General features: G+C 50.6%; 35 protein-coding genes and 1 riboswitch. Of the genes, 4 read left to right on the top strand and 31 right to left on the bottom strand.

The window, feature by feature from the left end:
* Positions 1 to 351: 351 nt before the first annotated feature.
* From M2277_RS19735 to M2277_RS19645, 19 genes are all read right to left on the bottom strand, one after another.
* Positions 352 to 1,722: an NCS2 family permease gene (locus M2277_RS19735; RefSeq protein WP_006208251.1), complete on the bottom strand. Its 1,371-nt coding sequence runs from the start codon at positions 1,720 to 1,722 to the stop codon at positions 352 to 354.
* Positions 1,723 to 1,932: 210 nt separating this feature from the next.
* A riboswitch (purine riboswitch) is annotated at positions 1,933 to 2,031 on the bottom strand.
* Between the two features lie 505 nt (positions 2,032 to 2,536).
* Positions 2,537 to 4,075, bottom strand: a complete 1,539-nt coding sequence (gene guaA / locus M2277_RS19730; RefSeq protein ID WP_006208249.1) for a glutamine-hydrolyzing GMP synthase — start codon at positions 4,073 to 4,075, stop codon at positions 2,537 to 2,539.
* A gap of 78 nt (positions 4,076 to 4,153) precedes the next feature.
* On the bottom strand, positions 4,154 to 6,478 hold the full coding sequence (locus M2277_RS19725; RefSeq protein WP_280755406.1) for a transglutaminase TgpA family protein: 2,325 nt from the start codon (positions 6,476 to 6,478) through the stop codon (positions 4,154 to 4,156).
* The gene (locus M2277_RS19720) at positions 6,447 to 7,745 is read right to left on the bottom strand and encodes a DUF58 domain-containing protein (RefSeq protein ID WP_280755405.1); all 1,299 of its coding nucleotides are present in this window, start codon (positions 7,743 to 7,745) and stop codon (positions 6,447 to 6,449) included. The genes M2277_RS19725 and M2277_RS19720 overlap by 32 nt, the downstream gene beginning before the upstream one ends.
* A complete protein-coding gene (locus M2277_RS19715; RefSeq protein ID WP_063478580.1) occupies positions 7,742 to 8,749 on the bottom strand; it encodes an AAA family ATPase in 1,008 nt (335 codons plus the stop codon). The genes M2277_RS19720 and M2277_RS19715 overlap by 4 nt, the downstream gene beginning before the upstream one ends.
* A 378-nt stretch (positions 8,750 to 9,127) precedes the next feature.
* Positions 9,128 to 10,087, bottom strand: a complete 960-nt coding sequence (locus M2277_RS19710; RefSeq protein ID WP_006208246.1) for a carbohydrate ABC transporter permease — start codon at positions 10,085 to 10,087, stop codon at positions 9,128 to 9,130.
* A 2-nt stretch (positions 10,088 to 10,089) separates the two neighbouring features.
* Positions 10,090 to 11,055 carry an ABC transporter permease gene (locus M2277_RS19705; protein ID WP_036638823.1) on the bottom strand — a complete coding sequence of 322 codons (966 nt, stop codon included), beginning with the start codon at positions 11,053 to 11,055 and terminating at the stop codon, positions 10,090 to 10,092.
* Between the two features lie 84 nt (positions 11,056 to 11,139).
* Positions 11,140 to 12,837: an ABC transporter substrate-binding protein gene (locus M2277_RS19700; RefSeq protein WP_036638820.1), complete on the bottom strand. Its 1,698-nt coding sequence runs from the start codon at positions 12,835 to 12,837 to the stop codon at positions 11,140 to 11,142.
* A 97-nt stretch (positions 12,838 to 12,934) separates the two neighbouring features.
* Positions 12,935 to 14,467: a response regulator transcription factor gene (locus tag M2277_RS19695; protein WP_280755404.1), complete on the bottom strand. Its 1,533-nt coding sequence runs from the start codon at positions 14,465 to 14,467 to the stop codon at positions 12,935 to 12,937.
* The gene (locus M2277_RS19690) at positions 14,439 to 16,283 is read right to left on the bottom strand and encodes a cache domain-containing sensor histidine kinase (RefSeq protein ID WP_280755403.1); all 1,845 of its coding nucleotides are present in this window, start codon (positions 16,281 to 16,283) and stop codon (positions 14,439 to 14,441) included. The genes M2277_RS19695 and M2277_RS19690 overlap by 29 nt, the downstream gene beginning before the upstream one ends.
* A gap of 18 nt (positions 16,284 to 16,301) precedes the next feature.
* Complete coding sequence (locus tag M2277_RS19685; RefSeq protein ID WP_006208241.1) at positions 16,302 to 17,843, bottom strand: helix-turn-helix domain-containing protein; 1,542 nt, start codon at positions 17,841 to 17,843, stop codon at positions 16,302 to 16,304.
* A 228-nt stretch (positions 17,844 to 18,071) separates the two neighbouring features.
* On the bottom strand, positions 18,072 to 18,905 hold the full coding sequence (locus tag M2277_RS19680; protein WP_006208240.1) for a carbohydrate ABC transporter permease: 834 nt from the start codon (positions 18,903 to 18,905) through the stop codon (positions 18,072 to 18,074).
* Between the two features lie 32 nt (positions 18,906 to 18,937).
* Complete coding sequence (locus M2277_RS19675) at positions 18,938 to 19,891, bottom strand: carbohydrate ABC transporter permease (protein ID WP_036638810.1); 954 nt, start codon at positions 19,889 to 19,891, stop codon at positions 18,938 to 18,940.
* Between the two features lie 30 nt (positions 19,892 to 19,921).
* Complete coding sequence (locus M2277_RS19670; protein WP_280755402.1) at positions 19,922 to 21,244, bottom strand: ABC transporter substrate-binding protein; 1,323 nt, start codon at positions 21,242 to 21,244, stop codon at positions 19,922 to 19,924.
* A gap of 141 nt (positions 21,245 to 21,385) precedes the next feature.
* Complete coding sequence (locus M2277_RS19665; protein WP_280755401.1) at positions 21,386 to 22,933, bottom strand: response regulator; 1,548 nt, start codon at positions 22,931 to 22,933, stop codon at positions 21,386 to 21,388.
* Positions 22,908 to 24,686: a sensor histidine kinase gene (locus M2277_RS19660; RefSeq protein ID WP_006208236.1), complete on the bottom strand. Its 1,779-nt coding sequence runs from the start codon at positions 24,684 to 24,686 to the stop codon at positions 22,908 to 22,910. Before M2277_RS19660 ends, M2277_RS19665 begins: the two co-directional genes overlap by 26 nt.
* A 358-nt stretch (positions 24,687 to 25,044) precedes the next feature.
* Positions 25,045 to 26,220: an NAD(P)/FAD-dependent oxidoreductase gene (locus M2277_RS19655; protein WP_280755400.1), complete on the bottom strand. Its 1,176-nt coding sequence runs from the start codon at positions 26,218 to 26,220 to the stop codon at positions 25,045 to 25,047.
* A 32-nt stretch (positions 26,221 to 26,252) separates the two neighbouring features.
* The gene (locus tag M2277_RS19650; protein WP_006208234.1) at positions 26,253 to 26,723 is read right to left on the bottom strand and encodes a DUF1641 domain-containing protein; all 471 of its coding nucleotides are present in this window, start codon (positions 26,721 to 26,723) and stop codon (positions 26,253 to 26,255) included.
* 271 nt (positions 26,724 to 26,994) lie between these two features.
* A complete protein-coding gene (locus tag M2277_RS19645) occupies positions 26,995 to 28,302 on the bottom strand; it encodes a polysaccharide deacetylase family protein (RefSeq protein ID WP_280755399.1) in 1,308 nt (435 codons plus the stop codon).
* Positions 28,303 to 28,544: 242 nt separating this feature from the next.
* Here M2277_RS19645 and M2277_RS19640 point away from each other — a divergent pair, with 242 nt between their 5' ends.
* A complete protein-coding gene (locus tag M2277_RS19640; RefSeq protein ID WP_280755398.1) occupies positions 28,545 to 29,399 on the top strand; it encodes a pirin family protein in 855 nt (284 codons plus the stop codon).
* A gap of 99 nt (positions 29,400 to 29,498) precedes the next feature.
* Here M2277_RS19640 and bcp read toward each other — a convergent pair whose 3' ends face one another.
* Positions 29,499 to 29,954, bottom strand: a complete 456-nt coding sequence (gene bcp / locus M2277_RS19635; RefSeq protein ID WP_197477089.1) for a thioredoxin-dependent thiol peroxidase — start codon at positions 29,952 to 29,954, stop codon at positions 29,499 to 29,501.
* 159 nt (positions 29,955 to 30,113) lie between these two features.
* Between bcp and M2277_RS19630 the strand changes: the two genes are divergently transcribed.
* From M2277_RS19630 to M2277_RS19620, 3 genes are all read left to right on the top strand, one after another.
* Positions 30,114 to 31,172, top strand: coding sequence for an LCP family protein (locus M2277_RS19630; protein ID WP_006208230.1), 1,059 nt, complete (start codon positions 30,114 to 30,116; stop codon positions 31,170 to 31,172).
* Between the two features lie 80 nt (positions 31,173 to 31,252).
* Positions 31,253 to 32,569, top strand: coding sequence for a glutamate-1-semialdehyde 2,1-aminomutase (locus M2277_RS19625; RefSeq protein WP_280755397.1), 1,317 nt, complete (start codon positions 31,253 to 31,255; stop codon positions 32,567 to 32,569).
* A gap of 171 nt (positions 32,570 to 32,740) precedes the next feature.
* Positions 32,741 to 33,613 (top strand): aminoglycoside 6-adenylyltransferase, encoded by an 873-nt coding sequence (locus tag M2277_RS19620; protein ID WP_006208228.1) that lies wholly within the window; start codon positions 32,741 to 32,743, stop codon positions 33,611 to 33,613.
* A 165-nt stretch (positions 33,614 to 33,778) separates the two neighbouring features.
* Here the strand turns inward: M2277_RS19620 and M2277_RS19615 are convergent, their stop codons facing one another.
* From M2277_RS19615 to M2277_RS19565, 11 genes are all read right to left on the bottom strand, one after another.
* On the bottom strand, positions 33,779 to 35,227 hold the full coding sequence (locus M2277_RS19615) for an ABC transporter substrate-binding protein (RefSeq protein WP_006208227.1): 1,449 nt from the start codon (positions 35,225 to 35,227) through the stop codon (positions 33,779 to 33,781).
* A 130-nt stretch (positions 35,228 to 35,357) separates the two neighbouring features.
* Entirely contained in the window at positions 35,358 to 36,224 is an 867-nt protein-coding gene (locus M2277_RS19610; protein WP_006208226.1) for a carbohydrate ABC transporter permease, read from the bottom strand.
* Between the two features lies 1 nt (position 36,225).
* Positions 36,226 to 37,161, bottom strand: coding sequence for a carbohydrate ABC transporter permease (locus M2277_RS19605; RefSeq protein WP_036638783.1), 936 nt, complete (start codon positions 37,159 to 37,161; stop codon positions 36,226 to 36,228).
* 97 nt (positions 37,162 to 37,258) lie between these two features.
* Positions 37,259 to 38,581 carry a response regulator gene (locus M2277_RS19600; RefSeq protein ID WP_036638780.1) on the bottom strand — a complete coding sequence of 441 codons (1,323 nt, stop codon included), beginning with the start codon at positions 38,579 to 38,581 and terminating at the stop codon, positions 37,259 to 37,261.
* Positions 38,581 to 40,413, bottom strand: coding sequence for a cache domain-containing sensor histidine kinase (locus M2277_RS19595; protein ID WP_006208223.1), 1,833 nt, complete (start codon positions 40,411 to 40,413; stop codon positions 38,581 to 38,583). The genes M2277_RS19600 and M2277_RS19595 overlap by 1 nt, the downstream gene beginning before the upstream one ends.
* A 512-nt stretch (positions 40,414 to 40,925) precedes the next feature.
* A complete protein-coding gene (map, locus tag M2277_RS19590) occupies positions 40,926 to 41,672 on the bottom strand; it encodes a type I methionyl aminopeptidase (protein ID WP_152824739.1) in 747 nt (248 codons plus the stop codon).
* 27 nt (positions 41,673 to 41,699) lie between these two features.
* Complete coding sequence (locus tag M2277_RS19585; RefSeq protein WP_280755396.1) at positions 41,700 to 42,428, bottom strand: TetR/AcrR family transcriptional regulator; 729 nt, start codon at positions 42,426 to 42,428, stop codon at positions 41,700 to 41,702.
* Positions 42,429 to 42,899: 471 nt separating this feature from the next.
* Complete coding sequence (locus M2277_RS19580; protein ID WP_006208220.1) at positions 42,900 to 44,162, bottom strand: SGNH/GDSL hydrolase family protein; 1,263 nt, start codon at positions 44,160 to 44,162, stop codon at positions 42,900 to 42,902.
* A gap of 74 nt (positions 44,163 to 44,236) precedes the next feature.
* A complete protein-coding gene (locus tag M2277_RS19575; RefSeq protein WP_280755395.1) occupies positions 44,237 to 44,584 on the bottom strand; it encodes a hypothetical protein in 348 nt (115 codons plus the stop codon).
* 154 nt (positions 44,585 to 44,738) lie between these two features.
* Positions 44,739 to 45,005 carry a hypothetical protein gene (locus M2277_RS19570; protein ID WP_006208218.1) on the bottom strand — a complete coding sequence of 89 codons (267 nt, stop codon included), beginning with the start codon at positions 45,003 to 45,005 and terminating at the stop codon, positions 44,739 to 44,741.
* A 65-nt stretch (positions 45,006 to 45,070) separates the two neighbouring features.
* On the bottom strand, positions 45,071 to 45,934 hold the full coding sequence (locus M2277_RS19565) for an inositol monophosphatase family protein (RefSeq protein WP_006208217.1): 864 nt from the start codon (positions 45,932 to 45,934) through the stop codon (positions 45,071 to 45,073).
* Positions 45,935 to 46,009 lie beyond the last annotated feature (75 nt).

Raw genomic sequence — 46,009 nt, 5'->3', positions numbered from 1 at the left:
AGAAACTGACGAGAATTTGTTCAATTCTCTATTTCAACGTTCCACCGAAGTGGTCCGTTTTACTCACTCGTTGTTCAGTTTTCAAAGATCAACTTTCTTGCTTGTCACCAACAATTTATCTCGTTAGCAACTTTTATATCTTACCACATCCGCTCGATCGTTGCAAGCTTTTTTTTGAATTTATTTTTCAAATTCATTCGGCTTGTTTACTTTCGAACCGTGTGCCAACCGTGTTTTCTCGGCCGGAATTAGAATATACCACATGACTTAGTTACTATGCAAGCATTTTTTAAAAATAAAAAAAACCGCCTCTGAACGAGACGGTTCTATTATGCAACAACTATGAAATTGTTATTCAGCACCCAGGAAAGCATAGCGGATCAAAATAATCACAAACAGGATCCACATCAGCCAATGCACCTTCGTATCTGTGCGTCCAGTCAGCTTACCGAACACAGCCAGTACCACATAAGCAATGATACCAGCGGAGATGCCGTTAGCGATACCGCCAGTGAAAGGCATCAGGATGATGGTCAAGAATGCCGGGAAAGCTTGCATGAAATCATCCCAGTCGATATCGCGTACCTGACTCATCATCAGTACGCCGACAATGACAAGCGCCGGAGCTGTAGCGGCAGAAGGAACAACCAAAGCGATTGGAGCCAAGAACAATGCCAGAATGAACAGCACACCTGTCGTTACAGCAGTCAAGCCTGTACGTCCACCTTCAGCAACACCGGAAGTACTCTCCACGAAAGCGGTGATTGTGCTCGTTCCAAGGAACGCACCCGCACTTACGCCGCCGGCATCAACGAGCATCGCTTTACCAAGCTTCTTCTCGCCTTCCTCTTTGTTCTTCAGAAGTCCGGCGCGGCCTGCCGTACCAACCAGCGTACCGAACGTGTCAAACAATTCAACGAATGTAAAAATGAAAATAACTTCTATTAGACCAATGCCAAGCGCACCCTTCAGATCCATCTGACCGACAGCCAGATTATCAAATGAAGGAATCCAGCTTGCACCGCTCAGACCTGACAGATCCGTAACTCCCATAGGAATACCGATCAGCGTTGTCAGCACGATACCGATAAGCAAAGCGCCTTTTAACTTCAGAACCATCAGGATGGCGATCAGGAAAAGGCCGATAATCGCAAGCAGTGTATCTTTGTTCTCAACGAAATTCCCCAAGCCCAGGTTGAAGGCACCACCCGGTACAGGATGAGTAATATCGGTTCCCGGATTAATCGAAGCCGTAACAATATTACCGAGCTTAAGTCCAACAATCGTGATGAACAAGCCAATACCGACTGTGATTGCAATCTTCAAGTTATTCGGAACTGCCGTCAACAGCATTTGGCGAACCTTCGTTACCGTAAGAATGATGAAGACGATACCGGAGATAAATACGGCGCCGAGTGCCGCCTGCCAGGTAATCGCTCCATTTGAGCTTAACACGACGGTCATGAAATACGCATTCAATCCCATACCAGGTGCCAATGCAACCGGGATGTTAACAAAGAAGCCCATCGCCATCGTCACAAGACCCGCACCGACTGCAGTGGCGAAGAACACGCCTTCCTGCGGAATGCCCGCGCCCTCAGGACCCAAGAACAGATTGTTGACCAGCAGGATGTAAGCCATGGTCATAAAAGTGGTCAAGCCTGCAATAATCTCGGTTCTTACATTTGTTCCGTGTTCCTTTAGCTTAAAGAAACGCTCCATTGTAGAGATATCCCCCTTAAAATTAATGACACGGCAACACACAAATAGACCCTAAGGATAGATCCCCAGGGCCGTCGCTTGAAAAAAGAGCCGCAAAACAATCATTCGCATGCTGCCGGGCAGCATCCTTATCGAATAACCGACAGCCGATCAGGAGCACTGCTCCATCTAGCTGGCCGGTCTCGAATGCTGGACGAGTCCGCATCATTATATTGCCGCTCTTCTTTTCGTAGCGAGATCATTACGGTGACCTGTAGAGACTCCCGGGCCCATTCCCGGGATTATACGAAAAAGCTCGTTATTTGTTGTTGTCATGTCAGTTTCTACACATATTCTAGGACGAGAAGCCCAAGCTTGTCAATAACAAAAACGAATATTAAACTTGTTAATTTAAAGAAACGTTCGGAAATTGACTCCACTTGTCATATCCCATCTAGGACAAATGGACCGCATACGACAAAAAACAACCCCAGAACGTGGGATACTGCGCACAGTGGCGTTGAAAAGAGTTAAAATCATTCTGGTGTTCACTCTAGCTTGGTGCTTCAATAAATAGAATAAAAATACAAAAAAAAGACAAAATAGCCCTGCACCGAGGCCTCTCCCCTATAATTGTATTAGGTGATCAGACATAAGAAATGATTAGCCTCTTGGAAAAAAGCTTCTGCCCAAATCTCTAGGCCATAGAAGCTTCTGCCTGAATCGCCAGGTCATAATACAGCTTCTGTCCAAGTCATTTTGGACATAAAAAACGCTCCCTCTCATCTGCCAAAAGAAGCAAATGAAAGGGAGCGTATATTTTACTATTCCGATCCTATTCCCACTCGATCGTTGCTGGTGGTTTGGACGTCACGTCATACACGATGCGGTTGACGTTCTCGACTTCGTTCACGATGCGCACGGAGATCTTCTCCAGAATATCCCATGGGATACGCGCCCAGTCAGCCGTCATGCCGTCAATGGAAGTTACAGCACGGATGCCTACGGTGTAGGAATACGTACGCGCGTCACCCATTACGCCGACACTCTTCATGTTCGGAAGCGCCGTGAAATACTGCCAGATCTCGCGATCCAGGCCAGCCTTGGCGATTTCTTCACGCAGGATGTAGTCGGAATCACGAACGATTTGCAGCTTGTCCTCCGTCACTTCGCCCAGTACACGAATCGCCAGACCCGGTCCAGGGAAAGGTTGACGGTGCACGATTGCTTCAGGCAAGCCAAGCTCTTCGCCCACCTTGCGAACCTCATCCTTAAAGAGAGCTTTCAATGGCTCGATCAGCGTGAACTTCATGTCTTCAGGCAGCCCGCCAACATTGTGGTGAGATTTGATGGTATGCGCCGTCTCGGTACCACTCTCAACGATATCGGTATAGAGCGTACCTTGAGCCAGGAATGCAAAATCATCAAACTTGCTGGATTCCTCATCAAATACATAGATGAACTCGTTGCCGATGATTTTACGTTTTTTCTCCGGATCGTCTACGCCTTTCAGCTTGGACATGAAGCGTTCCTGAGCGTCAATCTTAACAACCTTCATGTCGAATTTGCCAACGAAGGTCTCCATAACACTCTCAGCCTCGCCCTTGCGCAGCAGACCATGATCGATGAACATACAAGTCAGCTGATCACCGATGGCTCTGTGAATCAGCATCGCTACAACGGAGGAATCAACGCCACCGCTCAGTGCGCACAGTACTTTTTGCTCGCCGACAACTTCACGGATTTCACGAAGCTGATCCTCGATGAAAGTCTCCATGCTCCAGTTGCCCTCGCAACCGCACACTTCATACAGGAAATTCTTGATCATCTCATTACCATGAACGGAGTGACGCACCTCCGGATGGAACTGAACAGCATACAGCTTCTTCTCTTCGTTGCTCATGGCTGCGATCGGAGCAGATTCCGTTCCTGCATCCAGCTTGAAGCCGGAAGGCAGCGATACCACATGATCGCCATGACTCATCCATACCGTTTGTTTTTGCTCAATCCCTTTTACAAGCGTTGAGTTCGGAGCAAATTCCAATTCGGCCTTACCGTACTCGCGCTTCGAGGCGCGTTCCACTTTGCCGTCCAGCTGCTGAGCCATAAGCTGCATACCGTAGCAAATACCAAAAATCGGCAGCTCCAGATCATAAATGGCAGGATCCACATGCGGCGCATTTTCAGCGTATACGCTTGAAGGACCTCCTGAGAAAACAATGCCGCGCGGGGAAAGAGCTTTAATCTTCTCGACGGGCGTGTTGTATGGCAAAAGCTCACTATAAACGCCAAGATCGCGAATGCGTCGTGCTATAAGTTGGTTGTACTGTCCACCGAAGTCCAAAACTACGATGATTTCATTAGGCTTATTCATTACCGGGCCTCCCTTGATTAATGAAATTAATTATACGCAACCCCAATTCATACCGTCAAGAAAGAGGGCCCTTTGTTTTCATGCCAGTTTTTTGACAATTCGGATGCATTGACGTAAAAAGAGTACTTTTTCCGTACGGGACCAAGGTTCGTCCTTGTATGCCGCCCGCTCCCAGCGCTGTGCAAACTGCTCCAGATCCGCTCTGAATTCGACATCGGCAATCGACAAGGAATGGACATATTGACGAAGGGTCTGCCCTCTCTCCAAGGCTCCAAACCGGCGCTGCAGCTTGTCCCAAACCAGTACGGAAGCGGATACAAGACCCTCACGCCTGCTTACCGCTATCGTTCTGGCCATCCTGATGAAGGCAAACCTCTCGCGAACGGCCGGAATTTGATAAATGACTGCCACGATGACAGGAAGAATAAGCAGAAGTAAGCCCCCAAACATCACGGGACCGATCACGGATATCAGAAGTAATACTTTAACGGCTGCGTTAATGACGGAATCCCAGAAGTCTAACCAAGGCTTAAACCCGGCAGGAGCTGAATCGCTGGCAACCGAAAGTGGCGACATCGGCTCAATGCCAAACCCGGGGGTCGGATCAAACGTCACCCAGCCATGATCGGGAAAAAAGACTTCAACCCAGGCATGCGCATTCTTCTGTGCGATCTCGTACCGATCGACCGTTCCCGCGACCCGCTCGCCAGGTGCAAATCCAGTTACATAGCGTGCGGGGATGCCTTCAGATCGGAGAAGTACGGTCATCGTTGTAGCAAAATGAACACAGTACCCTTCCTTCGTATCAAACAAGAAATGATCCGTAAAGTCTGTACCCTCAGGCGGCACCGATGTTTGCAGCGAATACGTATAGTTCTGCTCCAAATAGGATTCGATAGCTTCGGCCTTTTCATACCTGTTCGCAGCTGTCGAGGTGATCTCCTCCCCTAAATTGCGTACTCTAACCGGCAGCTGTTCGGGAAGCTGCAGGTACATTTCTTTCATATATTCCGGATCGTCACCAGACGCACTTCGAAGTGATGGCACATCAGGCTGATCGTACAAAGATTCAATGGTATAACCGGTTACCGCACTTTGGCCTTGTAAAGATACACTTTCGGAGAGCCGATCAACGGATAAGGTTGGCGCCCCTCTCTCCCTGGAAGATTGGATCTCATTCACGCGGGTAATGATGCCTCCTGCCAGAAGCGTCTGAATGGGCGTATCCTTGTCAAAAGTCAGCGTCTGAACCAGCGTGTTTCCTGCAGGCCGCTCCCAGAAGGGCAGGATCCCGCTCAGATCTTCGGATACCTTGACCGACTTGCGGATGGAAGGATCAATCCCCCATTTTCGGCCGTCATACAGGTTATAAGTGTCTCCCCGCCAATAGGTGCGCACAGGCGACTGCGCCGTAAAATACAGCTCATCACTGAGCGTCAGCGGCCCGCCTAAATCTTTTCCCTGAGCAGCATAACCCGTAACCTGGGAGGCAGGAACCGCTGGCTCTGCATTTCCCCGGAGCCGCTCCCCCCAGCCCGACAAGCGCTCGGCCACCTCGGTTAAAGACAACCCCATGCCTGCCGAAGGCTCGCTCAAGGCTCCTCCCATTCGGGTAACTCCTGTTATCAGAAATGAGGTTGCCAGCACAATCAGACCCCATCGCAGCACGGGCAATCCCGACAAGCGACCGACTTTTACAGGCTCATGGACCTGTATATCGCTACACGCACCCTCGACGGTTTCCTGCTTCAGCTTAAGAATCAGCATCATGCCCTGTGCCAGCAAAATATACAACACAGCCCGCATCATATCACGATAGATGCTCTCCTCCATGGCAGATTCCAGCACAGCTAAATAAAGCAGTGTCGAACCGCCAAACAGCCAGACGGTCCGGCGGTGTAATGCCAGCATATGGACGGCAGATACCATAATCCCCCACCCAACGAGCAGGACGATGGTCCTCGTCTCCTGGCTTAACGCTGTAAACTCCCACGCACGACTGAATGCCGCAGCATCATCCGGAAGTATCGCCGAAGCGTAGTCAACAAACCACGCGAGCGGATTCCGATAATCGAATAATTGGGAGCATAGCCAAATTACCAGTACGGCATTCAGCGGCAGCCACACCCAGCCTCGCCACGTAAACAATCCTTGCAGCAGCAGAAATACAGCCCAGAGGGATAAGGCTTGCAGCACAAGGTAGCTGCTCCCCTCTCCCGCAGCGTGAAGCGGCAGGAGCCACTCTGACAGGAGCCCCAACACAGGCAATGTAATAAGAAAACGATGAAGCAGCGTTCCGTGTGTTAATCGGGAATGAAACAGATTCGGCAGAAGCTTGGCTTCCAACCTCTCACTCCCCCGACGGCCAGCTTCAACGGACGAGCTGTTGCTGGATCCTATCATACCCGGCACCCCCTATCCGGGTTGAATTCTCATAAGCCGATAACTCTTGCAAATAAACCAGCTTCCCGCCTTTGCTGAAAAATTCATGCGCCCACTCCGGGTGATCCTGATCTCCCCATTGAACAGGCGATGCGTTTACAGGGGATTTCATCCGCTTTGCCATTTGCGTACAGTAAATGGTCACTTTTCTGCTGCCTTCATTCAGCAGGTTTATTCCGGTAACAGCCGCATTCTTATGGAACACACCTGTCATTACAGCCCATTCCGTATTTTTCTCTGAAGAGTTATGTGAAAACTCAAACCTGGGACTCCGTACAGAATCCTTCTCAGCCAGCTGAACGGAAGCAAACGGCAGCAGTATATCCTGATGATGCTCTGAGAAAGCTCCTTTGTACTCGATAAGCTGATTCACTATACCAGCCCCATCCATTCGCAGCTTGAATGGCATTCTGTCGCGAAGAAGCTGTGTTACCAGTCCTGCTGCGACAGATACGGTTTCTTCGAAAGCATCCTCCGGTTTCACTCCTTCATATCCGAAGTAACCTTGAAGCGCTGTATCCAGCACAATTCCCTGTCTTACCCCGTAACCTTCATGCGGCATAAAAGATTGCAGACGTCCAAGCTTCGCGGAGTTCTTCCAATGAATCCGGTTCATGGGATCACCGGGAATATAATCACGGACGCCGGTACCTCTCGTTTCGTTCCATACCCTCACCCGTGCACGCTCATCCTCTCTGTCCATATCGCTTCCCTGCACAAGCACCTGGGCCTCGGGCCACTTCATGGGCCTTGGGAGTACGATAAAGCCGCCAGTGTCACTTTGCAGACTCCGGCATGTCCTGAACCAGCCGAACATATCGCCCCATTCCACCTCACTATAGATTGAAGACCAGACTCCGCGGGGAACCTGGTTCAGACGGTAGGTATACTCGAGCCGCTTGCGCATGCCAGGAAACAGAAGCTTGCGATATTCCCTGCCACCCATCCGATCGGTTACGATGAGCCATGGAAGGGGCAGCATCGAGCGATAGGTGATCTGAACGGTCATCTCAACGGAATCTCCCGCCTGTATGCAGGCAGGGGAACTTCTACGGGAAATGGTCATCCGGGTTGGACCGAACAAACTCGTTAACCCCCCGCATAACAATAGAAACGTACACGCTAACCATACAAATCGAAGCGATTCCCCGCCTAACCACAGATAGAGCCCAAGCGCTGCGAACCAGATGGCGATCCCCCTCGACCATTCCAGCAAACCGCGTCTCATGACAAACTTCCCTTCCGGCTTCGCTGACGGGGAAGATCAAACCTCGTAATGATGGACTCTACCATTTCATAAGGGGTGACTCCTGCTGCGCGTGCATCATGCCCCAGATGGATGCGATGGGTCAGCACAGGCACAGCGACACGAAGGCAATCATCAGGAATGACATACATTCGGCCTGTCAAAAATGCGGCTGCTTGCGAAGCACGGAGCCAGGCCAGCGTTCCTCTTGGACTGATCCCGAGAGACACGCCCTGCTGTTTCCTTGAAGCATCGGCAACACTGACCATGTAGCGCTTAATGGTGTCATCCACAAATACACGGGAAACCATCTGCTGCATTTTCATGAGCTCGGACCCCATCATGATCGGCTTCAGATCCTCCAGCCTCGGGCTGCCCATTCCCCGCTCCAGGAGCTCCAGTTCCCCCTCCATGTTGGGGTATCCGAGCGATAATCGCATGAGAAACCGGTCGAGCTGTGCTTCCGGCAGACGGCTTGTCCCTTCGTATTCGTAAGGGTTTTGCGTTGCCAGCAGGAAGAACGGAGCTGGCAGCGGATACGTATGACCATCCACGGTGACGCGTCCTTCTTCCATCGCCTCAAGGAGTGCGGATTGCGCCCGCGGCGACGCCCGGTTAATCTCATCGGCCAATACGATATTGGACATTACCGGTCCCGGCCTATAAACGAATTCACCCGTATGAGGATAATAGACCGATGCGCCCGTAATATCCCCCGGCATTAAATCATAAGTAAACTGAATCCGGCTGAAGTCGCAGCCAATTAATGCTGCCACCGACTTCACCAGCATCGTCTTCCCGACTCCCGGCACATCCTCCAGCAGCACGTGTCCGCCTGCCAGCAGTGCCATCATCGTTAACGAAATTTGCTCCTCATGTCCAACAATGACACTGCCAACCCGCTTGGTAACTCTCCCCAGAAGATCAGGCGCCCATTCCGGAAGATTTGATTCTTCAGCATGTATGGATGAACTAAACAAGAACATCAACCTCCAACCTGTATTCATAGATTATTAGATTTAGAACCACTCGAAATTTAGAATCTATGAATAGGTTTTCCAAGAAAGAAGGAAGATAGACATCATTTACTAGAAAACCTGGAAACCTCTACTGCCTCACTCCTATAGAAACCGGAATGATCTGCACCCCATCGCAGTTGGTTTGATGATCCCCTTCTTTCTTAGCCGCGCAAAAGAAAAAGCGGTTACCCGACCTAAAAAAGATCAAAGTAATCGCTTTTTCTATCGCATGAATGATTGATTCGTAGCCTTAACCGTCCGGGTCCCCCGCCGATTTTCACTATAACACGGGATGCTTGCCTTCATGATCTGCATGATAGGAGTTTGGCATTTTGTGCAACGGTTTTATTCTTTTACGCTGCCCACGTTCAATCCGACTACAAAATACTTCTGCAAGAACGGGTAAACGACCAGAATGGGCACGGAGGCTACAACCGTAACCGCAGCCCGTATGGATAAGGGCGTTACCATAGCTGTCGCTGAATCCTGAGTCATCCCGGCCCCTGCGGCCACATTAGGATTACTGTTGGAATTCATGCTGGACGACAGCAGTTTCATGAGCTCATACTGCAGCGTGCTCAGCTTCTGCGTGGAAGATGTATATAGGAATGCATCAAACCATGTATTCCATGCGCCTACCGCTACAAAAAGAGCAATCGTAGCCAGAACCGGCTTGCACAGCGGGAATATGATCTGCATAAAGATTTTGAAATCCCCCGCTCCATCGATTCTTGCCGATTCAACCAGACTTTCGGGCAGCGTGCCGATGTAGGTGCGAATCACGATCAGGTTGAAGGCACTCACCATGGACGGCAGAATGTATACCCAGAAGCTGTTCAGCAAGTTCAGGTCCTTGATCAGGAAATATCCTGGAATCAAACCGGCGTTAAAGTACATCGTCAATACAAAAACAAGTGTAATCGGCTTGCGGAAGGCATATTCCCGCCGGCTTAAGGTGTATGCCAGCATCGTGGTCAGGAAGATATTCAATACGGTTGAGAGAACGGTTCTGGCCACCGTAATCCAGAATGCATTGTAGATCGTTCCTGAGGCGAATACAGCCTTATAATTCTGCAGCGTCCACTCTCTCGGCAGCAGATAGATTCCGCCGCGAATCGTATCGTTCCCGGCATTAAACGATACCGCAATTGTGTTGAGGAACGGGTACAGCGTAACAATAACAAGGAAAATCATGAACACCGTGTTAAAGGTATTAAATAGAACCGGCTCGACACGGTTTCTTACAATATTTTTCTTCACTGGCGCATTTGCCGCTTTCTGCGGGCTGAGTTGTTGATTTGCCATGTCTATAACAACCTCTCTTCCCCAAGCCGCTTCGCGGTCCAGTTGGCAAGCAGCAGCATGGTGACGCTGACAACCGTCTTAAATATACCGCCGGCTGTCGCCATCGAGTAATTTCCTTGGGCAATCCCGTACTTCAATACGAATATATCAATCGTCTCTGCCCAGTCCACCACAAGCCCGTTGCCAAGCAGATACTGCACTTCAAATCCAGCTTCAAGAATATGGCCGATGGACATAATCAGCAAAATAACGATCGTTGCTTTGATGCCAGGAAGCGTAACGTGAAGCATCTTGCGATAACGACTGGCCCCGTCTATCTCAGCTGCCTCGTAAAGCGCAGGATCGATGGAAGCGATGGCGGCCAGATAGATGATCGTGTTCCAGCCAACCTCTTTCCAGACATGGGAGCCCCCTACGATTCCCCAGAAGTATTTCCCTTCGCTCAGCCATAGGATCGGTTCTTTAATCACCTGAAGTTTCATCAGGAGATCGTTGATGATCCCGTCAGAGGCAAGAGAGGTAGCCACGATGCCCGTTACGATAATCCAGGACAAGAAGTGAGGGAGATACGAGATGGTCTGAACGGTTCGTTTCCAAAACACTTTCTTGATTTCGTTTAACAGCAGCGCCAGTATAATGGCGGTAACAAACCCGAGCACGAGGTTAATCAAACTCATACCCACCGTATTGCGCAGCACGCGCAAAAAGTTGTCGTCCGTAAACAGGAACTTGAAGTGCTTAAAGCCTACCCAGGCTTGTTCTCCGAAATCCTTGGCTGGCTTGTAATCCTGGAAAGCCATCGTCCAGCCCCATACCGGAACATAGGCAAACAATATAATGTACAGCATCAGCGGGACGGACATCATAATCAGCTGTTTCTGATTTTTGATGAGGTTCCATGTGATTGGCTGTTTCTTTCCCCTCTTGGGATTTCGGACGGCTCTCTTTTTCGCTAAGGTCTCATCCATATCAAGCTGCTCTCCCCACAAACCTTAATTTTAGAAAGTGGAAGGCTAATTGCACGCCCTCCACCTCCTGACCTTGCCTGAACATTATTTGCTCCAGTTCGTAATTCTCCACTGGATCTGTTCATTAATGCGGTCTTCATAGGCTTTAATGTTGATCTTACCGATTTCAGCCGTATACTCGCTCCATGCAGATTCGAAATCTGCCGGTTTAGCCAGGATCGCTTTTGGCAGGAATTTGGTAGACAGGTCGTTCAGCTTGGTATTGACCACCTTCGCTTCCGATCCTTCAACCAGATCGATGGTCCATGCCGGGTAAGCAACCTCATTCTCCGGCGGTTCGCTGAAGAAATCCACGTAGCTGTCGAAGCCGTACGCTTCAAGGAATTTCTTGTCATACTCCTTCAGACCGGCTTTGTACTCCTCAGGCTGAGCCGCAGCATCCGTAGCATTTCCGTCACTGAAGCTTCCTTCGATTTTTGGCGCGAAACCGAAGAACGCATCTGCTTTGTTTGCCAATTTCCAGGTTCCGTCCGTAAATGCATCACGCTGCTCCTGCGTTTTCATAAAGCGGCCTTCCTCATTCACGATGTAATCTTCGCCCTCAATCCCCCAACTCAGCACTTTCTGCCAATCTTCCGTAATCAACGCATCCAGCATCTTCAGAATCTTCACGGGATCCTTGGCATTCACGCTGATGCCGAATCCATTATTCAAATTGAGCGGTGCACGGTCACGATAATGATCCTTGGTGTTCTCATCATAGACCAGCGGAAGGCCGACGTACGTTCTTTCGTCCTTGCCCTGCGTGATCAGGGAATTCTCAGCATTCTGGAAATTCCAGTGCTGGTCGAACATGCCGAGAACCGTTCCGCTGGATAACTTGGCAAGATACTGATCGTAGTTCTGCACAAAAGTCTCTTTATCAATCAGGCCCTGCGCATTCATTTCGTTCAGCTTCTGGTAATACTGCTTGGCGTAATCCTTGTTGGCAAACACCTCGGCAACTCCATCCTTGACAACAACACCGCCGTCATTCGGATGTCCGATCAAATGCTGCGGTGCATTGAACAGGCCCCAGTTTCTCCAGTCATAGTTCAAGATCTCGAACCCGATCGTTGGACTGCCGTCGATCGTCGGATATTTTTCCTTGTACTTGCCGATCAGATCAAAGTATTCGTCGAGCGTTTTGACCTTCGGATAACCGAACTCCTCCAGCACAGCCTTCTGAATCCAGAATGCCGGTCCTGAATACCAGGAGCTGTTCAATTTACCGTTGAACACGCCATAGTTCGGAAGAATATAGATATGCCCGTCATTAGGGTCCTTCATCATGTTCCAGTAATCTTCATAATGCTTCTTCAAGTTCGGAGCATGCTCTTCAATGAGATCTTCCAGTGGAATGTAAGCACCGGCAGCTGTAAGTTTCGTATTTCCAGTCATCATATCCGGATAATCAGAACCGGCTATCATGACGCCCAGCTTCTGATTGATGTCGCCAGCCAGAAACTCAAAGTTGAAGCTGGCACCCAACTCATCCTTGATCTTCTTATAAATTTTGTTATCCGGCGTCGGCTGCTGGCCAGCCTCGCCGATAAAGACACTGACTTCAAATGGCTCTACCTTATTCCCGTCTGTTCCGGGTGTTGTTTGTTCCGCGGAGTCCTTTTTTTCCGGCGTGGCCGCATTATTTCCGTTTCCGCTCCCGCAGCCCCCAAGGACAACGCTGAGCGACAACAGCAATACCGTGCTGAGCCGAAGCCATGATTTTGTCTTTCCCCCCATAAAAGCACCTCCGTAATAATGTGGTTAACCTATCTATATTTTAAAAGCGCTTTCAAAGTCGGACTATACTATAACTAAAGCATTAACCTTAAAAACTTTAGAACATCCCGCTTTTGAATTCATTCGGCGACATGCCCCATCTTTTTTCAAAATGCTTAAGAAACTGGTTGTAGTGGCTATAACCGACCCGATCCGCAATCTCGCTGTTCTTGAGCTTGTTCTGCTTCAGCAGCGCGGTGGCCTCATCGATCCGCAAATTATGGATGAGTTCACTGAAGCCAATACCGTTCTTTCGAATCAGCAGTTGGCCGAGATAGACAGGATGTAAATAAAAGAGTTCCGCCAATCTCTTAATGGTTAGATTCTCGCGGTAATGCAAATGGATATAATGGTTGATTTCTTGTATTACTCCTTGCGATTGCCGTGCTTGCTGTACGAGCAGATGCTCAATACACTCTTCGCCGCAGCGTATCAAATCCCCGATCAAGTCATCCAGATGGGTGACCCCGTCTGTTAATCCGGCTACGTTGTATTTGCTGGACAGATTTTGAGGCTCAGCGCCCTCTGCCTCTTTCACCAAGCCTATGATCCTGTACAGGACATGGATCACCATTTTTTTCACAATTCCAGGTGCGATCCAAAGCTCTCGAAATGCGGATGCCGCGATGGTGGCAGCTTCACGGAACCCCGCCTTGTCCAGCAGCTCCACAGACCTGATCACATCATCCATCAGGCTGATCTGATAATGATAGTGAAACGGTTGATCCCGTATCTCACGATAAGAAATGCTTCCACCATAATCCGTATCATAAAATTTATGCTCGATGGCTTCCTTCGCGGTCAGGTAGCAGCGATGGATATTCAGAAGAGAAGGCTCAGTCGCTCCCTCTGACGCAATCAACCGCTGACCGGCATGACGGTGGAGCAGCTCCCGCAGCGTATCAGAAGACTCGCTCTCTCCGCTTGCGGAATGTCCATAAACCAAACCTATTCGGTTCGGTTCCAGATCGATCACATACTCTCCTTCCATCTGAACGGACAAACTGGCAATCGTCTCCCTGACGCTTGCCATCAGGGAAGGCTCCGATTGGATCAGGCAGCAACTCCATGCTTCACGCGCCGAGGATATTGCCTGAAGTTTCACAAGCCCGCTATCTTTAAGCGGCAGCTCCAGCAGTGAATGCTTGATCAGAGAAATGGCTTCTTCTCGCATGGCAATGACCCCGAGATTGAATCTGTTCTTCTCTTGCACAAGCTCCTCATGAATCCTGCTCAATTCCTCCTCGGCCTCTTCCCCGATAACAGGTTTCAGTATGTAGTGGTTGATTCCATGGCGCAGTGCCTTCCTTGCATATTCGAATTCGCTGTATCCGCTCATGATTACAAACTTAACCCCGCTGTCGGGATACTCCTGCTGCCACGTTTCAATCATGAGAAGTCCGTCCATGAGCGGCATATTCACGTCCGTGATGACCAAATCCGGCTTATATTCAACCATCTTCTGCAGCCCTTCAAGTCCGTTGCTGCAAGTCCCGCAGATGTTAAACCCAAGGCGTTCCCAATCAATCCACAGCGCAAGCCCTTCCAGCGCACCCGGTTCATCATCGATCAAGAGCACGTTGAATGTCATGGCTCTCCCCTCCTCCGCTCCCTTGCTCCTGAGTTTCAAGCAGTTTGATCGGAATCTCGAACGAAACCGTTGTCCCCTGATTCGGGCTGCTGGCAATATTGAAAATGACATGATCGTTATAGTACAATTCCAGCCTCCGGTAGACATTTCGGATACCAAAGCTGTTGCCCGAGAATTGCTCGTTGCGAACCGACAGGATGATGTCCCGGAGCTTGTCTTGCTCAATGCCCTTCCCGTTATCCGAGATGACGATATGAAGATAGTCGCTGGCTACGGAAGCGCTGATCGTAACAAGACCGGCTCCATCCACCGTTTGCAGACCGTATTTGCAGGCATTCTCAACGAGAGGCTGAATGCTCATTTTCGGTATTTTACAATGAAGCGCTTCCACATCGATATGGAATTGATATTCAAATTTATCCCGAAACCGAAACTTTTCGATTTTGAGATACATTTCAATAAACCTTATTTCTTCCTCAACAGAGACCAAATCCTCTCTCCAGCTTAATAATCTGCGGAGCAGCTTGGACAAACTCTTAATGATGTCCGTCACATCCGAATATTGGTTCTTCGTACAGACCACTAATATCGCGTTAAGGGTATTAAACAGGAAATGGGGATTCATCTGGCTCTGCAAAAAGTTCAATTCAGCCCGGACCCGCTCCATCTCCAGGTCCTTCTTCTGAATTTCCAGCTTATACACATTGTTGATCAGAGAGTTCATCTTCGTTGTCATCTGATTAAAATTACGGATGAGTCCGCCAATTTCGTCCCGTCCTTCATCAATTTCGATCAGATCAAACTTCTCATTGCTCACCTTCTGCATATGACGGGACAGTCGCTTCACACGGTAATTGTAAGACCTGAGCATAACCGTAATAAAAATCGCAGCGATCAGCGTAACCACAGCTGCCAAAATGACGGTAAACAGCTGCATGTCCAGCATGGCGCTCGTTATCCGGTTGCCCTGGGTTATGCCGATCAGCTTCCATCCCTTAACATACCTGGCCGTTCCGATGGAGAACACATGCCGATCCTCTTCATCGTACTGCTCCAAGTCAAACACCGGATAAGCATCGTACTTCCCTCTCTCGTAACCGCTGCTGGCCGACATGATGATCTCGTTGTTCTCGTTCACTAAATACATATCCAGATAATCGCGTTCCCGTACAATGACGTCATAGATTTTGCTTAAGTCGATATCAATTCGAAGCAGCTTCTCATAGGTGTCATAGTTATCAAAATAAGCCATTTTCTCAATCACGCTTAAATACGGAACCGTCGAAGCGGAGTTATTCGCCTCCGTTGCCCTGTATGCTGCCACCAGCACCGGGTGGGTCGAATTGCTCCACAGCTTAAACCAATCACTATCAAGCACATCGTCATTGATCACATGATAGTTGCCCCCGGACACAATGGAGGGATTGCCGGTGAAGATACTGATTCGCTGAATCTGGTTGTTGACCGGAATGTAGCTGATTACCCGATTCCGCAGCTGTTCATCAAAGGTCTCATAGAAATCCAATTGCGACTCATATTCCCGATCGAGCATTTCGTAGAGTGTCTTATCGGTGCTCAGGGCATGGCTTACTGCCACGCCGCCGTCTATGAAATTATGGATATCCTTTCTTGCCCGCTCCATCGATATGTCAAGGTTCTGCTCTTCTCTCTCCCTGATCAGCTCCGACATTCGATCCATGAACATCAAGTTAATCACCAGAATAGGCAGCAGCACACCTATGACAAAAATAAGAAAGAATTTATATTTCAGTGGAATATCGTTTACGAAATTTCCCCGTCCGAACATCCTCTTCATAAAAGGCACCCTCCCGGATTAGCGCAGCTTGCTATCCTCATTATTCTTGTAATTCGAGGGCAGCATCCCGGTTGTCATCTTAAATTTATGGATGAAATAGTCCGCGTTCGGGAACCCGACATGCTGTGCAACCTCGGACACCTTCATCCCGCTTCGCTTCAGCAGCAGCTTGGCCTCTTCAATCCGCTTGTCATTGACATATTCCTTAAAAGGCCTGCCTGCGTGCTTCTTGAACAGCTGTCCCAAATAGGTGGCGTTCATGTGAAAATGCTGTGCCAACTCCTGAAGCTGCAGCTTACTCCGGTACTCCCGGTCGACATACTGAATCACTTGAAAAATCGTGTTGTGCTCGTTGTGCTTCCTCAACTCAGCGAGCAGTGAGGAGGCTTGGAGCGCGAGATGCCGCACGTAGTTCTTAAGCGCTGCACCATTGCAGGCATCATCCAGATTGCCAAGCTCCTCCTGCAGCCTGTTCATGAAAATATCCGGATCCCCATTCATCTCGGCGATTGTTCTGCACAGCGACAACTCCAGATCAGCCACATCGGCCCGAATGGCTCTCAGATCCGGCATGTAATCGGTCATGACTGCGAAGATCCGCTCCAAACATGCTTCGATTGGTTGGGACTCCCCTGCCAGGATCATCGACATTAAATCTTCGACCCGCCCGAACGGAAATTCCCGGGAATCGGCCATTCTCCTCAGCTCCTGATAACAAAACACGCCGCTTCTTCCTTGGCTTCGTCTATAATGACGCACCTCCGCGCTTTGCCGGTAAAGCTCCCCGACGGCCTGAATTCCTCTCCCCATGGCACTCAATGCCACGATAACCGGCCCTCCCAGCTCCTGGACCAGTGCGGACTGCAATTGAAGCGCGGTTTCCATAACGTCATCAGGGGCCTGCTGCTCAACACGAAGCAGGACTCCGAGACTGCCGCTGCTATCCTGAAAGCATCCGAGCAGTCCCTCGGGGCCATGATTGGCAATCCATTTCATCAAGTCCATGCCCGAGGACTCCGTATCTATCAATAGACACCGAAGCTCCGGCTCTCCCTGGATCAACATCGCCTTGCGGACTTGCTCCGCTATATCGTGGTTATCCCCATCCTGAATTAATCGATTCAATAGATAATGGATGGCGATGCCCGCTTTCATCTGATGGCTATGTTCGGTTTCATACTCATCCCGGATCACATGGCTCAGTCTGGCTAACAGAGCTTCGATCTCTTCATCATCAATCGGTTTGAGCAAATATTCCGCAACCCGCTGCTGCATGGCGTTGTGGGCGTATCCAAAATCATCATATCCGCTCAGAATCACGAATTTCGGTGGATGGGGCATTGTCCGATTGCTGTGCTCAATCAATTCCAGACCGTTCAGCACAGGCATGCGGATATCCGTCATGACCAGCTCCGGCTGCAATCGTTCTATTAACTTCAACGCTTCCGGAGCACTCAGAGCTTCTCCGCATATTTGGAATCCGAACCGGTTCCAGTCAATCATGGTCCTAAGCCCTTCCAGGACCCATGGTTCATCATCCACCAGAAGTACATTGAACATCGTCATCGTCTCCCTTAGTGAAGCGTATTAATGTAAGCGCACTCATTTTACTTATACTACCATACTAGTATACCTATGAGAATATACTGACTTGTATAAATTGATGTGAACGCTAATCGTGATGGTGCCTGGTTCTACAAGGCCATTCAGGCGCAGAACGCAAATAACCCGCAAGCGGATTCTGTCATCTAAGAATCCAGCTTACGGGTTATTTCTATCACCTATCAGCTACCCTTTAATTCCCGATAAGGTGACGCCCTCAATAATATATTTCTGGCCGATGATATATACGATAAGGACCGGAATCAGTGCTATGGAAGCCCCCGCCATCATCAGTGTCCAGTCTGTGGAATACATGCCGCGGTACAGATTCAGCATCATCGGAACGGTGAACTTATCCGTGCTGCTGAGAAAGATCAGCGGATTAAAGAAGTTGTTCCACATCCCGAGAAAGGTGAAAATGCCGAGTGCCGACAGCGCCGGTTTAATCAAAGGGAGCATGATCCGGGCGTAGATCGTCCAGCGGTTCGCGCCATCCACAATCGCGGCCTCCTCCATCTCTTTCGGAATTCCCCGGAAGAATTGCCGGAGCAGAAACACCCCGAATGCGTTGAGCAGCGCCGAAGGGACAATAATCGCCAGATGCGTGTCCAGCCATCCGATATTTTTCATGATCAGATATAGCGGAATGATGGTCACTTGTCCCGGCACCATCATGGTGGCCAGAAACAGAATGAACAGCGGCTCCCGAAACGGGAACGTGATTTTGGCAAAAGCATAGGCTGCCATGGAACAGGTAACTAGCTGTGAAAGGACGACGATCATATTGATATAAAAGCTGTTAAAGTATGCGCGCCCGAAGGGCAGTGCCGTCAGGGAATCCTTATAGTTGGACCAGATGAACGGGTCCGGAATCCATTTGGGCGGCACCACGAATACTTGCGACAAATCCTTGAGCGAGCTGAGCACCATCCAGACAAACGGCAGTGCCATAATACAAGCACCTATGATCAGAACGATGTGCAGCACGACGGTGGACATTCTCAATCCCCGATGTATCATTCATTCTCCTCCTCCTTCCTCGCATGAATCCGTTAGTCTTCGTAATGAACCCACCGTTTGGACATTTTCATCTGGAACAAGGTGAGCGACAGGATCATCACAAACAGGATGACGGCTGACGCCGTGCTCTTGCCGAAGGTAAAGTCCGCAAAGGCTGTCTCGTAAATGTGATACACGAGAGTATAACTCGCCTTCGCCGGTCCGCCGGAGGTCATGACAAAGGACTGGTCGAACACCTGGAAGGAACCGATAATGGACATGATCGTTACAAAAAAGGTTGTCGGCGACAGCAGTGGAATCGTAATATGAATCAACTGCTGCCATTTGCCTGCACCGTCAATCTCGGCTGCCTCATAATAACTTCTGGATATCCCCTGAAGTCCGGCAAGGAACAGCACCATGTTCCCCCCGAGTCCCATCCATACGCTCAAGAGGGCAATCGAGGGCATGACATATCTGGAATCCGTCAGCCAGGAAGGTCCCGTAATACCGAACCATTGCTGCAGATACATGTTAATGAGCCCAAAGTCTGCGTTGAACAGCCACATAAACACAACGGCCACTGCGACGGACATTGTAATGTTCGGCATGAAGTAGATCAGCCGGTACAGGATTTTCCCGCGAACCCGGTTTAAGCCTACCGCCACCAGCATGGCCAGAATAATGCCTGTCGGTACCGATAGAATCGTATAATACACCGTGTTGACCAGGGCGATATGGAACTCCTCATCCTGAAGCTGGGATATGAAATTCTGGAGTCCGATAAACTTCTTGGCTCCCATCCCGTCCCAGTTCATCATGCTGATAACAAAAGCCGAAATCAGCGGAATTAATGAAAAAGCGATCAGTCCGATCATCTGGGGAAGGATAAAAAAGTAGCCCCATAAACCGTCGGATGTCTTGCTTGTTAAGGAGGTTGTTCTCCTCTCCGGGAGCTGCTCCGGAGAAGGAGAGGCTCCGGGGCTTCCAGCAGGCTGCGTCTTCATATCTTCTCACCGTTCCTCTCCAGAGCTTGATCAGTTCTTGCCGCTCTTGTAATCCTGAATTTTCTTATTAGCCATATCCTGAATGTCCTGCAGGGAGCTTTCAAGATCCTGATCTTTCAGCCACAGTGCCTCGAATTTGGATGTGATATCCTGGCCGAGACCCGGAATGCCCGCCTCGAACGGCGTCAGGGAATACCCGATCTCACGAGCATCGAGGAATAACTGGGCATGCTCCGGCAGATTTCCTTCCAGGACCACATCATCCGTGCCTTGTACCGACGGGACCGCATTGCCGCCGCCCTGCAGGCGGTAACGTTGACCTTCTTTACTTACATACTCGGAGAAAAAGGTATAGGCTGCTTCCTTATTCTTCGCTGCCTTGTTCATGACCAGGAATGCCGTTGGGATACCGGCCGGCTCGATTTTGTTGCCGGTGTTGGTAGGCCAAGTTACCACGTCATACTCAAGTCCTTGATTCTTCTTGAACAGCGGCAGATACCAACGTCCCGCAGCAACAAATCCGACCTGGTTGGACATAAACATGGCGTCCCCGCCCTGCCCTTTGGGAAGCGTCCCGGAGAACGTAATGTTCTTGGACTTCACGTTGTCGTACAGGAACTTGAAAGCCTCCATTGCCTTGGGATCCGAAGCCGCCACGAAATTCCCCTCGTCATCGTAGACCTGGCCTCCATTCGAGGTAACCCAGCTGTGATAACTGTTCCAGGAATTATCCAGCACGTAGCCGTATTTCTTGCTGTCCCGGATCTTGTCCGACATTTCCTTGAACTTGTCCCAGGTCCATTGTCCATTCGCCTGAAGATCGGCAGGCATCTCGGTTATACCCGCTTCCTTCAGCACCTTCTTGTTGTACCACAGCACCATCGGGTTGCAATCCACCGTCACGCCGTAAGTCTGCCCATCCCGCACCGCTGCTCCCCACAAGCCCTCGAAGTAATCCTCCTTCTTGATCAAGCTCTCCGGGGCATCCATGTAGGGGGTTAAATTCTCAATGCTTTGATTCTCGATCAATTTCACGATCAGACCGTCACCGGCGTAAAAAATATCCGGCGCCGTCCCTCCCGTTAATTGGGTTAATATTTTCTGATCATACTCGCCGGGAATTGGAATGAATTCGGCTTCGATATCAGGATGCTTCTTGTTGAAATCCTTGGTCAGCTCCTGGTAGCGGCTAAGCTCTCCGGGATTCCCCCAGCTCGCCCATTTAATCTTGACCTTCTCGCTGCTTCCCGAATCTCCGCCCTCCGTAGTTCCGCCTCCTCCACACGCCTGAAACATGGATGATAGTAGAAGAATGATTACAAGCAACGACCCTCTTACCTGTTTCCTTGTCATTTCATTTCCTCCATTCAAACCCGATTTAGTTTTGCTGGCACAGCACTTTGTAACCGCTTTAATTATAAAATTTTGGCAAAAAGCATTTGAACGGATTATGTTCCGAAAAAGTGGCTTCTTTTCCGATCTATGAAGTTTTGATCATTTACGGTGCTGTCCCTGGTACTCAGCCGGCGAAATCCCTACCAGCTTCTTGAACAATTTGCTGAAGTATTTCACATCATTAAATCCGGATCGGTCAGCCACTTCATACACTCTGAGCGAGGTCGTGGAGAGCAGCTCCTTGGCGCGTTTCAGTCGAAGGTCGATCACATAATCGATAAAGTTGTGCCCGGTGACGCGCTTGAACATTTCACTAAAATAGTTGCGGCTTACAGCCACGTCGTCCGCCACCTCCTGCAGAGATATGGGCTCGGTAAAGCGGGCGTTAATATATTGAACAGCCTGCAGCACAATCCGCTCATGCAGCGTGGATTCCGGGACGGGGTGACGGATGGCTTCCTCACGCAGCATGCGGAAAGCTTCAAGAACAAGCCCTTTTACCTCCTCCACCGATCGAAGCCGCCCCGCTTCTCCTGCCTGGGGCAGCGCCGGACCGCCAGGGAGATAATGCATGGCCAGCAGTCCCAGAATGCCCTCTGCTTCTTTAAGAACCGCAGGTTTGTTCATCCTTCCAGGCTTCCAGCGCTCCATGATCGCCTGCAGCTCCACTTCGCTTTTATCCATATTCCCAACAGCCAGCCCCGCTCTAAAGCCATACAGTCCGGAAGTTGAACCTTCCTGTGCCGATTCGGCATCCACGAGGAGCCTATCCTCCGCATGAAGAATCTGTTTATCCCTATAAAAGAAAAGCCCCTCCAGACTTTCAACGGCTTCTTGAAAAGCCTCATGCAGCTTGCCTATGCTGTTGAAGCCTCGGCTCAATCCGATGATACAGCGAATTGGCAGCTTGATGCCCGCTTCGCTGACTTCCCGCCTCTCTTCGGGACGCACTGGTACGTAGGCCGCGATCCGGTCCGTTTCCAGCCGCGCTGCCAGCGCTTCCGGGACCTGGTCATATAACAGCTCCAGAAGCCGTTCGATTCTGTCATGCCAATCCTTCTGCTGTCCCCCCGCCGCCCGATCTCCTATGTCGGAATCAAGCTGAAGCACAGCCATCATATAAGAGCCGCCATGACTCCTGGCTTCCAAATCTTCTATCGCATTTGGATCGCCGGATAAGGCCTGAAACAGTATTTTCTCATCGGCCTTCTTCTTGTTCCGCCGCTGCTGCTGCTCATGCTCCGTCAGAATCCGCTGCATCTGCCGCTCCTCTTCCAGCTTCGAACGCATCTGATCGAGTATGGCACCGAGCGAGTCCGGGTCCAGCGTCGGCTTGAGAATATAATCCGATGCGCCAAGCCTGATGCCTTCGCGCACGAATTCGAAATCGCTGTGGCAGCTGAGCAGCAGCACCTTCACCCATGGACACAGCTCTCGGGTCCGTCGGGTCAGCTCCAAGCCATCCATGACGGGCATCGCGATATCCGTAATCAGAATGTCGAGATCCCCATCCAGAATCCACTTCATTGCCCGCTGTCCATTGGAGGCCTCTCCGACCAGCCGATAACCGTGCTTCTCCCAATCGAAGGTGGATCGAAGTCCTGTACGAGCGATTGCCTCGTCATCCACGAGCAGCACTCTGTACATAAGCGTCCCCCCTTTCCTTGGCAAAGGTGATAGTGACCCGTGTACCTTCGTGTTCCCGGCTCTCCACCCACACTCCGTAGCCGCTGCCATAATACAGCTGGACCGTTTGGTGAACATGACGCAGCCCGATATGGGTCATGCCGTGTTTGGAGTGATCCTGATCATGCGAGAGCAGTCCTGTTATTCGCTCAGGTCTTATGCCGATCCCATTGTCCTCGATCTGTACCAGGACATCCTGCTGCTGCGATGAAATCCTGATCTGAATCACGCCCGTGTCATCCAGCGGCGCAATCCCGTGAAAGATCGCATTCTCCACAATTGGCTGCAGCAGCATCCGGGGAATATGGATGTCCTCCATATCCTCAGGACAATCGATCCTTAGTTCAATCTGATGGTCGTAACGGTAATTCTGAATAATCATGTATTTACGGAGCTGCTCCAGCTCGTCGCCGAGCCGTATGAACACGCCATTGCGCTCCAGGCTCCCCTCCAGCAGATGAACAAGGGCGGTGACCGATTGATCCACGTCGTTAGTCCGGTTAAGCTTGGCCATCCAGCGGATGGAATTCAGCGTATTGTAGAGAAAGTGGGGATTAATCTGGTACCGCAGTGCGCGGATTTCCGCTTTTTTCTTCTCGGACTCCTCCGCGGCAATCCGCCTGATCAGCAGATCAATTTGCTCAATCATTTTGTTGAAGCTTCTTCCCAGCTGCCCAATTTCACTGGAACCTACATTCTTGCTCCGGACCGATAGATCTCCTGCTTCGCTTCTGCGCATAAGCCTGCTTAGCTGGACGAGCGGATTGCCAATCCGCCGGGTCATGAAATAACCGATGCCGATCGCTGCGAGGATCGATCCGAAGACAATCCAGACGGTGAAACTCCGGATGCTGGCCGAGTCCGCCGTCAGCTCCTTAAGCGGTACCATCCCAACCACATGCCAGCCATTGTTCAGGCGCGACGGAATCATGAGTGTTTTATTGTTGTTCAGGTTATATTCCGTCAGACCCGTCGGCAGCTTGATCTGGGACTGCTTCCCATACATGGAGGGATCGGGATGATAGAAGTAACGGTTCTCATCATTGGCCACGTACATATACCCTGTATCACCGAACTGGACATGGTTTAATTCGTCGATCAGGACATCCCCCATGATCTCGATGAACATCACCCCCACAATCTCCCCCGTATCCCAGCTCCGTATCGCCCTGCCCAGGCCGAATACCGGAAATCCCATTCCCGTCTGCTTCAGGTAGGAGGTATCGGACAGGCCGAACCATACCGCCTGGCCGTTAGCTTCCAGAATCGACTGATACCAAGCGGAATCCCATTGGTCCGGGATGGACATCAGGGAATCGGCACTGAGGACCGAATTGTTCCGCAGCACATCGAATACATACACATCCAATATTTCCGGCGAGTTAATCATGATGGAGGTCAACAGATCCTTTCCCTCCTTCACCTTCAGCGTCAGATCATATTTGCTCATATCCTGATCCTCCAGAATGCCGTGCACCACCTTGCTGTTCAGCACCATCATCGAGGAATCGTCCAGTTTCTTGAAAAACATATTCAGTTTGTCACTGACTTGAGTAATGGTGAGAGAGGCAACTTTACTGACTTGTTCCTCCACAATTGATGCCGATTTGTTGTACGACAGGAAACCCATAATAAGTACCGGGAGTGTGGTGCCGATGAAAAAAAACAAAAACAGCTGAATGACAATCGAATGAAGACGATGATATCCCCGCATACAAACTCCCTCCGTTTCGTAAATGAAAATGATGAATCTCTTTTTGATAGCGCTTACATAAATACTTAGCCTTCTTACCTCATTTCCTCCTTCAAGCTCTCCTCTTCCACCTCCTCTACCGTTTGCTTTCCCCCTTCCCGCCTTCTCCCCAAGTCCCCGTATCTGGCATAACCCAGAACTCGCTCTGCTCCCGGGTGTATACATCGTATTATGTTTTAAGATGATTGTCCCTAAGTCGATCTGCTTATGTTTGGAGCCTGTGCTTCACTTCACCGAGGTCATCTCCATATAAAAAAAGAGATGGCCCCGAATAACTCCGGGTCCATCTCTTTGTATTCGTATAATGCCGCCCTTTGGCTTAGTAAGCCAGTGTGAACAAACCGTTGATGTGGGACAGGTAACGCATGTTACTCGCTTCCTTCATCAAGGTTGCAGGCAGACCTTTCAATTGGGTCTTGTTCGCGCCGATCGTACCGATGGCATCTTTACGTCCCAAGCTGCCCAGCGTACCGGAGAATACCGGTGCGAAGGAAGCTGGTGCGCCGCCGTTCAATTGAGCGAACATGTTGTATCCGATCAGCTCGCCCATTTGCCATGCCAGCTGTGCTGTCGGCGGGAACGGACGACCTTCCGGTCCCATAACAACCGCGCTGTCGCCAGCAACATATACGTCAGGGTGGGAAGCGGATTGCAGGAATTCGTTCACAACCGCACGTCCGCGGTTCACTTCGATTCCGCAGTTAGCGACAACGCTGTTGCCTTGTACGCCGCCTGTCCATACCAATGTGCTGGTTTCGATGGTGCTTCCATCTTTCAGCTCAACGGTGGTGCCGTCCATTTTGGTAATAGGCAATCCAGTCAGGAAGTTCACGCCGCGTTTTTGCAGGCTTGTTGTCGCACGGTCAACCAATTCAGCAGGGAAGCCCGGCAGAATGGAAGGAGCAGCTTCAACACAATAAAGCGTGATTTCCTGTGGATCGATACCGTATTTGCGAGCCAGCTCGCTTCTCATATCGGCATATTCACCAACAAGCTCAACGCCGGTCAAACCGCCGCCGCCAACCACGATGGTAGCGTCCGCTTCGTTTTTCGTTTTGCTGTATTCCGCAATGCGGGACTCAACGTGAGCACGCAGACGGTTTGCATCGTTAACAGACTTCAGAATGAAGCTGTTCTCTTGAAGTCCCGGGATACCGAAAAATGCAGTTTCACTGCCCAGAGCGATAACCAGGGCATCATATGTGAAGCTGCCGCCGTCATCGAGGGAAACCGAACGCTCATCCGGCTTGATTTCCTTAACATTGCCGATGCGCAGGTCAACGTTCGCGCCGCGCAGAAGCTTATCCAGCGGCAAAGCTACTGCTTTCTCTGCGATGTTGCCTGCTGCCAGGCGGTGCAATTCCGTAATGATCTGATGGGTTGGGAAACGGTTAATCAGCGTGATTTTTGCAGATGCGCCGAAATGCTCGCGTGCAGAAAGTGCACTAAGCAAGCCGCCGTAGCCTCCGCCCAAAATTAAAATATGTTTAGACATGACCATCCTCCGTTCTTCGTATGATTTATGGATTAACGCTTGTTTTGTTGGTCGCGCTCGTTAAGAACGTCCAAAAAAGCCTGAGCATAGCGAAGACCCTTTTGAACCTGAGGATCTTTCAGCATTTTCATCAGACCAAATACACCGATCTGAGCTTGGTCGCCTTGAGCGTGGACACGGTCCCCGGCTTCGATAGCTGCAGATGCAACGCTTTTTGCTGCTGTCGTTACCGGCTTCGCGAATCCGCTGAGGGAAGCCATAGTGTCTTCCGCAAGCACGGGATCCGTAGCTACGGATTTACCGAAATCATACGCTTTAGTCATGACGGACAGCATTTCCGTAAGTTTAGGAAGATTGTCCACGAGAGTTGTAAGGGATTCCTGAACCTCGGGCTTGAGCAGTTGTTCGAGCAGCACATCAGGACGGCTGGACGCCGCAGCTTCTTGGTTTCCTACAACATTTTCCGGAGTTTCGGACGGTTGTGGAGAAGATGTTTCTGTCATAAAGAATTGCCTCCTTTTCTTTAAGTAAATTCCCAAGATGAACTTGGCGACGATCGAACCGGCTAGGTTTAATTTTGGGATAACCGGTATCTATTATGCATCACTTACAAAAGTGCGAACTTATGGGTGACTCATCTATCGCCAAAAATAAAGCAGGGGGAAGCTTCCCCCTCCTTTATTCTGAAACATTCTTAGGGATTGTGATAAATATCTCTAAGTACTAGTCTATAACTTGTGCAGCATAATTACAAACATAAAATACAAATTTCGACTACAAAGTTAGAACGCGATATTCGCTTTCTTCATATGTCACTCTTGTAACAGGGTGGCCGGAAAAGTCAAGCGCGTCCCGAATCGGAATCCAAGCCGTGCCGCCGATCAGATGCACATCCGATGACACAGGTTTGCCACCTGTTTGATGGGATAACAGCAAGCCCCCCACCGGGTCCGCATCCCAGCGATTCCCTCCAAGCTTCACCTGCACGGTTTTGTTGTGAGACTTCCAGGACACGCTTCCGCCAAGCCGCTCCACCAGGGAGCGCAGCGGAACCATCAGCCGGCCGTCCACCAACTTGTATTCACCTGCCGCAAACGCGGTTTCAAGTCCGCCGAATTCCACGGCGAGCGTCCTTCCAGATTCAAAGAGTGCGGCATTGGCAACAACTTCCTGTGTGATCCACTGCTTCGAAGGCTGCGAAGCCTTTCGGGCCGCCTTCTGTGCGGTAAATTGAACAGGCTGCGTTTTTGTCGAAAGCACTTCAAAGGCGTACCCCTGCTTTTTATAATAAGAAATAATGTCCGGCAGAGCCTTCACGCTTTCGCCATGCCCTTTACCATCATGAAGAAGCACAATCGCCTCATTGCCCTTAACTTTTGTGGTTGCCCCTTTTACGATGTCCTTAACCGGGACCCCTTTATACTTGGAATCGCCACTGTCAACATTCCAATCGAATACATGATAGCCACCCTGCTTCATCAATTGAAAATAGGCTTCGTCAAAATGACCTGCCGTGCCCCCTGGTGCTCGCACCAACTGCGGCCGCTCCCCCGTAATCAAGCGGATGACTTCCTCCGTCTTCTTAATCTGTCCCCAGAAATCCTGAAAACGCCCGTAGAGCTGGTCGTAACGATGATCATATGTATGATTCCCGATGGTATGGCCTTCTTCATAGATGCGATTGATAATCTCCGGACGGGTCTCGGCTTCCTTGCCCAGTACAAAAAAAGTGCCTTTAATTCCTTCTCGCTTCAATATATCAAGCACCTCAAGCGTTAAATCCGATGGCCCGTCATCAAAAGTGAGATAAACCGTTTTATCCGTTAGTTTTTTATATGAAACAGGTGCGGCGTTCACAGCGGGTTTGTCCTTGTCTGCCGTAATGACGATGGGCTTGCTTACCTCTTTCCCCTTCATCTGTGCAGCCTGCTGAGGCACTGCCAGGGGTACTGTCGCCAGAGGAGCCTGTTCTACATATATCTCCATCGGCCGCTGGAAGTCCAATCCCGTACCGATCATGATCAGAACAGCCAATACGCCGAAGAATACTGCAATTGATGTTACCCGCACCATGTTTTTCATTATCAACTCTACCTCCATCGTTTCTATGAGTTCGGTTTCCTGATAGATTATATGGGGCGATATTTGAAAAAAGACTAGAATCTGATATTTTCTTGCGAACTTGATTTTAATTCAGATTACTAGTAAACTGAATTTGAGTTCTTCGCTAGCGTTATCTTAATTCCATTATTATAAGAAGCTTCGTTATACAGATTTGGATTGATTCTTGGCCTATTTCGAGATGAGAAGGGATGATAGAAGCTATGGACAACAACTCAACGGTATTCAAACGCGATATTGCAGAGGTCAGAGACGTCGTTCTCCGGCGCAACAGCCCCATCCATGCCGCTGGACCCGTTATTGAATTCGGTAACTGGACCCAATCCGACCCGTTTCTCGGCATGATGGAAGACAAATTCCAAGCCGGTTCATTCGACGACCATCCCCATCGGGGAATTGAAACCGTTACTTTTGTAATCGACGGAACCATCGAGCATTATGACAGCGTCTCCGAACAACGCGGGGTGCTTGGGCCCGGTGATGTGCAGTGGATGACTGCCGGCAGCGGCGTCATCCACAACGAAGTCCCTTCCGAGGGCGTAACGGCTCATGTCCTGCAGCTCTGGGTCAATTTGCCCCGTGACCGGAAAATGACCTCCCCTCGCTACCAAAACCTGAAGGGGGCGGAGATGCCGGTCAGACAAGAGAAGGGTGCGATCGCACGGGTCTTTTCCGGTTCATCCGGCAATGTGGTATCCGGCACTAAAAACCATGTTCCGGTTACGATGGTTGAGGCCATCCTTGAGCCTGGCGCTTCCATAGCGCAGGACCTGCCCGGCAGCTACAACGGCTTCATCTATATCCTTGAGGGCAGCGGAACCTTCGGAAGCCAAGGTGTGACTGCCTCCCAGAATCAGGTGCTGTGGCTGGGTGCCGGAATTGATGGAATGCCAAGTGAAATCCAGGCAACGGCTGTGGAGCCCCTCCGCTTCGTGCTGTATGCAGGCGAACCCTTGAAGGAACCCGTGGCCGCACGCGGCCCCTTTGTCATGAATACGGAAGAAGAAGTGAATGAAGCGTTCCGCGAATACCGGATGGGTACGTTCTTGAAGCATTGATCCCTCCCACCCGGTCTATTCCTCCGGTCCTATTTTCTCAAAAGAACGGTCCCTTATTATGCCTGTCCAGGCATGCTGAGGGACCGTTCTTCATATAGCTTATGACAGCACGGCTGTGAGAACCGATTCGACATGACCTTTTACTTTAACCTTCCGCCACTCCCCTGTCATCTTCCCGTTCTCATCAATCAAAAAGGTGGAGCGTATAATGCCCATATACTCACGGCCGAACATCTTCTTCATCTGCCAGACGCCAAACATCTCGCTTACCTTATGCTCCTCATCAGACAGAAGCAAATAGGGCAGGCTATGCTTATCCATAAATTTGGCATGAGATTTCAGCGGATCCGGGCTGATTCCGATCACGACCGCACCCGCCTCTTTCAAGGCACCATAATGGTCACGGAAGCTGCAAGCCTCCTCGGTACAGGTCGGCGTCATATCTTTCGGATAAAAGAACAGCACGACTTTGCGTCCACGAAAATCGCTTAAAGATACCTTCTCCCCATTCGAAGCCGGAAGTGAAAAGTCCGGCACCTGGCTTCCGATTGTCAATTGCGTTTGATCTACGATAAGGCTTCAACTCCTGCTGTACGGACCTTATGGCCCGTAAAATTGATTGTCTTTTCGAAAAAAATTATAATAGAATGAATGTCGAATATTCAAATGTTCTATCGAATTTATTCATCAGCGTAATCCGAAAGGAAGAACACAATGACCAAAAAAACAAAGAAGACGATTATATGGAGTGTAAGCATCGTGCTCGCAGCTGTCATTGGCTACGGCATTTATTATGCAGTTTCATTCTACGACGGCTTGCACAGTCTTCAAAAATCAGGCGAATCCTCCCCTTTCCGGGAACTTGAAAAAGTGGATGCCAAAGCCCCTGCCCCACCGGAGTGGGAAGGAACGGAGACCGTTAACATTTTACTCATGGGTGTCGATGCCCGCGGATTTGAGGAAGGTGAAATCCCTCGCTCCGACAGTATGCTTGTTGCCTCAATTGATCCCGTAGCCAAGAAAATGCACTTATTCTCTATTTTGCGCGATACTTACGTAGAAATACCTGGATATGATCGAAACCGGATCAATACGGCAATTACGCACGGTCCGAATACGGCGATGAAGGCCGTAGGCGATTTGCTTGGTATCCCGGTTCAATACTATGTCTATACGGATTTTCAAGGTTTTATGAAGTTGGTTGATTCCGTCGGCGGCGTTGATTTCTATGTTGAGAAGGACATGAATTATTCCAGTAAAGCAGATAAAAATGAATACGACATTGAACTTAAAGAAGGCATGCAGCATCTTGATGGTAATGCGGCGCTGCAATACGTCCGCTTCCGCTATGATGCGATGGGCGACTTCACTCGAACCGAGCGTCAGCGCGAACTCCTGAAGGCCGTAGCCAAGAAAATGCAGACCACCACATCAATCATGAAGCTGCCGGAGATTCTGAAATCCGTCAGCCCGTATATTGATACCAACCTCGATGTCGAGGATATGTGGAAACTCGCCAATGTCGCCTATAAGAGCAAAATGAGCGGCAGTGAGCAGGTTCCTCCGATGAAACTTCTGAAAGAAGAAACCATTGGAGGCGCAGCCGTCTTAACCGTTGGCAATCCGGATACACTGAAGCAGTATATCCAGGATATCATGAATCCGCCGGTGCCTGATCCAGAGACCGAGGGCAGCGAGAGCACGGAAAGTGATCCTGCCAGCAGTTCTTCCGACAGCATCGCTACTCCATCCACAACAACAGACCGCAATTAACACCCTATACCGCATCAGGACAGGTCGCTACTTCATTCAGCAACCTGTCCTGATTCATGAAGAAAGGAAGTTTTAGTCTAATGTCTACATCCAGAAACCATTCAGAAACCCTGTATCAAGAAGCACTCCAGCATATCGTTGGAGGCGTGAACAGTCCCTCCCGATCGTTCAAAGCCGTTGGAGGCGGTGCCCCTGTCTTCATGAAGCGCGCAAACGGAGCCCACTTCTGGGACGTGGACGGCAACCGCTATATTGATTATCTGGCGGCTTACGGCCCGATCATAACGGGACATGCCCATCCACATATTACAGCCGCCATTACAGCCGCTGCCCAAAATGGCACTTTATACGGTACACCGACCGAGCTTGAGATTACCTTGGCTAAAATGCTGAAGGAAGCCATCCCCTCCATGGACAAGGTACGTTTTGTCAACTCCGGCACCGAGGCTGTCATGACCACGATCCGTGTAGCCCGAGCATATACCAAGCGCAACAAAATCATCAAGTTTGCGGGCTGCTACCACGGCCATTCGGATCTTGTCCTTGTAGCCGCAGGTTCAGGTCCGTCCACGCTCGGAATCCCAGACAGTGCCGGAATTCCGAGCAGCATCGCTTCGGAAGTGATTACGGTTCCGTTCAATGATCTGGAAGGCCTGCGCGCTGCCCTGGACCGATGGGGCGATGATGTTGCTGCCGTCATGGTGGAACCGATTGTCGGCAACTTCGGCATGGTCATGCCAAAGCCGGGATTCCTGGAGGGGTTATGCCAGATGACTCACGATAATGGTTCCCTTGTCATCTATGACGAGGTCATCAGCGCCTTCCGCTTCCACTACGGCTCCAGCCAAACCTACGCGGGCCTGGCTAACCACGAGGCTATTCAGCCCGACCTTACAGCACTTGGCAAAATCATCGGCGGCGGGCTGCCGATCGGCGCGTATGGCGGCCGCAAGCACGTGATGGAGCAGGTCGCTCCGCTGGGCCCTGCTTATCAGGCTGGAACCATGGCGGGCAACCCCGCTTCCATCGCAGCCGGAATCGCCTGTCTGGAGGTTCTGCAGGGTGATGGGATTTACGAGGAAATGGAACGATTGACAATCAAGCTGACGGAAGGCTTGCAGGCTTCCGCGGACCGCTACGGCATTCCGCTGACCATCAACCGGATCCGCGGCTCCTTCTCCACCCACTTCTGCGATCATCCGGTTACAAACTATGATGAAGCGCAAGACACCGACGGCGAAGCGTTCGCTGCCTTCTTCCGCCACATGCTGGACCGCGGCGTGAACCTGGCTCCTTCCAAATACGAGGCCTGGTTTATGACAACGGCCCATACGGATACGGACATCGAGGCCACGCTGGTTGCTGCGGAGGAATCATTTAAGGCCATGAAGAATTAATCCTATATATCCAAAAAGACGCAAGGAGATACGCCCATGAAAAAACACCTAAACAAGTTATAACAGGCTTCCTATCCATGCGGTGCTTCTGCGGTCCGAATTCGTGGACCTCCTGCCTGTCCGATTCGAATAAAGCTGCTCTAAAAATATGAATACGGAGGCATGGATAACATGAGAAGCGAACAAGAGATGATGGATTTGGTACTGGGCTATGCAGCCCGTGACGAACGGGTTCGGGCCGTGACCCTGGAAGGCTCCAGAACGAATCCGAATGTGCCCAAGGATATATTTCAGGATTATGATATCAGCTTTCATGTAACGGACATGGACAGCTTCATTCAAGATCCGAATTGGATCGGTGTTTTCGGGGAACGGATAATTCTGCAGACGCCGGAAGACATGGCTATGTTTCCCCCTGATCTGGGAGGCTGGTTCTCGTACCTGATGTTATTTACCGACGGCAACCGGATTGACATGACCCTGATTCCCATCGAGGAGAAGGAGAAATACTGCAAGGAAGACAAACTGATCCAGATCTTAATGGATAAAGATCAAATCTTTCCCAAGATTCCTGCTCCTTCCGACGAGGATTTCTGGGTACAGCGTCCGTCAGCAGCCTTTTTCGAGGATTGCTGCAACGAGTTCTGGTGGGTATCCACGTATGTCGCCAAGGGCTTGTGGCGGGCAGAAATCCTGTATGCCCAGGACCATCTTCACAACATCATGCGGCCGATGCTGATGAAAATGCTGGAGTGGCAGGTAGGAACCCAGACCGATTTCTCACTCAGCGTAGGCAAGAACGGCAAGTACTTGAACAAGCACCTGTCTGCGGACAGCTGGAATGAGCTGATGTCCACCTACCCTCGCGGAACCTACGAAGAGGTATGGGAGGCGCTGTTTACGATGGGAGCGCTGTTCCGCAGAACCGCGCTGGATGTCGCTAAGCAGCTTGGCTTTGACTATGACATGGGGCAGGATCAGCGCGTGAGCGCCTTCCTGCGGCATGTCCGGCAGCTGCCGGCGGATGCACGCGAAATCTACTGATTCTGATTGAAGCAGCGGAAACTGTCGCAGGCTGTTGTGACCCTGCCACACGGAAATGCTACCGATGTTTGCCCCCTGAAAACCGAACAACCCGCTCAAGGAATTCCTTGAGCGGGTTGTTCGTATTTCTCTTTAAAGATAGGCCGACCATCGCCGGTCTCTCTCCTATTTCTGCTCGATTTTGTCGAAGAAGTTCTCCTGTACTAACTTGGCCGTATCGTCCAGCTGCTTCTTGGAGTCCGTGCCTTCCTTCGAGAACGATTCCTGTACGACATTGGACATCGCGGCATAATAGTCCTGCGTGCCAAACTGCGCTTCCGGCTTGCCTTCCAGCAGGCTGAAGAGCTGTGGATCATATTTGTACACGTTGTCGTATTTATCGTAAATCGCTTTTACCTTGGCTGCGTACTCCGAATCATCGCTGAAATATTCAAGCGGTGTCGGAACGAAGTATTTGCCCTCGGCTTTGCGGGCATTGATTGTATCCTCCACTGATTTCAGAGCATCATCCGTAAAATAATCAAACGTAATGTAACGGAATGCCATTTCCTGCTCATCCTTCGTGGCGTTCGGGTTGATGACCAGGTAGTTGCCGCCCAGAATCCCGTGGTGTGCTCCGCCCTTCTCCATAGCTGGCATTGGATAAGCGATCACATCCTCAGGCTTCATGCCGCCTTCATTCAGCGCAGGCTGGATCACGTCAAATGCACCTGCAATGACCATAGCCGTACGTCCTTGCTGGAACGAACTGACAGCATCGCCCCAACCGAGAGCCCAGTCCTGGGGAATGGCATTTCCTTCCCATCTCAGTTTCTTGTAGAAATCCAGTGCCTTCACGCCGGCTTCCGAATTAAACACGGCCTTCACTTTGCCGTCCTCGTTCACTTCGATATCCCCGCCGGCTTCGAACAGGAAGTTGGTCCAGTTCCAGCCTGCCTCATTGCCTTTGCCCATTGGCGCAATACCGGATATACCTGCCTTCGGATCAGCGGCACCCTTCGCCGTGTTGTACATATCGTCCCACGTCCAATCCATCGGCGGCAATGCTACTCCCTTCGCGTCCAGCAGTTTCTTGTTCACGATGGTTGACGTGATGTATCCGTTCTGCGTAACGCCGTACACCTTGCCGTCTACGATAAATTGCTCCTGCAGCACAGGGTTCATGTCGTCCTTGTACTCCCAGTTGTTCCAGAACTCCGTAATGTCGGCTACCCAGCCCCGCTCCACGAGCAGCTGCGCCTCTGTAGCCCAGGTGTTATAAAATGTCGGTGCTTCGTTCGAAGCCATCTTTACCCCAATTTCATTGACGCTGTACTGCCAGTCATCCTTCACAATCGTCACGTTTGGATACTTCGCCTGGAAACGCGCGATTTTATCATCCTCCTGCTGACGCAGTGTGGTATCATCCGGCAGCGGATAGTGAATCTTGATCGTTACTTTTTTATCCGCGACATCCTCTTTCGGCTCTTCATTCTGTGTCGTGGTTGTCCCCCCTGTATTGGTGGTCCCTCCCTCTTTACTGGTGACCTCCGGAGCTGCTTTGCCGCCGCCGCACGCTGCAAGCAAGGAGCTGAACAGCATAAGGCAAATCAGTAGTGCTGAGAACTTGCGCATGGATACTCCCCTTTTCCTTATTGAAATAATATGTTCTTTCCTATCTCCATCATAAAAGCGGAACGCTGAAAGAACGATGTGCATTCATATGACGATCATGTGCAGGCCTACGATCATGCAAACGCTATTTCTACCCTTTGACGGCCGAGAGGCTGACGCTGCGCATGATAAACTTCTGGAACAGCAGAAACACAAAGATAGGCGGCACCATCACCATGAACAGGATCGCGAATTTAATGCTGCTGTCCAGGTTCCGTGCATTGATCACATACTTGTAGATGGCTGTTGCCAGTGTGTATTTGTCCTGTGTCTGCATCACAAGGGACGGCCAGAACCAATCATTCCACGCAGTCGAGAAAATAAAAATCGCAAGCGTTGCAAAAATCGGGACCGACAGCGGAATCGCGATACGCAGAAAGCTGCTGATCTCCGAAGCGCCGTCGATGCGCGCCGCCTCGAATATCTCGGGATGAATGCCATCGAAGAAGTTTTTGATCAACAGGAAGAAGTAAGCGTTCGCCCCTGCCGGCAGCCAGAACGCCCAGTAGGAATTCAGCAGCCCCAGCTCCTTCAAATTGACGAAATTCGGAATCATATAACTCGATGCCGGTATAAACAAGGTCATGAGAATGAAGAAATAAATCGCCCGGTGATACGGAACTTTAATGCGCGAAATGCTGAATGCCGCAAGGCCCAATACCAGAATGGTCACCAGCAAATTACCGCCAAAAATAAACAGCGTATTCTTGAGAAACATCGGCAGATCAATGTAATCCCACCCCTTCGGGAAGTTATCCCAATGCCACTCCGAAGGGAAAAATCGCGGAGGAAACGTGTTGATCTCCTGGTTGCTCTTCAGGCCGTTGAACATCGTCATGCCGATCGGATACAGCATCGTAAAAGCCATTGCCGCAATACACAGCACCATAAAGCCGTAAACCACTTGATTCAAGGGTTTTCTCAAATCCGAAGTCGATAATATGCCTCTCTCTTTCATCCTAGTACTCCTCCCTGTTCATCTTGAATTGCAGGATGCCAAGTATGCTCAGCACGAGGAACATCAAGACGCCCATTGCGGTTCCCGCCCCGTAATCCAGCTGGTTAAACGCATATTTTACGGTGAGGAGAGCATAGGTGAGCGTGGCCTTGTTCGGACCACCGTCCAGCATCGCGAGCTGCGATTGATACGCCTGTGAAGTACCGATCAGCTGCAGAATCAGCATGAGTATAATCAGATTGCGCATCGAGGGAAGAGTAATATATTTGATCCGGGCCCATACGCCCGCACCGTCGATTTCGGCGGCTTCATACCAATCTTTAGGTATGCTGAGCACCCCCGCCAGATAGATCAGCATTGCCGAGCCGAATTGCTGCCACGTTTCCATCACGACCAGTGCCACCATCGAGAAGCGGCTATCCGATATAAACGATACCGGCTCTGCCCCGAAGAAGCCAAACAAGGCATTGATCGGACCTACCGGATCATACATCCATCTCCACATGCCGTAGAGCACGACACCGGGTACAACAAACGGAAGATAAGCCGCGATCCGGGCGAAGCCCTGGAACAGCTTCAGCTCCGAGATGGCAATGGAAGCCGCTATCGGCACCCAGAAGCCGATCACAAACGTTAACAGCATGAAATAGAGTGTATTACGAACGGAAAGCAGCAGGTCGGGATTACTCAGAACGTTGGCGTAATTATCCAACCCGACGAAGGTGTTTCCTTTGACAAAATCGATATGAAAAAAGCTGTAAAAGATCCCTTTAAATATCGGCACCCATAAAAACACGATAAAGATCGCAATAGCCGGAACGAGGAATAAATACCCCCATAAATACTTCCTCCACAGCGGCTTTCGCTTGTGCTCCTGCCGGGTACGATGACCGGGCTCCGTCAGAGCCTGGCCTTGTGACATGACCGTTTCTTCCATCAGACTCCCTCATTCCTTTATTTAATGTCTAGCTTTTATTTTAAAAAAGCAGGGGAGCCTTCGAACATGTCTAAAACTATGTGAAGTATGACCGTTCTTACTTCTTTAACTCACTCGGGCTGACGCCGAAGTACTTTTTGAAGATTTTGCTAAAATGCTCCGGGGACTCATAGCCGACCCGCTCGGCAATCTCGTACCGGCGAAGATCCGTGTTCAGGATCAGAGACCTGCTCTCTTCCATCCGAAGCTTGACCACATACTCCCATAGGCTGCTGCCGGTATATTTTTTGAACAGATAACTTAAGTAGTTCGGGCTCACGTGATTGTTCTTGGCCACCTCATGTATCGTAAGTCCCTTCTGACGGTAATGATCCTCGATGTACTGCCTGGTATTCTCAACGATCCGGTTGCTCTGGCTCGAAAGCACCTCCTGCGACGTTTCATGGGCATAGTTGTGCCAATTGAAGTCCCCGTAATAAAACACATGAAAATCATGCAGCTGCTGGCTCCACAGCATCGCCTTATCCGCCTGACGGCTGAGCACGCTCAAAAATTCGGTCCCCCTCAGGATTTGGCTTATTCCCACGGTACAGCTCTGCTTCAGGTGCTGCTCCACGTGGTGGTGCAGGCTCCGGCCAATCATCTCCAGGTGATGGATCTTTCCGCCCGCATTCTCCTCCATTTCCTGTTCGCTCCATTGAAGGATGATGTTGATATCCCGCTCCGGCGAGTAGAACGCCAGGGTGTGCGGCTCCTGCTCCAGCAGCTCTTTGGCAATATTCAGCGTTGCGTATTGAATCAGGCGTATGTCTTGTGAGGAAAAAGAAGATTCGGTGCCTTGCTTCAGGGCAAGCTTCATCTTGATGACGGCAAAATAAGGACCGATCAAGCCGAGCTCCGACTCGTCGTGCAGATCGGCTAACTCTGACTGCTCCGGCTCGGTTGCAAGCCGCTGATTCAGCCGCTCCGTTCTCCCGGACGGAGGCTCATCCATCCGAAAATGCTCATTGTCCGCCATGAGAAACTGCTCTACCTGAGGTGCAGGTTTATCCAGCTTCAGCAGTACACTGCGAACCGAATCCAGAAACTGCTCGCTGTTCAGCGGTTTGATCAAATAATCCCTTGCCCCGAGCTGGAGCGCCCGCTGCGCGTATTGGAACGTTTCATGGGCTGAAATAATGATGGTCTGGACCCATGGCTTCACAATCTTGGCCTGCTGCATCAGCTCGATGCCGTTCATCTCACCCATCTGGATATCGGTGACCAGCAGATCAATATCTCCCATTCGTATGTAATCCAGCGCCTCCTGCCCGCTATAGGCCGTTGCAATGTCGTCTATGGCAAGCCCCGAAGACGTTAGCAGTCCCGCTAAGCCTTTGCATATCAACGGTTCGTCGTCTACCACCAAAATGTTGTACATCAGGAGACCTCCTGTTCGTTTAAGGTAATGGTTGTTGCTTCCATCCGGGGGATCGTAATGGTCACCCGGGTCCCCCCTTCATCTCTTGGTTCATATTGCAGTCCGTATCCACTTCCATAATGCAGCTGAATCCGCTCATGGATATTGCGGATGCCATAGCCCAGCGAATGATCCGGGGCTTCATCATACAGCAGCCTGCGGATGGATTCGTAATTGACCGGACGATAGCCGTTGTCCTCGATGACAATCCGGCAGTGTCCATCCTCCAGATGACCGGATATGCGGATGATTCCGTCCTCGCCCATATTTTTAATGCCGTGAATAATGGCATTCTCCAGCAGCGGCTGCAGCGTAATCTTCGGCACATGATTCACCAGCAAATCCTCCGGAACCTCCCAGTGGACCGCGAACTGGTAATCATAACGATTCAGCTGGAGATTAATATAAGCCCCCGCATGCTCAAGCTCTTCCCCAAGCGTAATGAGATCCCGGCCTCTGCTGAGACTGATCTTCATCAATTTGGACAGATCCTTGATCATTTCGGCAGACTCCGTATTCCCTTCCATCGTGCTCTTCCAGTAAATGCTCTCCAGCGTGTTGTACAGCAGATGAGGATTTATCTGCTGGTAGAGAAGCTGCAATTGCGCCTCCTTCTGCTTCAAATCCATACGGTATTTGTAATGGATCAGATCATTCAATCGGCGGGCCATGTCATAAATCGTGGAGATCAGGACACTGACCTCATCCTTTCTGCGCCGATACGGTGTTTCCGGCACAATGTTCCCCGGTTCATAGCGCCGTACAAAATGGGCCAGCTTCTGGAGCGGTGTCATCAACGACTGCCAGAAATAAAAGACGATGATTAGGCCCACAACAAAATAAGCGATGGAGATGACCTGGATGACCCGCTTCATCTCGCTTTGCTGGGCGAGCAGCGTTTTGACAGGAACCTTATAGACCAGCTTCTGCTGAAGCATATAGTTATAATCGATGACGTAGATGAAATCCGAGGTAATAACGTCCATGACGCCCATGGTAGAGCTGCCCGGATCAACCTCGGGCGGCAGCTCAAGCGTCCCCGCCAAGCCTTTTACCGATGAAGTCAAAATATTGTTGTTCCAGTCCGTCAAATAGAGCTCCCCGTCCGGTATGGATACCGTTGATAAGGACTCTCCGATCCGCGCATCCAGATTGGTAACAACCAGAACGCCGATGGTTCCGCCCTGATAAATATTGTTGACGGCCCGCACGTAGCTTAGGGTCTCTTGATCCTTGCGCCCTTGCACCGGGGGTGACAGATGCTCCATGCGCCGCAAATATCCGTTGCCCTTCATCGCCACGGCTTCATCAAACCAAGCCGGCTTCTCATTCTCGTCCGAGAAGAAATACACGCCTGCTTTTCTGCGTTCGGGGTAATAAGGAGCAAAAAAGTAACTGTTGTCGGGGTCATACACATAGAGAGAGTAATAAACCGGTTCGCGCTCATCCGTCTCCTGGGAGAAGGAAAACAGCATCTTTTCAAGGCGTTCATAGTTCTTCACCCGCTCCAGAACACTCCCCTCGGAAAAGGTGCCGAGCTGCTGGATCTGCGAGTTCTGAATGACTGTAGAGGTTACTTTGTTAACGGTTTCAATGTCCCGGTTGATGAGCTTGAAATTCTGTTTGTTCAGCTCGATATAGGCATTGGTCACATGGCGCTTCAGAATTTGACCAGCCATGGAATTCCCGTAGGCGTTGAGTGCAAACAACGGGATGACCAGCACCAGGAACAGCAGAATCATCTGCTGTTTAATATTCATGCGGCTTAGCGGATTTTTGAAGCGGTTCTTCATCTGCCCTTGCACCTCCGGCTTTTTCAAGCATATCAACAATCAAATGGAACCAGCGTAGTCATTCCTACGGAAATGATGCGTATTTTTACGATGAGATACGAAGTCTCAACTGGAAGTATTAGCCTCGGGGCATGTAATTTCCTGCTAGCTCGTCGGGGTTTGCAGGGGGCGTGGCTTCGGGGGGACAAAATTCAAAATGCCCCCATACGGGTCCGAGCGGACGGAATGGAGGCTTTTGTAACGGATATTTACTTGGAACTTTGCAACTCGATTCGATGCAAAAGGGAAATCCTTTGTGTCTATCAACAGATCGAATACGTTTAGGAGAATGTGGAGTTAAAACCATTGTGCGACGTTTCATTGTCGAGTGACAAGAACCCGGCATTCAAGCGATCCATCATACGGACGATGATCTTCCCCCCTTTCTCGGAGAACATTTTACCATCGCGCAGGCATCGCGCGGGACTCCGAATATGGGCGACTTCGCCTAAGGAGACCGTTCGCCTCCATTCTTACTGGGCCGTTAAAATCAGTGGTCCATCCGGCGTAATTGCAATCGTATGCTCATATTGCGCCGACAACTTGCCGTCGGCCGTTCTCGCCGTCCACTGATCGTCGTCAATCGTGATATGGAACGTACCTTCGTTGATCATCGGTTCGATGGTAAACACCATGCCTTCCTTTAGCCGGATGCCTTTGCCAGCTACGCCGATATGCACGTAGTTAGGCTCCTCGTGCAGGCTCCGCCCGATCCCGTGAGCCAGCAGATCACGCACGACCGAATACCCATTCGCTTCCGCATGCTGTTGTATCGCCGACGTTATGTCACCGAGCCGGCCCCCTGGGATAGCCCGGGCGATCCCCAGATCCAGGCATTCCTTGGTCACCTTCATTAATTTTTGCGCTTCCGGCCGGATATTGCCCACCGCATAACAATGGCAGGAATCGCCGAACCATCCGCCATATTCCACGACGATGTCGAGCTTCAGCAAGTCGCCATCCATAAGCACCCGGTTTGAAGGAATGCCGTGGGCCACCACATCGTTGACCGAAGTGCAGGTTTCGGCGGGGAAACCGTTGTACCCCTTCGTAAACTGCTTGCCGCCCAGCTTGGTGATGTGTCTGGCAACAAAGTCATTGATCTCCCGGGTGGTGATCCCAGGCTCAATCAGCTTGGTCACCTCGCGGTAGCAGTCCGCAACGATTTGGCTCGCCGGCTTCATCTCTTCGATTTCCCTACGTGATTTTAAGATAACCATCTTTTGTTTATTCGCTCCTTATCCATTTTATAATTTTAATAACCGGGCGATATCCCTGGCCTCTTCGTGCAGCTTTCCGCGGCGCAGCGAAAGCGAGGCGCAGCCGACCAAAGCGGCCAGCAGCATCTCCGCGTGCTGCAGCAGATCCTGCGGCTCCGCAGCGTTTCCGCCGGAAGCGGCTGCCCCGTCCGCCGCATGCCCGCTTCTCAGCAGCGCGGCAAGCGGCGTGAGCACCTCCCGGCGAAAGGCAGCCAAGAGCGGGATTGAGCGCCCTTCAGGCAGCGCGGCAAAGCCCTCACCGGCCAGCTTATGCAGCAGGTACAGGGCGTGGTCCTCCGCCCAAAGCTGCAGCAGCCGGACGCCAGCGGCAGCGACGGGGCCAAGCTCTGCGGCCGTTACACGGCTTCCGCTTCGGGAACCCGCGGCAGCCGAGTTCCCGGTATCCGCCGCAGCAGCCCAGCAGAAATGCCCGTCCGCCGGTGCCATCCCCGCATCTGAATCGTGTGGAGCTTCCATCGGAACCTCCAGCCATTCCCCGGCCCGATCCAACGCGTCCCACAGCAGATCGTGGAGCAGATCGCCCTTATTGCTGTAATAATGATATACCGTGCCATAGCCGAGTCCCGCCTGTGCGGCTACATCGCGGATTTCCAGTAAAGGTCCTTTATTCAAAAAAACATCGGCAGCCGCTTTCCGAATTTGCGCCAGACGCCGCAGCCGGATCTCTTCGTTTTGCTCCTTCGTGCGTGGAGTCATCTTCTCCGTTCACCTCTTTTATTTTTGACCTACTATTATGTCAATATAAAACATCGGCTGGCGAATAACAAGAGGCGAACCGGAAGATTTCCGGCTCAAACCTGAAAACGGTGTCTGGCCAGCGGGTAGCCCGAGCTGAGGTTAAGCACTTTATTTCAGATCTTTTTACCAGGCGTTACGCTGCAATGCCAGCAGTCCACTCATTTCATCCTAAGCTGCCGCCATATCCCCTCTACCCATAACTGCCCAGGGACTGAACCAGCATATCCGAGATCATGGCAGCAGCCCCGGTCTTCTCGATGGCGATCGACATCGGAACGCCAATCAGTACGAAACACCGGCCTGAATGAACTCATATGAATAACATCACACTGCTGCCGGATCGTCTTCATCCTATGTCTCAAAAAAGTTCCCATTAAAAAAGCTGAACCGGCTTGATTCAGCCGGTCCAGCTATTTATACGCATGAATATTACAAATTAATGAATGCCGTACGCAATTTGGAACTGTATTGAACATCAAAACCAAGACCGGATGCAATCACTGCGAGTGGAACGTAGGTTTTGTCTTCCTTCCCTACTTTTTGCAGGAAAGCTGGTGTATCAATCGGTACAGACTTTCCGTTGACCTGAACGGTTTTGGCACCGATCTTCACCACAACGGTCTGATCTCCGAAGGAGATCGTTGCACTGGACGTTTTATTTTCCCATTTTGTAGTCGCTCCAACTGCATTCACGATATCCTGAATAGCTACGTAGTTCAGATTGTCGCGAAGAATCGGCTTAAACGGTGTATTCAGCTCCTGTCCCTTCACGACGATGCGCATCGGCTGCCCCACCTCCTGAACAGGGGGTTTCTTATAGCTACCCCAGATCGTCTCTGCAAACACGCTGGCCATCGTCTCATATCCGTATTGGTTCGGATGAATATCATCTTTCAGGATATGGGTCATCGTCAGCTCAGAGCCCACGAACTTCTTGGCAACATGGGCAACTTTGATATCTACGCCCTGACTCGCAAATCCGTCAGCCACGCCTTCCACCAGCTCCGTGAATTCACCGGATGATGCGAGCAGTTTGGCGTATGCGACTTCGTCCGCGATTTTCGGTACCGGATTGTACTGGTCGGCCACTACAATCGCAGCATCCGGATTCATGGTATGCAGATTGGTAATTACAGCCGAAACATTGTCCGTGTACAGCTTGAACAGTTCCTGCATTTTCGCCTTCAACTGCTCGTCGCTTAAGGTTCCCACCGTGCTGACCAGACTCATCATATCATTCCCGCCGATAGTAATCGTGATCAGATCTGCGTCAGCGATGACAGGCTTGGCTTTCGCTGCTTCTGCTCCAATCTGCTTGGTGCGCGGGTCAATGCTGCTGAGACCGGGCTGTATTTCCTCTGCTGTAATGTTCCGTTCATCTGCAACGGCCTGGACATAATGGTTCAACCCGTCCGTCTTCAAACCGCCGATGCCCAAATTCGTCACTTCCGTTCGACCGTAGAACAATCCCTGCTCATACAGCCGATCAACAAAGCCATAGGGCTTGCTGTTCAGATCCATACCCGGCTCATACCCAACGGTCAGCGAGTCCCCCAGTGTTACGATACGATATGTATTCTTGGCTGTCACATCATCGGCAAAAGCTGGTGCAACGCCCGGTGCGACCAGTGCCACCGCGAGCGTCAAGGTGCCGGTTACTGCGGCCAGCCCCTTTTTCCATGGTTTAAACATGCCATCACTCCCTTAACATCATAAATCTGATTCAGCCTTATTTTACCACCACAAACCTGTGAATGGTACCGCCATCAGCTTCTTAATCGTGGTTTCATCAGCAGATAAGCAAACAAATAGCCTAACGATGCAACTCCAAACCAAGCAAATATCCCGGGCGTCCCCGTCAGATACAAGCTGGGCAGTATGGACCATCCAAACGCAATCAGTAGCAGCAATCGGTACGAATAGAACACTGCGATAAGTGCCACACAGCCTGGAAGAAAAAGCATGATAAAAGTATTTAAGGCAGGACTCAAGTTCGTGCCATCCGTATACGGATTGAAGAAAATAAGGATGAGCCAGAGCAATATGGAGCCCATACCTGAAGGTCCTGCAACAATATGTGAAGCCTTAAGCTTAAGCCTCAGCCGAACTCGCAACGCTCTTCCCCCATCCATGTCAATTGTAAACACCCGAACGCGACCCGCTCCATCATAAAAAAGAATGGACAGCCGCTCAAGTGCTGTCCATTCTCCGTTTGCCAACCTATGGTGATATTATGCACTCTCACAGCAAATGTTTCCTGAAGCGCTGTCAAACATCCTCACCTGATTCCTCAGGCTTATCCTTCTTGATCGTCTTATCCATATACTTATCGTACCGGCCATCAACTTCCTTAGCCATACTGCGGTATTTCTGGGTCTCCTCCACGATGGGATCGAGCTGGGTCTGAATTCGGATCTCATATTTCGGAGAAAGAAGCCGGCGCTCCTCTTTCTCCCGGTCCCTCTGCTGCATTTCACCTTCCGTCAACATCTCGCTGAGCTGGCGCTCCAAATTCTGATCTGATTTCTCATTCATCGCACGCATACTCCTTTATCAAGCGGTTGTATGTGACCTGCATTTTCTTTTGTTTGTTCCAGGGGTTAACGGACTGATGCTTCGCCCGCATCTTTTAGTGTATCCAGAAACCTCTGATGGATCAGCCCGTTCGTTGCTGCCAAATGACGTACCGACAGATCGTAAGGACGCCCCTCCGTATCAGTCACCTTGCCACCGGACTCCTGAACCAGCAAGGCACCCGCCGCAACGTCCCAGACACTCAAGCCGTGCTCCCAGTATCCACTGAGCCGGCCCGCCGCAACATAAGCCAGATGAAGCGCTGCGGAACCGCCGGCTCTCACATTGCGTACCTTCGGCAAAAGCGCCTGAAGCTCTGCCATATTCAGCGGCAAGTTGACCGTGCTGTCAAGAGGAAAGCCTGTGGCAAGCAAGCTGTCCGATAACTGCTCTTCCTTGGAAACATAGGTAGGATTGCCGTGAACGTAGGCTCCTTTTCCTTTTTCCGCAACAAATAATTCATCCCGGGAAGGGTCATATATGACACCGACGATGACTTCGCCATGGTGAGCCAGTGCAATGGACACGGAGTAAAAAGGGAATCCATGCACGTAATTCGTCGTTCCGTCAACAGGATCAATGATCCAGAGATACTCTTCGTCTTTTGCATCATCCAAAGCCTTCGCATAGGCTTCGGTGCCGGGAGCAACCCCTTCCTCTCCAAGAATCGCATGGTCTGGAAAATGGGTCAGAATCAGCTTACGGATCATCTGCTCCGCACCTTTGTCCACCTCGGTTACGATATCCTGCGCGGACGTCTTCGTGCTGAGCTGTTTCACGGTACCCAGCTTGCTCTCAATCCATTCACCCGCTTTCGCGGCACAATTAATCGCTACAGCGGTGTAGCTTTTACTGCTGACAACATAAGGAATCTTTTCGTTCTCATTCAAAGCGCTCACTCTACTTTCTATATAAATCTAGTGATTTTGGCAATCCCTACATCCTATTCAATTAGTACGGGAACG

The sequence above is a fragment of the Paenibacillus sp. LBL genome, assembly GCF_029893715.1.
GTDB lineage: Bacteria > Bacillota > Bacilli > Paenibacillales > Paenibacillaceae > Paenibacillus_AQ > Paenibacillus_AQ glucanolyticus.
This window is presented reverse-complemented; position numbering and strand designations above follow the sequence as displayed.

Excerpts from the sequence above, each read along its gene's own strand:
- M2277_RS19735 (WP_006208251.1), bottom strand. The coding sequence starts at position 1,722 with ATGGAGCGTTTCTTTAAGCTAAAGGAACACGGAACAAATGTAAGAACC.
- guaA (WP_006208249.1), bottom strand. The coding sequence starts at position 4,075 with ATGAATAAGCCTAATGAAATCATCGTAGTTTTGGACTTCGGTGGACAG.
- M2277_RS19725 (WP_280755406.1), bottom strand. The coding sequence starts at position 6,478 with ATGATAGGATCCAGCAACAGCTCGTCCGTTGAAGCTGGCCGTCGGGGG.
- M2277_RS19720 (WP_280755405.1), bottom strand. The coding sequence starts at position 7,745 with ATGAGACGCGGTTTGCTGGAATGGTCGAGGGGGATCGCCATCTGGTTC.
- M2277_RS19715 (WP_063478580.1), bottom strand. The coding sequence starts at position 8,749 with ATGTTCTTGTTTAGTTCATCCATACATGCTGAAGAATCAAATCTTCCG.
- M2277_RS19710 (WP_006208246.1), bottom strand. The coding sequence starts at position 10,087 with ATGGCAAATCAACAACTCAGCCCGCAGAAAGCGGCAAATGCGCCAGTG.
- M2277_RS19705 (WP_036638823.1), bottom strand. The coding sequence starts at position 11,055 with ATGGATGAGACCTTAGCGAAAAAGAGAGCCGTCCGAAATCCCAAGAGG.
- M2277_RS19700 (WP_036638820.1), bottom strand. The coding sequence starts at position 12,837 with ATGGGGGGAAAGACAAAATCATGGCTTCGGCTCAGCACGGTATTGCTG.
- M2277_RS19695 (WP_280755404.1), bottom strand. The coding sequence starts at position 14,467 with ATGACATTCAACGTGCTCTTGATCGATGATGAACCGGGTGCGCTGGAA.
- M2277_RS19690 (WP_280755403.1), bottom strand. The coding sequence starts at position 16,283 with ATGAAGAGGATGTTCGGACGGGGAAATTTCGTAAACGATATTCCACTG.
- M2277_RS19685 (WP_006208241.1), bottom strand. The coding sequence starts at position 17,843 with ATGTTCAATGTACTTCTGGTGGATGATGAACCATGGGTCCTGGAAGGG.
- M2277_RS19680 (WP_006208240.1), bottom strand. The coding sequence starts at position 18,905 with ATGATACATCGGGGATTGAGAATGTCCACCGTCGTGCTGCACATCGTT.
- M2277_RS19675 (WP_036638810.1), bottom strand. The coding sequence starts at position 19,891 with ATGAAGACGCAGCCTGCTGGAAGCCCCGGAGCCTCTCCTTCTCCGGAG.
- M2277_RS19670 (WP_280755402.1), bottom strand. The coding sequence starts at position 21,244 with ATGACAAGGAAACAGGTAAGAGGGTCGTTGCTTGTAATCATTCTTCTA.
- M2277_RS19665 (WP_280755401.1), bottom strand. The coding sequence starts at position 22,933 with ATGTACAGAGTGCTGCTCGTGGATGACGAGGCAATCGCTCGTACAGGA.
- M2277_RS19660 (WP_006208236.1), bottom strand. The coding sequence starts at position 24,686 with ATGCGGGGATATCATCGTCTTCATTCGATTGTCATTCAGCTGTTTTTG.
- M2277_RS19655 (WP_280755400.1), bottom strand. The coding sequence starts at position 26,220 with ATGTCTAAACATATTTTAATTTTGGGCGGAGGCTACGGCGGCTTGCTT.
- M2277_RS19650 (WP_006208234.1), bottom strand. The coding sequence starts at position 26,723 with ATGACAGAAACATCTTCTCCACAACCGTCCGAAACTCCGGAAAATGTT.
- M2277_RS19645 (WP_280755399.1), bottom strand. The coding sequence starts at position 28,302 with ATGAAAAACATGGTGCGGGTAACATCAATTGCAGTATTCTTCGGCGTA.
- M2277_RS19640 (WP_280755398.1), top strand. The coding sequence starts at position 28,545 with ATGGACAACAACTCAACGGTATTCAAACGCGATATTGCAGAGGTCAGA.
- M2277_RS19630 (WP_006208230.1), top strand. The coding sequence starts at position 30,114 with ATGACCAAAAAAACAAAGAAGACGATTATATGGAGTGTAAGCATCGTG.
- M2277_RS19625 (WP_280755397.1), top strand. The coding sequence starts at position 31,253 with ATGTCTACATCCAGAAACCATTCAGAAACCCTGTATCAAGAAGCACTC.
- M2277_RS19620 (WP_006208228.1), top strand. The coding sequence starts at position 32,741 with ATGAGAAGCGAACAAGAGATGATGGATTTGGTACTGGGCTATGCAGCC.
- M2277_RS19615 (WP_006208227.1), bottom strand. The coding sequence starts at position 35,227 with ATGCGCAAGTTCTCAGCACTACTGATTTGCCTTATGCTGTTCAGCTCC.
- M2277_RS19610 (WP_006208226.1), bottom strand. The coding sequence starts at position 36,224 with ATGAAAGAGAGAGGCATATTATCGACTTCGGATTTGAGAAAACCCTTG.
- M2277_RS19605 (WP_036638783.1), bottom strand. The coding sequence starts at position 37,161 with ATGGAAGAAACGGTCATGTCACAAGGCCAGGCTCTGACGGAGCCCGGT.
- M2277_RS19600 (WP_036638780.1), bottom strand. The coding sequence starts at position 38,581 with ATGTACAACATTTTGGTGGTAGACGACGAACCGTTGATATGCAAAGGC.
- M2277_RS19595 (WP_006208223.1), bottom strand. The coding sequence starts at position 40,413 with ATGAAGAACCGCTTCAAAAATCCGCTAAGCCGCATGAATATTAAACAG.
- map (WP_152824739.1), bottom strand. The coding sequence starts at position 41,672 with ATGGTTATCTTAAAATCACGTAGGGAAATCGAAGAGATGAAGCCGGCG.
- M2277_RS19585 (WP_280755396.1), bottom strand. The coding sequence starts at position 42,428 with ATGACTCCACGCACGAAGGAGCAAAACGAAGAGATCCGGCTGCGGCGT.
- M2277_RS19580 (WP_006208220.1), bottom strand. The coding sequence starts at position 44,162 with ATGTTTAAACCATGGAAAAAGGGGCTGGCCGCAGTAACCGGCACCTTG.
- M2277_RS19570 (WP_006208218.1), bottom strand. The coding sequence starts at position 45,005 with ATGAATGAGAAATCAGATCAGAATTTGGAGCGCCAGCTCAGCGAGATG.